The 57,671-nt window shown below is 44.4% G+C and carries 52 protein-coding genes (2 of these 52 cut by a window edge); 36 read left to right on the forward strand and 16 right to left on the reverse strand.

Going from position 1 to position 57,671, the window contains the following annotated elements; translation table 11 throughout:
* The 3 genes from ACE3K2_RS10085 to ACE3K2_RS10095 all read right to left on the reverse strand — a co-directional run.
* On the reverse strand, positions 1 to 5 hold the beginning of the coding sequence (locus ACE3K2_RS10085; RefSeq protein ID WP_421889400.1) for a stalk domain-containing protein. It extends 1,270 nt beyond the left edge of the window; the window shows 5 of its 1,275 coding nt (coding positions 1-5); the start codon lies at positions 3 to 5; its stop codon lies off the left edge, out of view.
* Between the two features lie 243 nt (positions 6 to 248).
* Positions 249 to 674 (reverse strand): hypothetical protein, encoded by a 426-nt coding sequence (locus ACE3K2_RS10090; protein WP_421889402.1) that lies wholly within the window; start codon positions 672 to 674, stop codon positions 249 to 251.
* Between the two features lie 46 nt (positions 675 to 720).
* Positions 721 to 1,953, reverse strand: coding sequence for a GAF domain-containing sensor histidine kinase (locus tag ACE3K2_RS10095; RefSeq protein WP_421889404.1), 1,233 nt, complete (start codon positions 1,951 to 1,953; stop codon positions 721 to 723).
* A 163-nt stretch (positions 1,954 to 2,116) separates the two neighbouring features.
* Between ACE3K2_RS10095 and ACE3K2_RS10100 the strand changes: the two genes are divergently transcribed.
* The 6 genes from ACE3K2_RS10100 (at position 2,117) to ACE3K2_RS10125 (ending at position 10,561) form a co-directional block, all read left to right on the forward strand.
* Complete coding sequence (locus ACE3K2_RS10100) at positions 2,117 to 2,425, forward strand: hypothetical protein (RefSeq protein ID WP_421889406.1); 309 nt, start codon at positions 2,117 to 2,119, stop codon at positions 2,423 to 2,425.
* Between the two features lie 188 nt (positions 2,426 to 2,613).
* Complete coding sequence (locus tag ACE3K2_RS10105) at positions 2,614 to 3,186, forward strand: alpha/beta fold hydrolase (RefSeq protein WP_421891137.1); 573 nt, start codon at positions 2,614 to 2,616, stop codon at positions 3,184 to 3,186.
* 258 nt (positions 3,187 to 3,444) lie between these two features.
* Positions 3,445 to 5,619, forward strand: coding sequence for a stalk domain-containing protein (locus tag ACE3K2_RS10110; RefSeq protein ID WP_421889408.1), 2,175 nt, complete (start codon positions 3,445 to 3,447; stop codon positions 5,617 to 5,619).
* A 43-nt stretch (positions 5,620 to 5,662) separates the two neighbouring features.
* Complete coding sequence (locus tag ACE3K2_RS10115) at positions 5,663 to 6,661, forward strand: helix-turn-helix domain-containing protein (RefSeq protein WP_421889410.1); 999 nt, start codon at positions 5,663 to 5,665, stop codon at positions 6,659 to 6,661.
* A 96-nt stretch (positions 6,662 to 6,757) separates the two neighbouring features.
* On the forward strand, positions 6,758 to 7,552 hold the full coding sequence (locus ACE3K2_RS10120) for an SDR family NAD(P)-dependent oxidoreductase (RefSeq protein ID WP_421889412.1): 795 nt from the start codon (positions 6,758 to 6,760) through the stop codon (positions 7,550 to 7,552).
* 189 nt (positions 7,553 to 7,741) lie between these two features.
* Positions 7,742 to 10,561 carry a glycoside hydrolase family 2 TIM barrel-domain containing protein gene (locus ACE3K2_RS10125; protein WP_421889414.1) on the forward strand — a complete coding sequence of 940 codons (2,820 nt, stop codon included), beginning with the start codon at positions 7,742 to 7,744 and terminating at the stop codon, positions 10,559 to 10,561.
* 107 nt (positions 10,562 to 10,668) lie between these two features.
* Here ACE3K2_RS10125 and ACE3K2_RS10130 read toward each other — a convergent pair whose 3' ends face one another.
* Positions 10,669 to 12,042 (reverse strand): sugar phosphate nucleotidyltransferase, encoded by a 1,374-nt coding sequence (locus tag ACE3K2_RS10130; protein WP_421889416.1) that lies wholly within the window; start codon positions 12,040 to 12,042, stop codon positions 10,669 to 10,671.
* A gap of 17 nt (positions 12,043 to 12,059) precedes the next feature.
* Complete coding sequence (locus ACE3K2_RS10135; RefSeq protein WP_421889418.1) at positions 12,060 to 12,869, reverse strand: DUF6492 family protein; 810 nt, start codon at positions 12,867 to 12,869, stop codon at positions 12,060 to 12,062.
* Positions 12,870 to 13,071: 202 nt separating this feature from the next.
* Here ACE3K2_RS10135 and ACE3K2_RS10140 point away from each other — a divergent pair, with 202 nt between their 5' ends.
* From ACE3K2_RS10140 to ACE3K2_RS10160, 5 genes are all read left to right on the forward strand, one after another.
* Positions 13,072 to 13,836: a YheC/YheD family protein gene (locus ACE3K2_RS10140; protein WP_421889420.1), complete on the forward strand. Its 765-nt coding sequence runs from the start codon at positions 13,072 to 13,074 to the stop codon at positions 13,834 to 13,836.
* Between the two features lie 198 nt (positions 13,837 to 14,034).
* Positions 14,035 to 14,775, forward strand: a complete 741-nt coding sequence (locus tag ACE3K2_RS10145; RefSeq protein WP_421889422.1) for a LytR/AlgR family response regulator transcription factor — start codon at positions 14,035 to 14,037, stop codon at positions 14,773 to 14,775.
* 1 nt (position 14,776) lies between these two features.
* On the forward strand, positions 14,777 to 16,078 hold the full coding sequence (locus ACE3K2_RS10150; protein WP_421889424.1) for a GHKL domain-containing protein: 1,302 nt from the start codon (positions 14,777 to 14,779) through the stop codon (positions 16,076 to 16,078).
* Positions 16,079 to 16,188: 110 nt separating this feature from the next.
* Positions 16,189 to 18,240 carry a serine hydrolase domain-containing protein gene (locus ACE3K2_RS10155; protein WP_421889426.1) on the forward strand — a complete coding sequence of 684 codons (2,052 nt, stop codon included), beginning with the start codon at positions 16,189 to 16,191 and terminating at the stop codon, positions 18,238 to 18,240.
* Between the two features lie 194 nt (positions 18,241 to 18,434).
* A complete protein-coding gene (locus ACE3K2_RS10160; RefSeq protein ID WP_421889428.1) occupies positions 18,435 to 19,841 on the forward strand; it encodes a PQQ-binding-like beta-propeller repeat protein in 1,407 nt (468 codons plus the stop codon).
* Between the two features lie 71 nt (positions 19,842 to 19,912).
* On the opposite strand, the gene ACE3K2_RS10165 is transcribed toward ACE3K2_RS10160, so the two are convergent.
* On the reverse strand, positions 19,913 to 20,587 hold the full coding sequence (locus ACE3K2_RS10165; protein WP_421889430.1) for a class I SAM-dependent methyltransferase: 675 nt from the start codon (positions 20,585 to 20,587) through the stop codon (positions 19,913 to 19,915).
* A gap of 197 nt (positions 20,588 to 20,784) precedes the next feature.
* Between ACE3K2_RS10165 and ACE3K2_RS10170 the strand changes: the two genes are divergently transcribed.
* From ACE3K2_RS10170 to ACE3K2_RS10185, 4 genes are all read left to right on the forward strand, one after another.
* A complete protein-coding gene (locus ACE3K2_RS10170; protein WP_421889432.1) occupies positions 20,785 to 21,765 on the forward strand; it encodes an SDR family NAD(P)-dependent oxidoreductase in 981 nt (326 codons plus the stop codon).
* 239 nt (positions 21,766 to 22,004) lie between these two features.
* Complete coding sequence (locus tag ACE3K2_RS10175) at positions 22,005 to 24,035, forward strand: methyl-accepting chemotaxis protein (protein WP_421889434.1); 2,031 nt, start codon at positions 22,005 to 22,007, stop codon at positions 24,033 to 24,035.
* A 115-nt stretch (positions 24,036 to 24,150) separates the two neighbouring features.
* A complete protein-coding gene (gene murB / locus ACE3K2_RS10180; RefSeq protein ID WP_421891138.1) occupies positions 24,151 to 25,059 on the forward strand; it encodes a UDP-N-acetylmuramate dehydrogenase in 909 nt (302 codons plus the stop codon).
* 178 nt (positions 25,060 to 25,237) lie between these two features.
* Entirely contained in the window at positions 25,238 to 25,903 is a 666-nt protein-coding gene (locus tag ACE3K2_RS10185) for a hypothetical protein (protein WP_421889436.1), read from the forward strand.
* A gap of 91 nt (positions 25,904 to 25,994) precedes the next feature.
* Here ACE3K2_RS10185 and ACE3K2_RS10190 read toward each other — a convergent pair whose 3' ends face one another.
* Entirely contained in the window at positions 25,995 to 26,780 is a 786-nt protein-coding gene (locus ACE3K2_RS10190) for a DUF817 domain-containing protein (protein ID WP_421889438.1), read from the reverse strand.
* Positions 26,781 to 27,042: 262 nt separating this feature from the next.
* Here ACE3K2_RS10190 and ACE3K2_RS10195 point away from each other — a divergent pair, with 262 nt between their 5' ends.
* The 7 genes from ACE3K2_RS10195 to ACE3K2_RS10225 all read left to right on the forward strand — a co-directional run bounded on the left by ACE3K2_RS10195 (position 27,043) and on the right by ACE3K2_RS10225 (position 32,356).
* Positions 27,043 to 27,387 (forward strand): YojF family protein, encoded by a 345-nt coding sequence (locus ACE3K2_RS10195; protein WP_421889440.1) that lies wholly within the window; start codon positions 27,043 to 27,045, stop codon positions 27,385 to 27,387.
* 23 nt (positions 27,388 to 27,410) lie between these two features.
* Positions 27,411 to 28,085: a bacillithiol biosynthesis deacetylase BshB2 gene (gene bshB2, locus ACE3K2_RS10200; RefSeq protein WP_421889442.1), complete on the forward strand. Its 675-nt coding sequence runs from the start codon at positions 27,411 to 27,413 to the stop codon at positions 28,083 to 28,085.
* Positions 28,086 to 28,300: 215 nt separating this feature from the next.
* Positions 28,301 to 29,668 carry a right-handed parallel beta-helix repeat-containing protein gene (locus ACE3K2_RS10205; RefSeq protein WP_421889444.1) on the forward strand — a complete coding sequence of 456 codons (1,368 nt, stop codon included), beginning with the start codon at positions 28,301 to 28,303 and terminating at the stop codon, positions 29,666 to 29,668.
* Positions 29,665 to 30,246: a nitrous oxide reductase accessory protein NosL gene (locus tag ACE3K2_RS10210; protein WP_421889446.1), complete on the forward strand. Its 582-nt coding sequence runs from the start codon at positions 29,665 to 29,667 to the stop codon at positions 30,244 to 30,246. Before ACE3K2_RS10205 ends, ACE3K2_RS10210 begins: the two co-directional genes overlap by 4 nt.
* A 28-nt stretch (positions 30,247 to 30,274) precedes the next feature.
* Entirely contained in the window at positions 30,275 to 31,096 is an 822-nt protein-coding gene (locus tag ACE3K2_RS10215) for an ABC transporter permease (RefSeq protein WP_421891140.1), read from the forward strand.
* The gene (gene ccmA / locus ACE3K2_RS10220; RefSeq protein ID WP_421889448.1) at positions 31,089 to 31,802 is read left to right on the forward strand and encodes a heme ABC exporter ATP-binding protein CcmA; all 714 of its coding nucleotides are present in this window, start codon (positions 31,089 to 31,091) and stop codon (positions 31,800 to 31,802) included. The genes ACE3K2_RS10215 and ccmA overlap by 8 nt, the downstream gene beginning before the upstream one ends.
* Before the next feature lie 2 nt (positions 31,803 to 31,804).
* Positions 31,805 to 32,356, forward strand: coding sequence for a redoxin domain-containing protein (locus tag ACE3K2_RS10225; protein ID WP_421889450.1), 552 nt, complete (start codon positions 31,805 to 31,807; stop codon positions 32,354 to 32,356).
* A gap of 161 nt (positions 32,357 to 32,517) precedes the next feature.
* Here ACE3K2_RS10225 and metE read toward each other — a convergent pair whose 3' ends face one another.
* Positions 32,518 to 34,812, reverse strand: a complete 2,295-nt coding sequence (gene metE, locus ACE3K2_RS10230) for a 5-methyltetrahydropteroyltriglutamate--homocysteine S-methyltransferase (protein ID WP_421889452.1) — start codon at positions 34,810 to 34,812, stop codon at positions 32,518 to 32,520.
* 478 nt (positions 34,813 to 35,290) lie between these two features.
* On the opposite strand from metE, the gene ACE3K2_RS10235 reads away from it, so the two are divergent.
* From ACE3K2_RS10235 to ACE3K2_RS10245, 3 genes are all read left to right on the forward strand, one after another.
* Positions 35,291 to 35,689, forward strand: a complete 399-nt coding sequence (locus ACE3K2_RS10235) for a DUF3888 domain-containing protein (protein WP_421889454.1) — start codon at positions 35,291 to 35,293, stop codon at positions 35,687 to 35,689.
* Positions 35,690 to 35,705: 16 nt separating this feature from the next.
* The gene (locus ACE3K2_RS10240; protein WP_421889456.1) at positions 35,706 to 36,329 is read left to right on the forward strand and encodes a hypothetical protein; all 624 of its coding nucleotides are present in this window, start codon (positions 35,706 to 35,708) and stop codon (positions 36,327 to 36,329) included.
* Positions 36,330 to 36,495: 166 nt separating this feature from the next.
* Positions 36,496 to 36,966, forward strand: coding sequence for a GNAT family N-acetyltransferase (locus tag ACE3K2_RS10245; protein ID WP_421889458.1), 471 nt, complete (start codon positions 36,496 to 36,498; stop codon positions 36,964 to 36,966).
* Between the two features lie 111 nt (positions 36,967 to 37,077).
* Here ACE3K2_RS10245 and ACE3K2_RS10250 read toward each other — a convergent pair whose 3' ends face one another.
* Positions 37,078 to 37,443, reverse strand: a complete 366-nt coding sequence (locus tag ACE3K2_RS10250; protein ID WP_421889460.1) for a winged helix-turn-helix transcriptional regulator — start codon at positions 37,441 to 37,443, stop codon at positions 37,078 to 37,080.
* Between the two features lie 200 nt (positions 37,444 to 37,643).
* Complete coding sequence (locus tag ACE3K2_RS10255) at positions 37,644 to 38,456, reverse strand: undecaprenyl-diphosphate phosphatase (RefSeq protein ID WP_421889462.1); 813 nt, start codon at positions 38,454 to 38,456, stop codon at positions 37,644 to 37,646.
* A gap of 208 nt (positions 38,457 to 38,664) precedes the next feature.
* Between ACE3K2_RS10255 and ACE3K2_RS10260 the strand changes: the two genes are divergently transcribed.
* A complete protein-coding gene (locus tag ACE3K2_RS10260; RefSeq protein WP_421889464.1) occupies positions 38,665 to 39,693 on the forward strand; it encodes an ABC transporter substrate-binding protein in 1,029 nt (342 codons plus the stop codon).
* A 125-nt stretch (positions 39,694 to 39,818) separates the two neighbouring features.
* Here the strand turns inward: ACE3K2_RS10260 and ACE3K2_RS10265 are convergent, their stop codons facing one another.
* On the reverse strand, positions 39,819 to 40,724 hold the full coding sequence (locus ACE3K2_RS10265; protein ID WP_421889466.1) for an AraC family transcriptional regulator N-terminal domain-containing protein: 906 nt from the start codon (positions 40,722 to 40,724) through the stop codon (positions 39,819 to 39,821).
* Positions 40,725 to 40,947: 223 nt separating this feature from the next.
* Between ACE3K2_RS10265 and ACE3K2_RS10270 the strand changes: the two genes are divergently transcribed.
* Positions 40,948 to 41,526, forward strand: a complete 579-nt coding sequence (locus tag ACE3K2_RS10270) for a TetR/AcrR family transcriptional regulator (protein ID WP_421889468.1) — start codon at positions 40,948 to 40,950, stop codon at positions 41,524 to 41,526.
* A gap of 93 nt (positions 41,527 to 41,619) precedes the next feature.
* Here the strand turns inward: ACE3K2_RS10270 and ACE3K2_RS10275 are convergent, their stop codons facing one another.
* On the reverse strand, positions 41,620 to 42,033 hold the full coding sequence (locus ACE3K2_RS10275) for a MerR family transcriptional regulator (protein WP_421889470.1): 414 nt from the start codon (positions 42,031 to 42,033) through the stop codon (positions 41,620 to 41,622).
* Positions 42,034 to 42,223: 190 nt separating this feature from the next.
* On the opposite strand from ACE3K2_RS10275, the gene ACE3K2_RS10280 reads away from it, so the two are divergent.
* The 3 genes from ACE3K2_RS10280 to ACE3K2_RS10290 all read left to right on the forward strand — a co-directional run bounded on the left by ACE3K2_RS10280 (position 42,224) and on the right by ACE3K2_RS10290 (position 44,334).
* Entirely contained in the window at positions 42,224 to 43,264 is a 1,041-nt protein-coding gene (locus tag ACE3K2_RS10280) for an NAD(P)-dependent alcohol dehydrogenase (protein ID WP_421889472.1), read from the forward strand.
* A 96-nt stretch (positions 43,265 to 43,360) separates the two neighbouring features.
* A complete protein-coding gene (locus ACE3K2_RS10285) occupies positions 43,361 to 43,831 on the forward strand; it encodes an HIT family protein (RefSeq protein WP_421889474.1) in 471 nt (156 codons plus the stop codon).
* 131 nt (positions 43,832 to 43,962) lie between these two features.
* A complete protein-coding gene (locus ACE3K2_RS10290) occupies positions 43,963 to 44,334 on the forward strand; it encodes an iron chaperone (protein ID WP_421889476.1) in 372 nt (123 codons plus the stop codon).
* 76 nt (positions 44,335 to 44,410) lie between these two features.
* On the opposite strand, the gene ACE3K2_RS10295 is transcribed toward ACE3K2_RS10290, so the two are convergent.
* Positions 44,411 to 45,391, reverse strand: a complete 981-nt coding sequence (locus tag ACE3K2_RS10295) for an aldo/keto reductase (protein ID WP_421889478.1) — start codon at positions 45,389 to 45,391, stop codon at positions 44,411 to 44,413.
* 406 nt (positions 45,392 to 45,797) lie between these two features.
* Between ACE3K2_RS10295 and helD the strand changes: the two genes are divergently transcribed.
* Positions 45,798 to 48,215: an RNA polymerase recycling motor HelD gene (gene helD / locus ACE3K2_RS10300; protein ID WP_421889480.1), complete on the forward strand. Its 2,418-nt coding sequence runs from the start codon at positions 45,798 to 45,800 to the stop codon at positions 48,213 to 48,215.
* 257 nt (positions 48,216 to 48,472) lie between these two features.
* Complete coding sequence (locus tag ACE3K2_RS10305) at positions 48,473 to 49,171, forward strand: SDR family oxidoreductase (protein WP_421889482.1); 699 nt, start codon at positions 48,473 to 48,475, stop codon at positions 49,169 to 49,171.
* Positions 49,172 to 49,313: 142 nt separating this feature from the next.
* On the opposite strand, the gene ACE3K2_RS10310 is transcribed toward ACE3K2_RS10305, so the two are convergent.
* The 3 genes from ACE3K2_RS10310 to ACE3K2_RS10320 form a co-directional block, all read right to left on the reverse strand.
* Positions 49,314 to 50,144, reverse strand: coding sequence for a carbohydrate ABC transporter permease (locus tag ACE3K2_RS10310; RefSeq protein WP_421889484.1), 831 nt, complete (start codon positions 50,142 to 50,144; stop codon positions 49,314 to 49,316).
* A 1-nt stretch (position 50,145) separates the two neighbouring features.
* Positions 50,146 to 51,018: a carbohydrate ABC transporter permease gene (locus tag ACE3K2_RS10315; RefSeq protein ID WP_036670879.1), complete on the reverse strand. Its 873-nt coding sequence runs from the start codon at positions 51,016 to 51,018 to the stop codon at positions 50,146 to 50,148.
* A gap of 69 nt (positions 51,019 to 51,087) precedes the next feature.
* Positions 51,088 to 52,401, reverse strand: coding sequence for an ABC transporter substrate-binding protein (locus tag ACE3K2_RS10320; RefSeq protein ID WP_421889486.1), 1,314 nt, complete (start codon positions 52,399 to 52,401; stop codon positions 51,088 to 51,090).
* Between the two features lie 206 nt (positions 52,402 to 52,607).
* Here ACE3K2_RS10320 and ACE3K2_RS10325 point away from each other — a divergent pair, with 206 nt between their 5' ends.
* The 4 genes from ACE3K2_RS10325 to ACE3K2_RS10340 form a co-directional block, all read left to right on the forward strand.
* Positions 52,608 to 54,371 (forward strand): sensor histidine kinase, encoded by a 1,764-nt coding sequence (locus tag ACE3K2_RS10325; protein WP_421889488.1) that lies wholly within the window; start codon positions 52,608 to 52,610, stop codon positions 54,369 to 54,371.
* 64 nt (positions 54,372 to 54,435) lie between these two features.
* Complete coding sequence (locus ACE3K2_RS10330; RefSeq protein ID WP_421889490.1) at positions 54,436 to 55,962, forward strand: response regulator transcription factor; 1,527 nt, start codon at positions 54,436 to 54,438, stop codon at positions 55,960 to 55,962.
* 121 nt (positions 55,963 to 56,083) lie between these two features.
* Positions 56,084 to 56,968: an aminoglycoside phosphotransferase family protein gene (locus ACE3K2_RS10335; protein ID WP_421889492.1), complete on the forward strand. Its 885-nt coding sequence runs from the start codon at positions 56,084 to 56,086 to the stop codon at positions 56,966 to 56,968.
* 319 nt (positions 56,969 to 57,287) lie between these two features.
* On the forward strand, positions 57,288 to 57,671 hold the 5' portion of the coding sequence (locus ACE3K2_RS10340) for a methyl-accepting chemotaxis protein (RefSeq protein ID WP_421889494.1). The gene runs 1,602 nt beyond the window's last position; the window shows 384 of its 1,986 coding nt (coding positions 1-384); its start codon is at positions 57,288 to 57,290; its stop codon lies off the right edge, out of view.

Genomic DNA, 57,671 nt, shown 5'->3' on the forward strand with positions numbered 1-57,671 from the left:
CGCATCGTTTGTTTCCTCCTACTTCGTAGATAATAATAGAATCATGTTTTATAACAAAATCTAGTAATCTAGCATATGTAGCATAACAAAATTTTCATATCGTTCCAATATAAGAGTCTGATCACTCTGATGAGGTATGAGCCGTGTTAAATAATAGGTCTATTTAAATGTGTTGATGTTAATCGTAAAATAACCCCATACTCTAATCTTATGAAAACCGATTAGAGGTATGGGGTTATACGTATTTTTTAATCTGAAACGACATACCCGTCGAAACTCTCGGGTCCCACCCGTGTAGTCCCGAGCAGATTTGTGCTTATAAATGCGGTGTACGTTAATTGGGGCATGAGCGGTGGGTTAAAGTCAGTAGCACTGAAGACAATCACTTCGGGGTTAAGCAGACCACTTAGACCATATGTGTGGTCTCTGGAGTATACGATTGGACTGGTTGCCATTGTTCCTCTTACAACCGTAATTCTCACAATAAAAAGTGCACGTGGCAATTGCACCGTGATGGTTCCTTTTAATGAAACTCTTAGATTGGTTCCGGCTCCAGCGGTTATGAGACCAATCTGGCCGAATAATTGGGGAGTTAAAATCACTGGAATCGGTATGGAGATGGAATTAAACAAGGCGGCATTCTGGGATGTCCGTGCATCTAGAAATTGCGTCAATGAATATACCTCCTATCTTACTCAGATAGAATAATATATTCATTATTCAGATATTCGTATGGACGGTGGGTGCAGTGCTGGAAATATTAAAGACAAACTGACTGCCCAAATGACTGGAATCTCTAAGCCATACAACGCCACCCATTAATTCTGCGAGTTGTTTACAGATGGACAGGCCCAGCCCCGCGCCGCCATACTTTCCTGAATTACGATGAATCTGGGAGTAAGATTTGAACAAGAGATTCTGGCGATCCTGCGGGATGCCGATGCCCGTATCCGTTATTTCGTAGGACGCATGGAGAGTACCTTTGGTATCAGCAGTTACCTGAGTAGAGATACATACTGCACCATTCTCCGTAAATTTAAGCGCATTCCCAACAAGATTAATGAGAATCTGACGAACTTTGTGTTGATCGCCCATAAACATCACATGACCATTAATATTGTATTCTGCGTACAAACAAACTCCTTTTTTCAGTGCTTCAGAAGAGAATAATTGTATTACATGATCAACTGTTTCAGTAATACTATAGGGCTTGATCTCCAGAGAGATCGCACCAGCTTCTGCTTTGGAATATTCCAGAATTTGATCCATCATCGATAGAAGGCTGGCGCCACTTGACTCAATGACATTAACATATAACGATTGATCCTCACTCAGTCTGGTTGATTGCAACAGATTGGCCATGGCAAGAACACCATTCATTGGCGTCCGGATTTCGTGGCTGAGAACGGCCAGCAAATTTTTCTTTTCTTCAAGTACTTTTGCAGCGGTCTCTTCCGCATGTTTTAACTGTCGCAGCGTGGTTTCCATCTCAAGAAGACTTGTGAAAAATGAAGATAAGGAGAGAAGCAGATCCACGTCTTTTTGTTGATAGCAGTAGAAATCCTGATCAAATGAGCAAAGGGAGCCGTAAATTTCTCCGTTTTCATTGTATATAGGCACACCGACAAATGAACAACCGCCCACGAATTTTGTAGCGTCCATATGTTTGGTTAACGGGTGAGTCAGATTATTATTAATCACTAACGGGCCTTGGGTATGTTCTGTCACAAGTGCACAGTATGACTCAGCGTTAGCAACGACTAGCCCCTCACCAAGGATCAGTTTGTCGCGATTATATACGTTCAGAACTTTGGTGGACAGATGATCCAACTGAGCGATACAAAACGTATTTGCAGGAATTAATCTGCTTGCCGTGTCCATGACATTAGCAGCCGAATCATATAATTTATGTGAGACTATGGATAGTACATCAATGAATTCTGTTTTCAACATATTGATTTGAGTCCTCCTGATTGTAGAAATTCGTTGTGCACTGTATTCAGTATATATGAATTCGAAGAATAGGGCATGTATGGTTTTGACAGTGGAAGACGGAAATGAGAAAATATAATGCTGTGGAACATGTATATATTAATCAAGTTTTGGAGGCAAATCAATGAATCAGCGTTTTCGAATTACCCGATCCATGCAAGAAAGCAATGCGGAACAATCCATCTCGCTGGAAGAGTGCAAACTATACTTCGAATCCCAACCCGATTTTACCTACTCACCGGTTCTTAACATAGTCGGAGCGGAGAGCACCATGACCATCGATGGGGACTTTTTTATGTGGGACCATGAGGGAACACAGATTGCTTTTCGTTTGTACATGGGGGATCTATATGTAGCTATTTCTAACGAAGCTATTGTCCCCAAAATGATTGAAATTGCAACAGATCTGCATGCAGATATTGTAGAAGGATAAACGAAGCAGAGAACTAGAGTTTGATAACATGTAATGATTTTAGTTGTGTTACACTTTGGATAATCCTGTAAAAATGAGACTAAAGGTTCATTTATATTCCATATGTTAGCTTGTAATATATGGAATATAAATCATTTTACAGGAGAGTGAATCCAGTGAAGAAGACTAAATTAATACTTGTTGTATTCATGAGTATGATCCTTGCCTTATCGGTACCTGGGATAGGTTCGAGTTCAAAGGCTTCTGCAGCTACGGCACGAACACCCATTGTACTGGTACATGGATTGACCGGTTCGGATAGCAATTTTACAGCAATTGAGAGTTATTTGCGCAGCCAAGGGTGGACGAGAGATGAACTATTTGCGATTGACCTCCCTAGTAAACAAGGAAACCAGCTATTGAACTCCGCAGCAATTAGTCGATTCGTAGATGATGTTCTAAACCAAACGGGTCACACGAAAGTGAATATTATAGCTCATAGCATGGGGGGAGCTAATAGCCTCTATTACATACTTAACCGCGGAGGTGCTCCCAAAGTGGATAAATTGATAACCCTTGGCGGGGCTAATCGATTGACCACAACAACAGCTCCGAGTGGAATAAAGGTGACTTCGATCTATTCCACCAGTGACACGATTGTGTCACCGGCACTTTCCCGTTTGAACGGAGCAAATAACATTTCCGTTTCCCTTGTATCCCATATCGGTCTGCTGTTTAACTCTCGGGTGAACGCCCTGATCAAAACTGCGTTGAACGAGTAGCTGAACATACAAAATGTGCATTCTTTCATACTATATTAAATGATTGACTTGAACACGACTGACCACTTAGGGCAGTCGTGTTTTCGTATTACCCGGAACTTTAATGCAATCTTGTTCCCAGCGTTCCACTCGAACTCCACGATCATCCGATATATGTAAATAAAAACAATATAATACCAGAGGAACTATAGGCAAAATTGCTGTAAACTGTCAGAGGCAACAGCCTATCATCTGACATCACGAGGAGACAGCAAGAAAATGATGAAACGCACACTTGTTTTACTGATAACCGTTATATTTGGTCTATCATGTACACCTGTAAAAGGGTACGCTGAAGAAGATTCTTTTGATTTTAATGCCACATTCCAAGGGGCGGTCATTCTCTCGCTTGGCAGCCCAAACGCAGTCGTAGATAATACGGACATGTTGATTGACCAAACCAATTTTAATATCGTTCCTCTGGTTAAAAATAACCGTACACTGCTGCCTCTTCGTTTCATAAGCGAGAGTCTGGGAGCACAAGTGGCTTGGGATTCGAAAACGTCCACAGCTACCATTAAAGCCTCAGGTAAATCCATCAAAGTAACATTAGGCAGCAGCAAGATGTTCATTAACGGTAAATCTATCGCATTGGACGCTCCGGCACAATACAAGGAAGGCAGAGTGTTCGTCCCGTTAAGAGCCGTAAGCGAAGCGTTTGCTAAAAAGGTGTTTTTTGACCGAGGCATTATCGTCGTAAGTAATAACAGTATTCTTAATGCAAAACGGGATAGGGAAATCGTTGATTACTTGAAGTTTGTACTTGCTCCTTATTCGAAAGATCCATACACGGGTAAAACGTTGTCCACCGAACAAGTTGCCCTTCTGGAACAAAGTGTAGTCATGCTGGAGTCGTATGACAAGGATGATAACTATCTCGGATTCGGCAGTGCCATATCGATCGGATATGGATTATTTTTAACCAATTATCACGTTATTGCTGATTCCAGCAGTTATATGATCCAGACAAGTCAGGATCAATATTATGAAGTACAAGGCGTCGTTGCAGCGGATGAGAATCTCGATTTGGCCATAGTCAAAACATCCATGCGTACGAATATTCCTCCACTTCATGTAGGACTAACGACTAAAATAACTACAGGGCAACCAGTAGTAGCCATAGGTAATCCGGAAGGACTTCAAAACACGATTTCGACAGGGATTATTAGCGGTATTCGAAACTACGACGGTGAGAGGCTAATACAGACTACGGCTCCCATAACCAACGGCAGTTCCGGAGGACCATTACTTAATATGAAAGGTGAAGTCATTGGAGTAAATACAATGGGGATAGAAAAAGGGGATTTGAACTTTGCTATTCCCATTGATTATGCATCCCGTTGGATCAAGAAATACACGGCATTATCCTTTTCGTCTATTCCTGTGCTTAGCCAAGATCAATTCAGGGAAACAACAGTGACGGAACAAGATCCAACTGTAGAACAGCCATCAACGGTTAGCCAGAATGTTCATCTTATGGGGCGAACGGTTCGTGAAGCCACTTTAGATCCGGCTCAATCCGTTATTTTTGCAATTGATGAAAACCAATCGACTATTTTTGCTTATCGGTACGCTGACAATAAGGTTCTGGTAGAGTCCACTGCGTTCAGTACTCCTCCAAGAAAGCTGTTGTATGCAAATGGTGAGATTTATGTCATCTTCAGCAATGCTGATTACAGTTCATACCGCTTTGAAGAGCAGCAGGGAGGACAGATCGTTGTACTTGAAGCAGACACGCTTAAAATCAAAGATCAGTGGGATACCCGTATCGATCCATATGAAATTGAGGTAGATCAATCCGGTCATGTCTACGTTAATTCGGGCTCCGGGCAATGGACCTCTATCATTAGTTATGACCGGACGACAGAGAAGGAGGTCTCCAGTGCAACCATACGACAAGGAAGTCACATGGTCATGCATCCAGCGGAAGATCGGATCTATGCTGTTGACTCCGACGCTTCTCCGAGAGATATTGAGATGTTTCGGTTAATGGATGGCAAGTTTACTGGTAACCAGGATTCTCCATATCACGGTGATTACAAGTTCTCAACGGTTATTGGCATTACACCTGATGGAAAGTATGTATTAAACGGAGCCGGTACGGTCCTGTCCGCTACCAATAACTCTGCAAGTAATATGCAATATGTGACTGCAATTGATCCGTTTGACTATGTAGCTGTACATTCAGCGCATAAGGAAACCTTTTTCACAGGAAAAGATCGCATGATTAAACAGTATGATACTGAATCACTTAAAGTGACGGATACACTAACGACCACAGGAACGATTCTAAAGCTGTTCATGTCGGATAAACAACTGATTGCCATCACCAAAATAACCTTACCTGGCAATCCTCTGCCGCAATATGCGGTTGAAACGGTTAAAGATTTCTAGAAATCAGAATGAAAAATGGAACAAGCTAAAGGAGTCTGTATGTATGCAATCTCAACCGAATGATCGAGTTAAAGTTCATCCAGGCTTTTGGGCTGGTTTACATCAATTGGGGATTGGTGCTGACGACGTCGCTCACGCTGCACAACTATCTCTTGAGACAATAAATAAACCGGTAGTAACCCAATCTCAGTACTTTGCAATCTGGCAGGCCTACTCTGATCTCATTGGGGACACTGCCGAGGGCATCGTCCAACTTGCAACCGGATATGAGATATCGAAGTATCCTCCGCCTGTTCTGGCGATGTACCATGCTCGTGATTATCGTGATGCGTTGAATCGAATGGTCCGTTATAAGCAAATGTGTCCTCCCGAGAGTTTGCAGATTACCGAAGCAGGGGAGGAATGTATCATTGAACTCGAATGGTTACAAAAGGAACTACCAGGTCCGCCATTACTGGTCGGTATTACGCTGGCATTTCTGCTCGAACTTGGACGGAGGGGCACAGGCCAGCCTTTGACTGCCAAAAGGGTTGAGTTCTCCCAACCGATGGGTAACGTAGATACCCTTAAGGCTTACTTCGGATGCCGAGTCCATACAAATTCTAACTATAATCGGCTGACGCTAGAGCTTAAAGATCTGAGCCTTCCATTTCGCTCGTATAACGAGGAGTTACTGGAGATTCTGACCCCGGCTCTGGATCGGTCGCTGGACGAACAGAAGAGCAGTCATTCCGTTACTGAAGCGGTTAAATGGATCATGAAACGCAGCCTCACAGGAAAGCGCCCTGACATGCAGACGGTCGCCAAAGAGCTTCGTATGAGTGATCGTACCTTGCAGCGGCGACTGACGGAAGAGAACACAAACTTCAAACAATTATTAACCGAAGCCAGACGTGAGCAGGCCCGGGAGTACCTGGCAGATCCATCGCTCGATATTAAAGAGGTAGCATTCCTGGTTGGGTATGAAGACCAGAATTCATTCTATCGTGCGTTCCGGACCTGGGAGGGGGATACCCCATCGAATTGGCGTGTCAGGCAATAACTCTGGCGCAGGGTGCTAGTTACTAAGGCTTTCAGACTGCGTACTATTATAGCTATCCGCTATCGGATAGTTATAATCAAGAAGGAGAAATGCAGGATGGATATGGGACTAAAAGAGAAAACAGCCTTAGTTACAGGATCAACAAAAGGAATCGGTAAAGCAATTGCCCTGGAACTCGCCAGAGAAGGTGTTCATGTGTTGATTAATGGACGCAATGAGGTAGAGGTGGAACGAACAGTTCGTGAAATCAAGGCCAATTTTCCGGAAACTTCTCCCCAAAAGGCAACAGCTGATCTTGTGAATCTGGAGCAAAGACAAGCTTTATTCGAGAAATTTCCCGAAGTGGATATATTAATCAATAGTATGGGCATATATGAAATCATGCGTTATGAAGACGTGAACGATGAAGTGTGGGAAAAATACTTCCGTACCAATGTTCTCGCGGCCAATAGCTTGTCCCAATTTTATTTACCTAAAATGATGAAGAACAATGACGGTCGTATTATTTTCATAGCAAGTGAAGAAGCTCTTATGCCCTCAGGCCAGATGCCCCAGTATTGCATGACCAAGTCAATGTTGCTGTCATTATCCAAAAGTTTGTCCAAACTGACAGCAGGGACCGACGTTACAATCAATACGATTCTGCCAGGACCGACGCTGTCCGAAAATGTACGTGAAATCATTGAGGGCATATACCCTGTTGAGACGATGACTTTTGAGGAAAAAGAGAAGGACTTTATGAAGAACAATCTGCCTCAGTCTGAATTACAGCGATTCATCAAGCCAATTGAAATAGGCAGGCTCGCAGCTTTTGTATGCAGCCCGTATGCATCAGCCTTTAGAGGTTCTCCCATCCGAATGGACGGTGGCATGGTTCCAACCATATTTTAAAATTGTTGGGGATACAGCATATGTATCCTCCTCTACAAGTCGCCAGTATTGGCGACTTTTTTATGTATAAGATCTATGCGAGGAGCATAAATCGAGTTTATAATACTGGTATGATTTATCGAAAACGGTTTCTGTTATTTGGAAGCGATTACTTGTATCCATTAGATGAACTTAAAAGGGGATTATATCATGATAGCTGCACTGACTCTGGAAGGTGTCTGGAAACTTCAACTTGATGAACATAAGACGGAACGTGGTCTGAATTTTTCAGACGTTATTACATTGCCCAATACCACATCTCATGCGCGCAAGGGCAAGAAAAACGAACATGTGTTAATCGGTGCACTGACTGATGAGTATTTATTTGAGGGTCATGCCTGGTTTTCACGAGAGATTGAAATTCCCGAACACTTGGCAGGCAAACGTTGCTTTTTACATCTGGAACGAACTCGAGTAACTACAATCTGGATCGATGGGGTGGAATGGGGAACGCAAAACAGTTTGAACACACCTCACCTTTACGAGATAGAGGCAGGGTTAACCGCCGGGACTCACACCATTACCATTCGAGTAGATAATACCGATTATCCAACCAAAGGTGGGCACCTTACATCCGAAGACACGCAGACGAATTGGAACGGGATCACCGGGAAGATGGAACTTCAGTTTTTTGAGCGTGTTTATCTGGATAATGTTCAAGTTTATCCGGTTCTGAAGACTCGATCTTTCGATATTAAGGCAGCGCTTGTAGGTGATCTGCAGGGAGTGCAAATCGTGGTATCGGCTGTTGCTGTAAGTGCAGATCCGGTTCATACGACAGGGGAGCAGATCTTCATCCCCGATTCTCAGGAGATTCAACTGACGTACAAGATTGGTGAAGATGCCATGTTATGGAGTGATGATGAGCCTAATCTGTACCAACTTCACATTCATCTGCAAGACCAGAACGGGGAAGTGCTGGATTCCACAGAAGTATGGACGGGATTACGGGAATTCCGGGCTGCTGGAGACAAATTCACCATTAATGGTCGCAAAACGTTTCTTCGAGGCAAACATGACGGGTTGATCTTTCCGCTCACGGGATACGCGCCAACAGATGTGGATGAATGGGTTCGTATTCTCGCTATCTCCAAGTCCTACGGCATCAATCACTACCGTTTTCATACCTGTTGTCCTCCGGAGGCTGCTTTTATTGCAGCGGATCTGCTCGGCATCTACATGGAGCCTGAGCTTCCGTTCTGGGGAACGATTACGGATGAATCTTCGGATGGGCATAATCAAGACGAGCAAGATTACTTGATCAGCGAGGGGTTTGCAATGCTGCGAGCTTTTGGTAATCATCCTTCGTTTGTCATGATGTCCATGGGGAATGAACTATGGGGAAGCAAGGACAGACTAAATTCCATTTTGAAGGCATACAAAGCATATGATCCTCGTCATCTATACACCGAAGGTTCCAATAACTTTCAGTTTGTGCCGGACATTCTGGAGGAAAGTGAATTCTTCTGCGGGGTACGGTTCTCCAAAGAGCGTCTGTTCAGAGGTTCGTATGCAATGTGTGATGCTCCGCTTGGTCACGTGCAGACCGACTTGCCAAATACGTTGAAAGATTACGATTCGAACATTGTACCTGAGCAAGGCAGCGATGCTGACCCTTCTGGTCAAATGGGGGACAAAGAGATTCAGATTCAGTATGGGACAGGCTCGAAAACGGTGCAGGCCGAAGCCGGAATTAATCAACTCGTCTCACATGTACCGATCATCTCGCATGAAATTGGACAGTACGCCACGTTTCCCAATTTCGAGGAGATCAACAAGTATACGGGCTCTATCAAAGCAAAGAACTTCGAAGTGTTTCGTGAGCGTCTGGAAGCCAAAGGACTGGGCCATCTGGCAGCAGCCTATTTCAGAGCTTCTGGTAAACTCGCAGTTGCCTGTTACAAGGAAGAACTGGAAGCGGCTTTTCGTTCGAATCAATTAGCCGGATTCCAGCTGCTGGATCTCCAGGATTTCAGTGGTCAGGGAACAGCGCTGGTAGGTGTACTGGACGCATTCATGGATTCCAAGGGCATGATCACACCTGAGGAGTGGAGAACATTCTGTTCCGATGCAGTGCTGCTCGCGAGATTCCCCAAATATAATTATCAAGCTGGTGAATTGTTCGAAGCACGCATTGAACTAAGTTACTTCCGCAGACAAGTGTTGGATGGATTCCAATTGAAATGGGTACTTCAAAGCAAGGAGATCGAAGGGAGTATTCTTGTGGAAGGTGAAGTTAATCTGCCAGCGTTCCATGGAGAACATTATGTGAATATCACGGATATCAGTATTCAGATTCCTGAAGTCTCCAATATGACCCAAGTGGAACTGAGGCTGTCTGTTCCAGGTACAGATATTCGCAAGTCTTACGACCTGTGGATGTACCCGAGTCAACAGGAAGTGGACATGAGCCGTTTGAATCTCTTTACCGAGCTATCGGACCAAGCGTTGGTGCTGCTTGAGCGGGGCGAGGATATTTTACTTTTCCCGTATCCCAATCAGATTCAACACGCGATCCAAGGTTTCTATAGCACCGATTTTTGGTCTTACCCTATGTTCCGATCGATATCGGAGAATATGAAAAGAGAAGTACCTGTGGGCACAATGGGCTTGTTCATTCAACAGGACCATCCGGCCTTTCAACATTTTGTCACAGAGGAATACTCGACGTATCCGTGGTGGAGCATCGTTTCCGAGTCGTCATCGATCATCTTGGATGAGCTGAAGAAAGATCTGAAACCAATCGTGCAGACCATTGATAATTTTGAACGGAACCATAAACTTGGACTATTGATGGAGTGTCGGGTACTGAATGGGAGAGTGTTGATGGGTGCTCTTAATCTGGAGAGCCTAATGACTACGTTGGAGGGAAGACAGTTGTTATACAGCTTCCAGCGTTATGTACAAAGTTCCGCTTACCAGCCAGTTGCACGTCTGGAAGTCGAGGAACTTCGTCAGCTGTTGAACTAAGATATAGGGAGAAGAAGTGCCAGGTTTTCCTTAATTATGCCAATGAGCCCCTTCCGCGAATGGAAGGGGCTATAAGACACGCGAGATTGAATCGGTTTATTCTCCCATTAAGCGTTAGATGAACCTGTACTTTTTAGAATTATATTCCAATCTTCTTCTTCAAAAAGTATGTTGTCTTTATCCTCTGTTACTCCGATCCGGACCTCAAGGATCACCATCCTGGTTTCAGCCAGGATCGAAAAGAGACTCTCCTTGGTAATCGCGAACTGATTGCCCATACTCACTTGCATGACCTTTCCGTTGACAAGCACTTGCCCACTGCCTGCAAGCACGGTCCATGCTCTACACCCAGTTTTATTCCAGTTCAACCCGATATTTTTGCCCGGTAGAACCGTTATGTTTAATGTGGTTACTGTTGTATTCTCATCTTCTAACGAACTTTCAATGACACGATAACTGCCCCAGGTTGCTTCACCATACATCGGTTTTAGTGGCAAGCTGCCCAATTGCGCTTTAATTTCATTTGAATTATTTTTATTAGCTATGAGAATGCCATCCGGACTTGCCGCAGCGATAATACCTGGGACATCAATGACTTGGATGGGGTAGGGAAGCTCGTTAATAATATAGGAATCGGAGGAAGATCCCGAGATTCCACCATGTCCGAATACATGGGAATCTAACTGTGCGCACAGCGTATCCCAGCTTCCAATATCCTGCCATACTCCCTTATATGGCAGGACCACGGCCCGCTGCGCCTTTTCTGCAACTTGCTTGTCAAAACTGCGTTCAGGCAACGCTTCATACAGGGACAACAATTGATCATAATGAACCGGAAGCCCCATTTTTTTAATATGGGATATCATAAACGCGACGGTGAACGCGTATACACCGCAGTTCCATAGTGCCCCGCGTTGTAGCAGAGTTTCAGCAATAGTGGCTTCGGGTTTTTCTATAAATTGTGTTATGTGCGAATAAGCATTACATTCTTCCTCACCCGGCAGGATGTATCCATACTGTTCTGAAGCATGTGTAGGCCTTGTCCCAATTAAAGCGATATCGGCTTGAGACTGTTTCAATATGTCCGGCAGTAATTGAAAGCTGCTGAAAAAATCCTCACCTGCGAACACATCGGCAGGCGCGATACAGATCACATCGTCATTTTTAGCCATTCGAAAGGATTGCAGATATAACGTCGCTAAGGCTGCTGCAGTAAAGGTACCTCGCTTATAAGGTTCCCCGATGACTGGTATTTTGCCTTGAGTATGTCGAGCTGTAATATTAGCCTGATCCTGATGTGAAATAATGAGCGTTGAATCCGTTAGGCATGAACTGTCAAGCTGGCGGCATACTCTGCTGATCATGGATTCCCTACCTCCGTCGGGTGATGGAAGTATATCTACGAACAGCTTGGAGCGAAGCTCATTGGATATTGGCCAGAGCCTTTTGCCAGAGCCGCCGCACAGCAGTACGATATGCATGGGCTTCCTCCTTAAGCTCAGGGAGCTTTACTATAGATTTTCCGTTTATGAAAAGAAAGAGAACGGTATTTAAGAGCTAGATTACGGATTTGTTGCTCTTTTAACGAAGAAGCGTTCACATGCAGACCTTTATTCATGGAACTTCTAAGGACCATGCTGCCTGGGTTTCTCGTATACATAAAATTGGCATACGTTTCATACTCGGAGAAACCAAACTGCTTCTTCTTATTGATATTGGAGATGATCGCTTTGTACCATGGGAGCTTATGAACCACTTCAATTTTCTGTTTTAAGGCAGAGAGTTTCGATTTGTCGAACAGCATATAATGGGTAACAAAAGAGCGGGGACGCGGCGCTTTCATGCCTAACAACTTGCGATAGGTATTGAAATATTCCGGCTGGCTCCAGTCACGGCAGTAAAATACCGTTTTGCCTTCTACAATAAATGAATGAGGTTTAATCAGTACGGTGTCCGCATCCATAACTAGAAAGTACTTTGCCTTCACAATGGAATCTCCGTTCATTTTGAGCAGCTGCTGATATAACCAGCCTGACCGATTCCATCGGGAGGACTGGTAGTGTATCTCGTTTTTGGTTATAGGCAGGACGGATCGCTCATTAACAAAAATGCAGTTTTTACGTGAACAAAGGTTTCTGATTTTGGTGCTGACCGGAGAAACAATATATATGCTTCCAATGGGATGTTTTACATAACGGCGAATGTTATCGATGACGAGGGGAAGGGTAGCCAAGTCTTTCTCGATCGCTGGTATAAGAACATCAATCTTAGGCGCATTACTCCACTGAATTCCACGCTGGACGGACATCTTCTCAACTCCTTACACAAATCGTGATAACTTCTTCTATGGTATGTGTGCAAAAGTGGTTTGGTCAGGGCATGTGCAAATATACATTTTTACGAATAGGGGCTTTTGTTGAGGGTTCCATTATCGATAGTACATATAATGCATGCAGGATCTTGATCAAACAGCAGGCTTTGATGTGGTTGCTGAAGGGAGAGTTTACGACATGGGAGTTGATAAATTGCAGCCGTTAAGAAGCAAGTGGTTAAAAACAAAATTGATCATTAATAATGAATCTATTAAACCGTTTATCCCGGACACCCAGAAATATAACAAAACGAATCTGAAATCCATGATCAGCAAATATGGCATGGTCTATGTCAAACCCGAGAGAGGTACTTTCGGGATGGGTGTTATTAAAGCCGAGATGGACAGTCATCAACATTTTGTCTATCAGATAGAGCAAAAACGCCTGACGTTTGACAGTTTTGAATCGTTTTATAAGAGTCTGACTCGTTTGGTGCATAAAAGAAGTTATCTGATTCAGAGAGGAATCCATCTGCTTAAGCATAATAACAGACGTTTTGACATCCGAGTGATGATACAGCTAAGCCCGACCAAACATTGGGAAGCTACCGGAATCATCGGCCGACTGGGTCATCCCAAAAAAATCGTAACCAATTATCATAGTGGTGGTACACCGATGGATATTCACAAGCTGTTACAATCGCATGCATCCACAAAACGCAGGAATGAACTGATTGAGGAGATGAATGAGCTTAGCCTGCGCATAGCTCGTCATATGAAGAAAAAGTACTCGTATCTTAAGCAAATTGGTGTGGATATCGGACTGGACCACAGTCTAAAACCCTGGATTATTGAGGTGAATGTCAAACCTGACCCCTTTATATTCAATCAATTAAAGGACAAGACGATGTATCGCAAGGTAATACGATATTACCGCCATGCTGTGCCCAAAAAAACAGAATAACAGACCGGATTTTTCAAAGGAATCGGCTGGAAAAGGTTTGAAGCTCAAGAGTCGCCAATGTGGCGACTTTTTTTGTTAAACTGCGTTTTAGGGTCAGAATAATGCATTTCATCCCAATTCGACTCCAAAACCTATGCTAAAATAGTATATTGGAGAGTGAAATTCAGAGTTGATGTTGATGAAAGGCGGATGTCCCCCATGTTTAATATTGCAATCTGTGATGACGAGGAGCAGCAGCGAGAACGTGTGAAATCAATGCTGATTTCCTTATCCCTAAAAACCAATTTTGATTTTCAAATTAGCCTATTCACCTCTGGTGAACAATTGCTCTCCCACTACAGAGAGGTTGGGGATACATTTCATATTCTCATCATGGATGTAGAGATGGGCGGAATGAACGGGATTCAGACTGCCAAAGAGATCAGGAACATGAAATTTCTGGATGTACAGATTATGTTCCTGACCAGTTATCCGGAATACATGGTGGAGAGCTTTGATGTTATCACCTTTCAATATCTAATTAAGCCGATCCAGTCGCATGTTTTCGAGGAAAAGATGATTAAGCTGTGTCAATATTTTCAGGCATTGGACAAAAAGTATGTATTAATCAAATCAGACTATGATGAACTGCTGCTGAAATATGATGATATTCTCTGGATTGAGGTTGTCAAAAGTTTAACGATTAAGAACAAGTTGAATTTTGTGACACAGGAACATGTGCATGAGACCAAAGGGATACTATCCAGCTACGCTACCGGTTTGAAAGACCATGGTTTTCTGCAGATTCATCGCTCGATTATCATTAATCTGATGCATGTGCAGAAGTTTTCCGGTACCCAAGTTGTTATGTTAAATGGAACAGAATTGCCCATAGGCCGATCCAAGGTCAAGGAAGTCAAGGATGCTTATACCAAATACATGATCATGAGGATTCAATGATATGGATGTTTATATGATCTTTTCCATCATCTTTGTCACCTTGCTTATGGCGTTTCAGGCGAATTTTTATTTTGATTCTGTGCTGGGTAAGTCCAAGCGGAAGCCACAGAGAGTGTTCTATTTCATCGTGTTTTTGATGCTGGGTTATTTTTATTTGGCATTATCCTTCTCCGACATCATTTCGACAGCGATTGCCCTGTTATTGATCTTCAGTCTGGCTCAATCCTATGAAGTGGAGTTTAAAATCAAGCTTGTTTTTACCATCCTGTATGGGGTATTGATTACGATGGCGAATACGATAGCAGTATATATTCTTGGCGTTTTGGAATCTTCAGGAGACTTCATTTCATGGGAACAATTCAATGGTGAAGACCACTGGATTCTCTCCAAAGTGATGTTGGTTGGTTGCAGTATCATGTTCATTGTCATTCAAATTGTGCGTCTGGTCGCCAAGCGCAGAGGTTTTGCTGTGCATTACCGTTATTATTTGTTGTTTCTCATCGTGCCGATCATTACGATCTATCAGATCAATGTGGCCTCCATCTATAGTGAAAAAAACATATTTTACGTCTTTTCTGTACTGGGCTCGCTATTTCTCAATGTGTTCATTGTTTATGTATTCGATAATATGGTGGAAAAGGTACAGCTCACGCATGAAAATAACCAGTTACAGCGTCAGATGGACTACCAGGATGCCAACTATGAGAAGACCGTCCACAGTTTCAAGAACATCAAATCCATCATCCATGATATCAATCAGCAATTTCTGTATATTGATGAATGTATCCAACGTAACGAATTGGCGGCGGCAGGTGACCATATCAAGTCTACATTAAATACCATTGAAGGTGCGTATCAACGGGTGAATTCCGGTAATCTGGTGATTGACGCCCTTGTTACAAATACCCTGGCTATGGGGCAGGCAAATGGAATCAAAATCGACACCAAAATCCAGCTCCACTCGCAACATCTCCAGATCGATCGATATGATCTGTGTGTGGTGCTTGGTAACATGCTTGATAACGCGATTGAAGCCTCCAAGAAGGTTAGACAAGCAGAGGATCGGTATGTCCTCATTGCCATTCACTCCACGTCATCTGCACTCGTCATCCAGATTATGAATCATGTAGAGCACCCTGTCGTTGATTTGAAAAGTGAGAAGCCCAATCCGGAGTACCATGGGATCGGTCTAACCAATATATCGAGAATGTGCGAGAAATATGGTGGACATATGAGTATTGAGCATCAGCATCGGAAGTTTAACAACATGGTCGTGCTTCCGTTTCACACCGACAATCCCTGAACATACCGTTCGGGGATTGTTTTTTTCCATTCAGGGTCCGTTTGCGTTCGATCTGTCTTTTCCAGGATATGATGAATTCAATCATAAGAACATTTGAGGGAGGACATGGGATGAAGAAGTTAATTAGTCTTTTATGTACAGCGGTGCTTGTCATTACACCGATGGCAGATGTCAGCGCAGAGGCGAATACCAGTTCAACGATTGAGGCACGGGCGAAGCAGATCGCCACACAGATGGTGCAAAACTACGGTGTCACCAGTGTGCAATATGCAATCAGGGATGAAGGGAAGCTCATTTTATCAGATAGTGTGGGGATGCACGACAAGGCATCACTGAAGCCAATAGACACGGATAGCATGTATGGCATAGGTTCGGTTAGCAAAATGGTTGTTACGGCAGCCGCCATGAAGCTGGTTGATTCCGGAAAAATAGATCTGGATGAGCCGCTTACTTCGTATATTAAGGACTTTAAGATGGCAGATGCGCGATATACGCAAATCACACCGCGCATGTTGATGAATCATTCATCTGGTCTTTACGGAACACATTATGGAAACAGCATGTTGTTTGACGATAATGACACCCGCAATCATGATGAGTTATTGCTTAAACTTCAGTCCGAAAAACTGAAATCAAAGCCTGGTGCCTTTTCCGTCTACTGCAATGATGGGTTCCAGTTGCTGGAGCTTATGGTGGAACGGGTGAGTGGGTTAAGCTACAGCGAATATATCGCCGAGTACATCAGCGAGCCGTTGAAGTTGGAATCAACGAAGACACCCTTGGATTCCTTTGACAGAACGCAGTTATCCGAAACCTATTGGCCTACACTTGAGATGACGATGCCTACCGAGAATGCCAATATTATCGGTACAGGCGGGGTGTACTCCACCGCAGAGGAGCTGAGTCAATTCGGAGAGGTTTTAATGGGTAACAGACCGGATATTCTGTCCGAATCTGCTGTGAAGGCCATGCAATCTCATGAATATCGTAAGGGCATATGGGTATCTGATGAGCAAAATACGATCAATTATGGTTTGGGGTGGGATGCGGTTGACCTTGCACCTTTTAGCGATTATGGGATTACTGCACTTGCCAAAGGCGGAGATACCATGTTGTACCATGCCGTGTTAATCACCATACCCGAACATGATATTTCAATGGCAGTTCTATCATCTGGCGGATCTTCCGTCTACAATCAGATGTTTGCCAGCAAAGTGCTGCTGGACGTTCTGGAGGATCAGGGCATCATCGACGATGTTCAGCCTGATCAGACATTCTTACCACCTGTCAAAGTGAAGATGCCAACGGAGTTGAATACGTACTCAGGTCTGTATGGTACGGTAGGAGAGACACTGGACATAAGTATCAAGGATGGCGAGTTCAAATTGCCTGCCTTGTTGGGTGGAATTATCCCGGAGCAGAACTATGTGTACACAGGGGATGAACATTTTACAAGTACAGATGGCAGCGTGAAAGCTAGCTTTGTGAAGGAACGTAATGACAAGGTGTATGTTAAAGTTCAGGGCATGATAACGTTACCCGGCATAGGCCAGACGGTGATGAATACGTATGATTATCAAAAACTGGAGCATAACGCACTGGACGCAGCAACCAAAGAGAAATGGGCAGTACGTAATGGCTCGAAATATTACGCTCTGGATGAGAAAATAACATCGATCTTTTACCTGCTTCCATCGATGCTGATCAAGAATCTATCCGTTGATGTCAAAAATGGTTACGCTAATGGTACGCAAATCAAGGATACGAACAACGCAGAGAATGTCGCCCAGATTCCTGTGATGAACGGAAGAGATGCGTTTGATCTGCAATTTTACACGAAGAATGGCGCCGAGATTTTGCTCCAGGATGGGCAGGAATACATTGCAGAGGATGCAATAACTCCAATCTTTGGTGGGAAAAAAGGAATAACGACTATCCCGGCAAACGCTCAAGCCCGGTGGTATGCCATCGACGCCCGATCGGCGAACAAATCCATCACAGTGGATTCTCCGAAGACTGGAGGTTACGCAGTATATAATGATAAAGGGGAAATGGTTGACTTCTCTGTAGCAACCAATCAGGAATCAACGAAGCTCCCGAAAAGTGGTTTTATCGTTTTTGGTGGGGACGCCGGTGATGTATTTCAGATTGAATTAAAGTAAAGAAGGGACACTGTTACGAAGTCTCGTTCGCAACTGTCCCATAAATAAAGTAGTATTCAGGAAGTCGCCTTATGGCGGCTTTTTTGATTTTTTATTAGAATAATTTAACAATTTGGTAACTATTCGGCCTCACTGCTCGTTATATTTATGTAGTTATAGATCAGGCTCATCTTTAACAGGAGGAATTATTATCTATGAGTAACAGACATAAACGTCAAACAACGAAACAATGGAAAAGAAGAGCAGGCAGACCCGTCGTTGCTGGTCTTACTGCCGGAATATTGATGGTTCAAGGTGTCATCGGCGTGTTGCCATCTCAGGCACATGCTGAAGCATCGGATGTATCCATCCGTAACTGGTATTCCTATCAGCGAATCACTGTACCTGAACTGAAACCTTCTTGGACAGCAAAAGTAGATAACTATTTGAATATGAACGAATCGTATATCGGGGCTAATGCCATTGCAGAAGAAGGCAAAGTATTCACGTTTGCTGGATCGAAGTTGAGTGCACTTGATGCGACAACAGGTAAGCAGCTGTGGACTTATGGCAAAGACCTGAGCCCGTATATTACCTATCAAGGCGGCGTCCTCTACGGACTGACCAGTGATCATAAGCCTTATGCCTTGAATGCAAAAACAGGCAAAGCAAAATGGCAATCTGTCACATCCACCTGGATTGATACGTATCAGCGTACAGAAGTTTTGATTCCAACGGTGGATACGCTCTACGTGATTAAAGGAAGTACAACGTTTGCACTGGATATCAAGACAGGCAAACTGCGTTGGACGGCAGATGAACCATTAGGGGAAGGTCATGGTACTGAGTATCTTGAAGAATCCAATGGTGTGGTACTGAGAACTTTTTTTGTTCAAGGGGCACTCACGTCCACTCAGCTTAATGCGTATGACAAGAAAACGGGCAAGAAGTTATGGGGACATTTTGGTCAGGGGGAGGCTCTTCAGATCAAAGACGGTCTTGTATACTCAGCGGATTATTATTCTCCAATGTTGGGAGATGATGACGAGTCCTCACCTGAACGCAAATGGAAAGTCAATGCGTACAACCTGAAGACGGGTGTGTTAAAAGGAAGTCAGGAATACACCTGGAAAATCCCCGGTGATCCACCGTATGAGAATGGGTATGGCGGAATTTTTGCGAGTAAAGATAAACTATACATTTTGCAAGGGGATAACATAGCGGAGTATTCATTGAGTTCAACCAAGTCTGAACCCACGCCACTTCGAACTTTTCGTAGCCCTCATGGAGAGAATATGGTGTGGGTTGGCATTACACAGGAAAGGTTGATCTTCAAAAACGCCAACACGGGAGAACTCACAGGTGTTAAGCTGGCTAATGGTCAGGAGGTGCAGTGGCATGGTGATGCCCCCGTTTCTCAGATTGATGTTTATGGTAAAGGCATGTATCGAGCGCAGCGTAACGGCACGCTGCTTGCCCTCAACATGTTGACGGGGCAGCCTGCTTTTCGAGTATCCACTGGTGGTGACCTTCACAACATGACGTTGAGGACAAACGGAATGATCATCATCCAAGCCGAAGGCAGACTTCTTGGGGTTAAGCTGCCAGCATCGCTGAAATAATCGATTTAGAATGAAAATTTAAGGGAGAAGACCGGATCATGGCATAGCTTGCGCCTCTAATCCGGTCTTTTTTATTTTTGCGCGTAAAATACCGCAAAGTCCAAGTATTTGTACATGCAATCTGCCACACAAAACCCCGCTTCCTCCAACCACTCCAATTGATCCTCCAGCGTGGCATTGATATCCACCTTGCGTCTTTCGATCGAAGCCGAGATGGCTTCCTCAGACAGCCCGCTTTGATGAATTGCTTCTAACCAGCGCTGGCGGTAATAGGTGTCCGTATCAGGGGTTCTTCCCTGAACCTGGTCTGCGTTGATGAAACATCCACCTGGTTCTAACAGTTTATGTACAGTTTCAAACACCTTTTTCTTGTCAGCGTGGGTCAGATGGTGAATCGACAGGGAGGAAATAATCATATCGTAGGAACTGGCGAAGTCGTACTTTGAGTAATCCCCGACCACATACTGAACTTGGTTAGCATCAGCAAACCTTCGACGTGCCCCTTCGAGCATTTGATCACTGATGTCGATCAGGGTTACTCGTGCGTTGGGATACTTTTGCAGGACCAATCCGGAGAGAAGCCCCGTTCCTGCACCCAGATCAAGAATACGTGGGGAATCGAGCGGGCTTTCCATTAGATCCAGAGCCATTCCATAAAAATCATCAAAACAAGGGATAAGCTGCTTTCGCTGCACATCATAATCTTGGGCTACCTTATCAAACAGCTGTTTTACTGAGAATTCCATGTGCTTATCACTCCTTGAGGTTTTCTCCATAGTTTACAAAGTGACAGTCCTCAAGGGAAATACCGATTATGGATAAGTTCATAGGCTGGAACTATGGGTTCCGATTCTCTGTTATGGGGAATAACCCATTTGACTTAGAGCACACTCTAAGGTGTAGACTTGGCAACAGAAAAACTATTGCCAAGGAGATGAACAATATGACACCGAAAAATAATTTCAAAACTTTACAACATAAAATGGGCTCAGGCTTCAACCATAACAGTACAGCGCAGGATGTATTGGGAGATCTCGACTTGTCAGGACAGCTTGCTATTGTAACGGGTGGATATTCCGGTCTGGGGTTGGAGACGACACGTGCGCTTGTTAATGCGGGAGCCCAGGTAGTGGTGACTGCACGTCGTCCAGCGGTTGCTCAGGAAGCGCTCTCTGGTCTGGAAGGAGTTGAAATAGATGCACTGGACCTCGCTGATTTATCCAGCGTTTGTGCTTTTTCCGAGCGGTTTCTAGCGAGTGATCGGAACATCGACATGCTGATTCTTAATGCTGGCATCATGGCTTGTCCGGAGACACGGGTTGGACCTGGCTGGGAAGCTCAATTTGCAACAAACCATCTGGGCCACTTTGCCCTGACTAATCTGTTATGGCGAGCACTCGCAAGTCAAGGGGGAGCACGTGTTGTTTCCTTGGCATCCGCGGGACATCATTTCTCACCAATTCGATGGGATGACATCCATTTCGAGCAAGGTTATGAGAAATTCCCTGCCTATGGGCAGTCTAAAACAGCAACGATTTTATTCAGCGTTGAGCTGGATCGTCGAGGTGCAGAGCACGGAGTACGGGCTTTCTCTGTTCATCCAGGCGGAATTATGACACCACTGCAGCGTCATATGCCAAAAGAGGAAATGATTGCTCTGGGCTGGATTGATGAATCTGGACAAGTGGCCAATCCTGCGTTTAAAACCCCTGAGCAGGGGGCAGCGACGGAAGTCTGGGCAGCAACATCTCCTCAGCTTGAGGGAAAAGGCGGTGTCTATTGTGAGGATTGTGACATCAGTGAATTGGCTCCCGAGGATGGGGGTTTCTATGGGGTCAAGAAGTATGCCATCGACCCCGAGCAGGCTGTTCGTTTATGGGAGCTATCGGCCGAGCTGACTCAAACGGATATAGAACCATCCTGATCATGTAGGGATCATGTCGTTAACTTGTCCACGAAATAACGGTGATGTATGAGAAACGTCTTGCGGTATTATCCGGCCTAGATGCTGGTTCCGCGAGGCGTTTTTTTATTTCTGAAAACATAATTATAAATCGATGAAAATTTTTCATATATCTTTAAGTTGAAATTAATCATACTCTCATCTAATTCATGCTTAATAGAGGATAAGCCACGATACATCATACATAAGGAGCAACGCCTATGAAATTCAAGAAAAAACTCGGTACGGTCAGGAACCGTTTGGTAGCATCATTTTTAATCGTATTATTACTTCCGAGTCTGGTTATCGGAGGATTCGCCTATCTTACCGCCAAACAGCAAGTAGATACACAGCTAGCCAACATGGCCAACACCGACATATCACTCGTTAGCAGCATGGTCGACCAATACATACAAGCCAAACAATCAGATGTGGGTCTATTATCCGAATCCATTACATCCACGAATTCTGAAGCCTCATTAAAATCCTATACCAATAATCATTCGGAGGTCGAATCAGCTATTTTTGTTAACAGCGAGGGACAGCATGTGTATGCTTCTTCCAGTCAGAGCGAACCGGTCAACGATAAACCTCTGGAGAGCGAATACTATAAGAAGGCGGTGGCCGCGCCAGGACAGGTTGTTCTAACGGAGCCGTTCACTTCGGAACAGTCGGGTAACACGGTATTGACCTTAGCGAAAGCATCCAGTGACAGCAAGTCAGTTGTCGCCATAACCCTTGATTTAAGTGCTTTGCAAGAGACTGTAAGCCAGATCAAAATTGGAGATAATGGCTTTGTCGTCATTTTTGGCGCCAATGGCTCTATGATCGTAAATCCGCCGTGGGGAACTGAAGGTTCTCAGGGTGAGGATGCGGAGACTGGTAGTGCAATTCCGTTCAGCTCTTCTTCCGATGCAGAACAAGACAGCTCTCAAGGTGACGGAGGACCCGGGAGAACGATGTTTGAGGGGGACTCCGGTCAAATTGAGCAAAGTTCTCCTGAAGGAGAGACACGTAACCTTGTCTATATTACCAATCAGCTTACGGGTTGGAAAATTGCAGGGGATCGCTCGCCGATCGAGATCGTGCAGGCGGCCAAACCCATCTGGAACAATACATTAATGGTCATCGCCGTGTTTGCTCTGTTAGGTATAGGGATGACAATCTTGATCGTGCGATCGATCACCAAACCACTCAAAACATTGAATGATGTATCCGGGGAAGTCAGTCGGGGAGATTTAAGCCAAAGCGCAAGTATTCCTTCAAATGATGAACTCGGCCAGTTGGGGGATGCTTTCAACCTTATGGTCGGTTCCCTGAATTCCATTGTATCCGAGGTGAAGAATTCGTCTAATCAACTGGTCACTGCTTCGGAACAGTTATCCGCTAATGCGGGTCAAAGTGCTACGGCAACAGGACACATCGCTGAAACGATCGAACAGATGGCAGAAGGCGCTGACAGACAGGTTGCGCTGGTTGAAGAAAGTCTGCGTACTATTCATCATGTGGCAGAACAAATCGGTTATATCGCCAATAATGCCTCAGCGACAGCTTTAGCTACAGAACATGTTGCAGAGAAATCAAAAGAAGGTGGGCAGGCCATCAATGGCGCTGTGACACAAATGGGAACCATTCACCATTCCGTCAATCGTGTGTCGGATGGTATTAACCATCTGGTTCAGATTTCGTTGGAGATCGGGCAGATTATCAAGGTGATCTCCGATATCTCCCGTCAGACCAATTTACTGGCTTTAAACGCTAGCATTGAAGCTGCACGGGCAGGTGAGCACGGCAAAGGATTTGCTGTTGTAGCCAAAGAAGTAGGTGCACTCGCGGAGCAGGCAGCTGATTCAGCGAAGCAAGTCACCACACTAATCGGCAGCATTAACGAAGGAATCCGGCATGCGGATCAGTCGATGGTTGAGGCGATTAGTGAAGTTTCCAAAGGGATGAACGTAATGAATACGGCGGGCCAGCTCTTTGACGAGATCACTTTGTCCGTGGATACGGTGAACAACAAAGCCAGCGAAGTGTCCACAATGGCCGATGATATTGTTCAAGAAACCTCCCATGTGGTGGCGAAAATCGAGGACATTTCTCATGTCTCGCGTGAAACGGCGGAAGGGGCGCAAACAGTATCTGCGGCAACAGAGCAACAGCTGGCTTCTATGCAGGAGATTAGCTCATCTTCTTCTTATCTTGCCCGCATGGCATCACGTCTTCAGGAACTCACGGAAAAGTTCAAAATCTAAAGAGAATGCGATTAATTATAATGAAAACAACATAATTTCAAACAAAATCTCCTATTTAGCATATAATAAAGAAGGAGCATCTCATTTTCGCGATGGTGCAATCATTTCTTTATGAATTCAGGGAGAGAAAATCATGAATATTTTTGAGCATCAGATACCTTTGGAAAAAGTGAAATTCAATGAACCACTAAAAAATCACACGTTTATTAAAATAGGTGGTAATGCAGATATTCTCATCCATCCAACAACAATAGACGAAATCACTAAAATCGTGGAAATTGCCAACTTACATCAGTTACCTCTGACGGTCATTGGAAAAGGCTCCAACGTCATTATTAAAGACGGGGGTATCCGTGGAGTAACGATTTCTCTTAGCCACTTCGATCAAATTAAAGTGAGTGAGGACAGCATGATTGCGCAAAGTGGCGTTGATATCATTGATGTATCCCGACTTGCTTTGGAGCATAGCTTGACCGGTTTGGAGTTTGCTTGCGGCATTCCCGGAAGCACGGGGGGCGCACTTTACATGAATGCTGGTGCTTATGGCGGTCAGATTGCAGATGTTGTTGAACGTGCAACTGTGATCACCAAAGACGGTACAGTGTTGGAGATCCCGCGAGAAGAGATGAAGTTTGGTTATCGAAATAGTCTCTTCAAGATGGACCACTATATCATATTGGAGGCCGAGTTCGGGCTCCAAAAAGGAAACAAGGAAGATATTGCAGGCAAAATGAAGGAATTAACGTTCCTTAGAGAATCCAAGCAGCCGCTTGAGTTCCCCTCTTGTGGAAGTGTATTTAAACGACCTGAAGGACATTTTGCAGGTAAACTGATTCAGGATTGTAACTTGCAGGGCACTCGCATCGGAGGTGCAGAAATCTCCATGAAACATGCAGGTTTTATCGTAAATGTGGATCACGCTACTGCCCAGGATTATATGGATTTGATCCAATTTATTCAGAAGAAAGTCTATGATACGTTCCAGGTTGAATTGGAGACCGAAGTGATCTTCCTGGGAGAATAGTTTCGATGAATGACTTAAGAGGTCGCCGCTGGCGGCCTTTTTTTGATTGTATGACTTGGACTCAAACAAGAATCCATATGCTAATTATGGTAATATTAGAATGATTTTATTTAATATTTCATCGTTATGATAAGGAGTGTACTTGGAGATGTCCAAACGTAACAGGAGAATTTTTCTAATGATCACAATGGTAATTTTACTGACGCCCTTGTCAGTCCTGACATATATGTATATGAATGAAATTGCAGGCGGGTTAGCTGATCAACGGATATCCAAGGTCTGGGAATTACGTGAACCTGTTCATATTCCTATTGCGAACAGTCCTGAGAGGGCAGTTCAGGAATTTAGAGGTGAGTTTTATACTTCCCAATTCATTCATCAGGAGGCTGTAGACGGTGGCATGATTTTGTTCACACAAAAAAAGGGTCGGGAAAACAACAGTAATCTTCAGATGGAGTATACCCGCAAGAATCTTTTCGGATGGAAGTGGGTATGGGGCGGAGGATATTCAATCACTGAGGGGCCAGACACCAAGTTTGCTTTGAATTATATGAGTATACCAAAGTTGGATAAAGTTTCGGCCCCGTTTCCCATGTTGTTTGGTGACATCATAGACTCCACTATCAAACGTGTAACTGTTGAGATCAAAGAAACTGGTAAGCCCGACACATTCGATACAAAGCTGGTTGAAGCAGGTGAGAGTCAACAAATCTGGTACGTATTCCTGCCTTCATCAGCTACTCTTCCTTATACGATCAAAGCATACGATGAAAAGGGGAAACTCCTAATTAACAAAGGCATTGAAGAGACAGATGGATATGGCTCATTACTTATTGGAGAATAGTACAGATAGAACCACGCAAAAAAACAGCGGCATTCGAAGACTTATGTTCCAGTCTAAGCGTGCTGCTGTTTTTATGGTCAGGTAGTATTGGTTAGATGGACTTTGAATCATCAGCAGTATGATTGGCTTTCACATATTTGAGCTGTGCAACGATGATGACGCTGATGATCACCAGCAGGAACCACGAACTGATCTTGCTAAAGCTAACCAGTTGCCAGGCATCATGCTGATCAGGATATTTCCAGCCATTGAAAAATGTAGCGATGTTCTCTGCAGTCCAGATGAAGAAACCAACAATGATAAAAGCGAGTGATAACGGCATTCGATAGGTTATTGCTCGTACCCGGTAGATAATCCATGTTTTCCAGAAAACAATAAATACAAGCGCCGTCAACCACCAGCGAAAGTCAGGAATAAAATGATGGGTGAAAAAGTTGATATAAATGGTTGCTCCGAGCAGAACGGAAGGTATTAAACCAGGCCATCCGGTCATGTCCATTCGCAGTCTTCGCCACACCTGACACATAAAGCTGGCTACACTTGCATACATGAATCCACTATAAAGAGGGACACCCAAGATTTTGGTGTACGCTGGCTCAGGGTATGACCATGATCCCATCCATACTTTGTAGATTTCCAGCACCAGGCCAATAATGTGAAATACACAGATGACCTTGATTTCATCCCGGGTTTCCAGACCGCTTCGATACATCAGGTACTGCACAACAAGCAATACCAGCAGGATGGCATCATATCGATAAAGGAAAGGAATCGGGATTACGCTGGACAGGGCCAATGTCCCAAAGATCGCTACAGGAAATATGCAGCTCATCGCCTGATGATAGCCAAAATGAAGTAGCTGTATGAGAGGTTTCAATTCAAGTTTAACTCCTTTCCAAACACATTGGAGAAAGATTATAAGATTTAAGGGTTCATCATAGGGCGTTTTTTGCCTACACTCCATAATATAGATATGATCCCTGAATAAAAATAGAAAAAAACACGCAAATCTGTTCTTGTTTTCAACCTCAATCATCAGGGGAGCGCTCTATTAGCGGCGACTTGGTCATTCCATGTATATTCTCTCGTGGTTATGTTAAAATGAAATTCGTACAATTACATTAGACAAGGAGGCCGCTATGCAGCCGATACAACCTCAAGATATTCAGCTCCGGATCGATCAACTTGCGGATCAGGACTTATACGTACACCTCGAACTCACGTCTGGAGCGTATGCGCATCACTATGACAGTTCGAAGCACCCAGCGTCGGCATTCATTACCAATGCGGCCATACGATATACACAGGGGTCCATTTCAGGTACGGGTCCATACCGGGTTGGTCTGAAAACCACTCAGGGTTGGCTATACGCCGAGGGCCTTACACATATTGATGAGCAGGAACAAGAAAGACTGATTCTCGCCGGTCACGACACCCAAGGTAAACTAGTTGTGGCGTTACAATTAAGCCGAGAGATGTTCTGATGAAAGCGGAGGATTGAATAACCATGAATACTATACACAATGAGCATGAACGAATCCTGGTGGTGTATCCACATCCGGATGATGAAGCTTTCTCCGTCTCCGGAACATTAGCCAAGTACATAGAAGGCGGCTCTCACGTTACCTATGCTTGTCTAACACTGGGCGAGATGGGACGCAACATGGGAATTCCTCCTTTTGCTAATCGCGTCACATTGCCTAAGATCCGTAAACAAGAGCTGATTGAAGCGTCGGCAGCCATTGGAATTCAGGATTTAAGAATGCTTGGTTTTCATGATAAAATGATTGAATTCGAAGACCCGCAACTGCTCGACGATAGCATCATGGCACTCATTAAGGAACTGAATCCCTCCCTTGTGATTACCTTCTATCCGGGGTTCAGTGTACATCCCGATCATGATGCGACGGGAGAAGCCGTCATTCGCACGATAAGTCGTCTTCCTGTGGGAGAGCGTCCGTTGGTTCATTGTGTGGCATTTGCCCACAACCAGGAACAATTCATTGGTAAAGCGGATGTCATCGTTGATGTAACCGGATTTTTGAAACAAAAAATGGCGTCGATTCGGGCCCACCGTTCACAGTTTCAGGCAGCGGAGCTTGTCGGAGATCGAGAGTTGAATCAAGAAGAGATCCAGGCCCGTTTTGGCAGAGAAAGATTCTGGACCTACCCATTTGCCTAACATCATTATGTAGAAGTCGCCAATTTGGCGGCTTTTTTTGTTTACATCACAATATCGACACAAAAATGTATTGTCTATAGCCTGATTGAGCTATATGGAATAAATACCATTTTAAGTACACTGTGATCAGGATTGTGATAACGCTTCATTTATTGCGTTGCTGCATTGGATGAGGAACATGGAGGAATGAATTCTGAGTGGAAAGGAGGGAAGGTGTGTACAACCCAAATAGTGCTGTGATGGTCCGGATTTCGGGTTTGATTTTTCTAATCGGAATGATGTTTGTCCTTTTGTCTGTCCCACATAGTAAAGCCATGGCCGTTTCCGGAGAGCGTGATCTTATTCCCCTCCAGCCCATAATTGACCGTTATGCACCCGGAGACGTTATTCAACTTGCATCAGGCCGGTATTCAGGCCCCTTAACGATTGATAAGGAACTTACCATTCAGGGTGGTCCTTCAGTGACAGTTGTGAATGCAGAACCTGTCTCTGCGATAACCATTAGGTCGGATGGGGTGAAGTTAAACGAGTTTACGATTGAGCACAATGCCAATGAACAGACTGCGGCAATTCAGGTGGAAGGAAGAAACAGTGAACTTACTGATCTTCATGTTCGAACCCAGGCATACGGGATGATCATTCGGAATTCGGGTCAGGCGACGATTCAGCGGAACATGATCACTTGGGTGGGGGCAGATTCTGCAACCAGTAGCCAGAAGGGCAATGGCATTGATCTGTACAACGCTCATGACAGTTACATTGAAGGCAATGAGATCACTGGCATGAGGGATGGAATCTATCTGGAGAACAGCCATAAGTCTATCGTGCAAAATAATAAACTGTTACATACAAGGTATGGTATCCATTGTATGTACATTGACGGTTCTTCTGTCATGGACAATACCGGCGAAGGGAACATGACAGGTGCCATGATCATGGGTGTCAAGAATACGGTCATATCGGGAAATTCTTTTCGCAAACAGAGTACCCATGTTCATTCTCAAGGCATTCTGTTGTATGACGTACATCAATCCTCTGTTCACAACAATATCGTGGAGGGTAATCGTGTCGGCATGAACATTGCAGAATCATCAGGCAATGAGATCCGTGGTAATGCGGTGCTTCGGAATTATATTGGTATCCAGCTGGTTCTGGCAGAAGCTAACGAGTTTACAGGTAACCAATTGGTATCCAATGTTATTGAAGCTTCAGCACTGGATAGCCCGAACAATGTCATGATGAAGAACTACTGGGACTCCTTTCAGGGACTTGATCTGAATCAGGATGGGATCAGTGAAATTTCCTATGCCATTAATCCCTTTTATGAGCAATTGGTGAGTCGAAATTCTGCGTATCAGCTCTTTTTCCAATCACCGGGCATGGTCTTTCTGAGTGACTTGTTTACAGAAGGAAGAGAACAATGGACTACTGATATGTCGCCACGAATGAGCATCGATACGGGATCTGATCTGCACATGCCAGTGGACATAGCTACAGGTAACTCTGTGGTTTGGATAATTGGACTAGTTTTGTTGGCTATAGCAACTTTTATAATCATCTATATGGGGGTATTACGAAAATGAACAAACGCTTGAACAGAAGATGGTCCATGGTCATGGTACTTATGTTTGGCATGGTGTTGTTAACCGCTTGCGGAACAAAATACGCGGCATTGCCGATCAATGAGGACGTGGATATCTGCGCGATCTGTAAAATGCAGGTGAAGGATGATGCGTATGCAACGCAACTTACTACGAAAGACGGCCAAAATTACAAGTTCGATGATATCGGTTGCATGAACCAATGGAAAACAGAGAATGGCACGGATAACATCGGGATGGACTATGTACGTGATTACAATGATAAAGAATGGATTGAATACAGCAAAGCCACATATGTATACGACGCGTCATTGCGTACGCCTATGGCCTATGGAATTCTTAACTTTAAGGACAAGGCTTCAGCTGAAGCCTTCGTTGCAGAGCAAGGTGTGGGAACCATTATGACCGCTGAGGATCTTGCTTCTCATGATTGGAAACAGAATACAGAGAATATGGACATGATGGGTGAACATGGTCATGGAGAAGAGGGCATGAGTGACGAAGGAATGAGTGATGAGACACACCAGGAAGGTGAAATGAATGAAGAGTCAGGCCACTAGGCATGACCATAGAAAATGGTGATCAATGATGTCAGATATGATACAGATTGCAAGACGAGAAGTGAAGATGGGATTCCGCAATCCTTGGGCATATTCGTTTCTAATCCTTTTTTGCACATTTAGCTTAAGCTTGTTGCTCCTGAATTCACAGAATCTGGTTCAAGGATATTCGGGCACAACAGGTTCGATGTTGAATCTTATTCTCTACCTCCTACCTTTAATGACGCTGTTCCTCGGTTCCTTCTCATTAACATCCGAAAAGGAAGACGGCAGTTGGCAACTGTTGTCCACGTATCCCATCGGCACGATGTCCTTTATTGTGGGCAAATATCTCGGACTTTCAATTGTCTTAATCACCATTGTTGCATTTGGATACGGCATAATGGGGGGCATTAGCGGAGTAATTGGGAATCCACTGGATGTCATGACATATCTTCTTTTTCTGGTATTTTCCTGTGGACTGGTGTTGTTATTTCTGACGCTGGCGCTATTCATCGGTTCATTATCACGCAATCGGTGGCAGGCATTAACCATCTCCGTGACCGTATGGTTTTTCGCAGTCATTGGTTGGCCGATGTTATTGCTCTCTGTGCTGGGACTGATGCCTTATTTGTGGGTGAAACCGTTGCTTATTGTGCTAACGCTCATCAATCCGGCAGAGCTGGTGCGATTGTTTGTCGTCATTAAACTGGGAGGCGGCTCCATTCTGGGACCGGAATATTATCGCTGGGTGGAGTGGGTGCAGCAACCAAGTGGCAGTTGGATTTTCCTCGGGATTTGTCTATTCTGGATTGCCTGCTCTGTTCTGGCGGTATACGCGATCTGGGAGAGGGGGCGATCTCATGGATAAGGTGGGACTCGAAGTGATGGGATTGGGCAAATCCATTAAAAAGCAAATCATTGTTCAGGATATTTCCTTTCACATGAATTCCGGCCAAGTGCTTGCCCTCTGTGGAGGGAATGGCGCAGGAAAGAGCACGGTGCTGCGCATGATCGCTGGAATTCTTCGTCCTACCACGGGTGAGGTTGCGGTGAATAATATTCGTTGGTCGAAGGAGCGCAAGCGTTATTCACAACAGATAGGATATATGCCGGATGATTATCAATTTAACCAGGGACTGAGTGCGGAGGAAATGCTTCTGTTCTGGGCTTCTCTGAGGAAAGTTCCCAAGGAGAGAGTACAGGAAGTACTGACCATGGTCGGCTTGGAGGATCAAAAGAAAAAGCGGGTTACAACCTTCTCGAAAGGTATGCGCCAACGTGTGTTATTCGCTCAAGCAGTACTGTCCAAACCTCCACTGCTCATCATGGATGAGCCAACGAACGGGTTGGACCCATTCTGGATGCAGGAACTAGCTCAGCTACTCAAGGGCATCAAGCAGGATGGCCACATGGTCGTGTTCTCGACCCATCAGCTGGAGATTGCAGATGATATTGCGGATCAGGTGATATTCATGAACCATGGACGTAGTGTGGGAGAGGGTTCCACCCATGATTTTCGTGAACAATATGGTTCGCTCCATGCAGCATTTCATCAAAGTCTCGGATTAAAGTGAAGGTGAGTTCATTGCAGAAGAAGAGGTTTACTGGCAGACGTACACTTACAATCTTGATTGGTTTGGTAGCATTGCTCACGGGTGCATGGGCCATTTACGAAAATGTATCGACACCTGAGTCTGGGCGAGGCAACACCATTCAAGTAGGTGCAAATGCCCCTGAGTTCACCGCGGTTAACTCAATAGGCGAACAAGTCCGGCTGTCTGATTATCGGGGCAAAGCGGTCATGATTAACTTTTGGGCTTCGTGGTGTGCCCCTTGTGTAAGGGAGATGCCGCTCGTTCACCAGATTGCGCAGGACTATCAGAACCAAGTGGAGACCTTATTTGTTAACGTGGGGGAATCAAAGGGTACAATCCGTGAATTTATGGATAAGCAGGCATTTGATTTTCCAGTCATTATTGACGTGACGGGCAACATATCAGGCATGTATCGTATTACAGGTTTACCCGCAACGATGGTCATCGATCAGGAGGGAGAGTTCCGCCATATATTGCTCGGTGAACTGACCGAAGACATACCGTTGCAGCAATGGCTGGAAGATAGTATCTAGTCATGAGCCATGGGTGGTGAGATAGGGCCAGAAGCGCCTGGGATCTCTCATGTTACAAGTGAAATGAAGGTGTTAAAAGTAGACATAGCAAAAGCCGGACACCCCATTAAACATAGGGCGGTCCGGCTTTTATTATTGAAGATATGCTGCTTCGCAGCCGATTACAAAACAGCAGCGGAAGCGTGATTGGCGCGGGCGATTCGGGTTGCGTCAACCATGTTGCGGAGAGAAGCAACGGTTTCTTCCTGTCCACGGGTTTTCAATCCGCAGTCGGGGTTAATCCAGAACAGCCTCGGATCAAGAACACGCAGGGCGCGTTCAATCATGCTGCTCATTTCATCCACACTTGGAACCCGTGGACTATGGATATCATATACGCCAAGACCGATACCCAGCTCATACGTATTTTCTTCAAAACTATGAATCAGTTCACCGTGACTACGGGATGTCTCAATGGAGATGACATCTGCATCCATGGCTTCGATGGAATCAATCATGTCATGGAATTCGCAATAACACATATGCGTATGAATTTGAGTTGTTTCGTGCACCGTGCACGTTGAGATGCGGAACGCTTTGACCGCCCAAGCCAGGTAGTCGGCTTGTTCATTTTCCTTCAGCGGAAGCCCTTCGCGTACCGCCGGCTCGTCAACCTGAATCATGCCGATCCCTGCCTGTTCAAGTGCTTCGACTTCCTGACGCAACGCATATGCCAATTGATAGGCAATCTGCTCCCGAGCAATGTCTTCACGCACGAATGACCAGTTCATGATGGTGATCGGTCCAGTCAGCATGCCTTTGACAGGGCGTTCTGTCTGGGATTGGGCATATTTCGTTTCTTCCACCGTCATTTCACCCGTAAATGCAACATCACCGAAGATAATAGGTGGCTTCACGCAACGTGAACCATACGATTGTACCCAGCCGAACTGTGTAAAGGCAAAACCGGCCAGTTTCTCGCCAAAGAATTCAACCATGTCGGTACGTTCAAACTCACCATGCACCAACACATCAATTCCAATCTCTTCTTGAAGCTTAATCCAGATATCAATCTGCTCCCGGATGAAGGCAGCATACTGTTCGTTGTTCAACTCGCCTTTGCGCCACAACTGACGTGCTTTTCTGACTTCAGCTGATTGCGGGAAACTGCCAATCGTTGTCGTCGGGAAGAGTGGCAATTGCCATTTGGCCTGTTGGGCTTCATGACGCTCGGCAAACGGACGGGAGCGCTCTGGCTGTTGACCACTAATGGAAGCAACGGCTTTCTGTACAGCAGTACGGTTCCGATCTTCGGATTGCTGAAGCGCTTGAAGCGGAAGCTCGGCTTCGTCTATTTTAGCGGTAATCTCTGCACTTGGTGAAGATAATGCTGTAGTTAAAAGAACAATCTCATCCAGCTTTTCATCTGCAAACGCAAGAGCATTCTTCAATTCGGATGTAAGTTTGGCCTCACGTTCAGTCGTAACGGGCACATGTAGCAGACTGCAGGATGATTGCACGATGAGACGTTCAGGTGTCACCACCTCAGCCAGTTCATTCAATAATTTCAATTTGCCTTGAAGGGAAGCTTTCCAGATCCCACGCCCATCAATAATACCTGCACCCAGCACTTTGTCTGCCGGGAAACCGGATGTTTGAATGGATTGGCTGTTGCCAGAGAGTCCGTGTACAAAATCAAGTCCTACCCCTTGAACGGGCAGTGCAATAATATCGTTATAGTTTTCGACAGATTCAAAGTACGTTTGCAGCATGATATTCAGACCTGGAACGGCTGTTGCAAATGTCTCGTATATTTTATTCAGACGGTGCACATCTTCATCGCTTAATTTGGTTACCAGGATAGGCTCGTCGATCTGCACCCACTGAACGCCTTCGCTTGCAAGTTCTTGAAGCAACTGAGTATATAGTGGCAACAAGCGGTCCAACCAAGCATCCGTCTCGAATTTATCATAGCCTTTGGAGAGTTTCAGGAAGGTTAATGGTCCAACGATGACCGGTTTGCCTTCAATGCCGAGTTTTTCTTTTGCTTCACGATAAGCGAGAAGGGGTTTGTTCTCCGTCAGAGTTGGGGAAGCTCCGTCGAGTTCAGGTACAATGTAGTGATAGTTGGTGTTGAACCATTTCGTCATTTCACTTGCTGCGGCATCTTTTGTTCCACGTGCAATGCCATAATATACGGACAACGGAACGGAACCGCCATCATATGTAAAACGTTTGGGAATAATGCCAAACATCACGGCCGTATCCAGGATATGATCATAATAGCTGAAATCATTCACTGGAATAATATCGATACCTTTCGCTTGCTGCTTGCGCAGATGATTGATACGAATCTCCTGCAAACGTGCGTGAAATTCATTTTCCTCCAGCTTGCCTGCCCAGAACGCTTCCAACGCTTTCTTCCATTCCCGATCAGCACCAATACGCGGATATCCCAATACACTACTTTTTGTCATTGTTTAAAACTCCTCTGCTTTTATGTTACACAAAATTTATCACAGAACCGGAGTTATAATGTAATTCCATTAAATTATACCTAGTTATAGCCTGAGGCTATAACTAGAGGTGTATGCTATATAAGTTGAACTTAAGAGTATTTACACATACCACTCCGATTGCAGAACAACCTTCCGATCACTGTTTTCCCAGATTTTTTGATTTACTTTTGCAAGGTGAAAATCTGGAGATAAAGGCGAGTTTATGCTTACGAAGTAGCTTTCCATTGAAAGCTTTTAGCTCCGCTTCTTCAGGTTATTTCTGCCCTCTGCGTTCTCGTGTAAATGTTTAGTTCAACTTATATAGATTATCAATATATCAAGTTTCATCACGTTTACAACTCAGATATATAGCTTAGTTTAAAAAAAAGATCGTTAAATATTTCGTATGCTTTTGCATTCACTCGGGATAATAGAAAGTAAAAAAAGGTGGATGAGTATGGTAATTCAAAAACGACTTTTTTTCCTAATACTTGGAGCCATAACATTAATAATAAATAGTGCATACCTAAACACAGATGTTACATATGCAGTTCCTGAGAGCGTGCAGGAAGAAAACTATAAACCATTAGCACTTACGATGCTCAACCCATACATCTCCCGTGAGATTATCAGCTATTATCAGGATAAACATATGCCGATCCCTAGCTATGGGCTATATGATATTCATGTATTGGATCTCAAAAGACTTACACTGGGAGGTTACAAATTTCGAATTGCTCTGGAAATAAGAACATTCTACGGTCCACATAACCCGCCATATGGGAAAGAGATCATTACGTTTGAAATAGACACGACTAATGTTACAATGGTTAACTATGTTCATACGAATGATTGAAAGGAAGGCTGTACACATGAATCTGTATCATATCCAGTCCAACGTGCAGGGAGTCAACAGATTAGCATCATTTCTGGAGGATAATTACATAGGAATCGCTTGGTCAGGTACAGGAGATCTGGAGCAAACGCCCCCGGAGCTGTGGAAGGAACAGTTGATTCAGCACTATAGATTGGATGAAACAGAATTGGCGAATATACTGGCGACACTACATACATTTGCTAACCTTATGCAGGATGGAGATTATGTATTAATTAGCGATGATGAATGGACGTATGTTGGGGATATCGGGGATTATTATTACGATGATTCCGCTGGCACAGAAGAGGACTTGATCTGTCATCGGCGCGGAGTCACTTGGTTGGGACGCATTCCCCTTGCTGAGCTGAATGACAAAGTACAGGCACTGCAAAATGACTCATCCATCCTTGCAAAGTTTGAATATTCCATATCACAAGCACAACTGGATCGCGGGCTTGCAATCAGCGTAGCATCCGAAGCAGCCAACTCTCCCTCAACAGGGGTAGATGAAGCCACGATTCAAACAGCTCTCCATGTGCTGAGAGAAGCGTTACACAGTGAAGAAGAAGAGCTGCGAATTCGTGCGGCTGCAGCCATTTTGCAGTATGCCAAACAATAGGACCATGCCTCTTGATAGGAATTGGAGTGCCATATACGGTGATGATTCGTTCGGTTACTTATAGAAATATTCAATGGATAGGGGAATTGACGCTTGGTGTTGGGAATGATAATTTAGATATATTATTAAAACCAATAACTCCAATAAGATAAAGGGGGTATGTGAAGTGACACATATCGTTCATGCAGCAGCAGAAGATATTCGCAGCGAGGATTCGCTGCAATTGATTAAAGAACTGAGCGAAGAGCTTGGTTTGCTCTATGGTGGCGATGGAACAGCGGGATTTCAGCTCTCAGACGTTGAAGTACCACGTGCGGCTTTTATCGTTGCCAGAATTGACGGGTATCCGGTTGGTTGCGGAGCGCTTCGGCCCCTTGATGAAACATCTGTGGAAGTCAAACGCATGTATACACGCAGTGGTTATCGCCGTAAGGGGATTGCCCAAGCTATATTGGCCGAAGCAGAGCGTCTTGCGTGCGAACTGGGTTACACCAATCTAAAACTGCAAACAGGTCCACTGCAACCGGAAGCAGCCGCGCTGTATGAGCGTGTAGGGTATTATCGAATTCCTGTTTTCAGTGGCAATTGGGACAAAGTGTTGGCCTACCAGAAAGATCTGGTACATGAAAAAGTATAAGTATAATTATACGAATGTAAATTACAAAAGTCGCCGATTGGCGACTTTTTTTGCGTTTTAACATACGCCATATACACCAATTATTTAATCTAAAAATATAGACACAATCGATTAATCTGCTGCGACATTACTGACCGATGTGTCTTGATGTTGGGCGCCCCATTCGCATAGTCCTTCCAAAACGGGCAATAACCTCTCAGCTTTGGCTGTCAGTCTGTACTCGACTTTAGGAGGGACTTGAGGGTACTCTTTCCGTTCAACCATACCATCTGCTTCGAGCTCTTTGAGCTGTGAACTCAGCGTTTTATACGTGATCGCGCCGATCTGCCTTTTCAGTTCATTGAAGCGGACAGGCGGGTTCTCTGCCAGTAGGTACATAATTACCATTTTCCATTTGCCACCAATAACAGACAACGTATAACCAAATGGGGTATCTTCAATGTTTTTCACTTTACCGTGGTATTCAGCCATACTCATGAGTAACACTATCCTTCCGGGTAGTACCTATCCTAAAATACTGTACTATTTATTGGTTCGGGCTCAGTTTATACCAAGCTTACTACGAAGTAAAGAAGATTTATGGTGACTCCAAAATTAATTCTTCTCGTATGGCTCTGCTACAATACAACAAAGGAACAACCATCGCTGGTTGTTCCTTTTGGTGTGAGTGTCTGTTTTTATAAGAAGATCAATAACAATGTTCCTGCGGCAAAACAGTAATACGAAAAGTATTTCAGGTTGCCTTTGGCCATAATGCCCATGAACCATCTCATGGAGAAATAGGTCACAAAAAGGGTTGTGATGAATGCGATTAGATAAGGGATAGCCAGCTGAGAACGATTCGGATCATTGGCAATGTCCGATACACCCATGATGAGTCCACCAATGCTTATGGGAATGTACAGCATAAAGGAGAACTTCAAAGCGGTTTCCTGTTTCATGCCGACAGCGATAGACGCAATTACAGTTGCCCCTGAACGACTTATACCCGGAATAAGAGCGACAGCCTGAGCCAGACCCACCAACAGCGCATCTTTCGTAGACAGATCTCCGTCCTGCTTACGACCCCGAAGATTACGAATCAGCCACAAGGCAACCCCAGTGATTAATAGCGCGATGGAAACGGTATATACGGACGAGAAGATTTCTTCAATCCGATCCTTGAACAGGACTGCAACAACAGCAGCAGGAATCGTACCAATAACTATGTATAAGCAAAACATGAAGTCTGCTCGATATTCTTCTTTACGAGTACTTAGGTAACCAAGTGCACCAGTAATCAACTTTTTGATATCTTCCCGGTAAATAAAAATAATAGCGATAAGTGATGCCGTGTTTGTTAAAATTTCAAATGACAATCCATTCTGCTTAAGGCCCATTAGTTTCTGCGCGATGATCAAATGACCGCTAGAGGAGACAGGAATCGGCTCCGTTGCACCTTGAACAATACCTAAAAACAAATACTTTAACCACAATATAATCTCTTCCATGTTGTCCTCCTTGACGTTTCATTGGCTTTCCAATGATCTCTCTTTTTAAGAAAAGTGACTTGTCTACTCTATTGATGATAGCTGTTTAAGTTGGTGACTTGCAAGTTAGAGTCCATAGAGAGAGGAAAATAAACGTAGCTTGTCAAATTCTGCAGAGCATGATATCGTTGATAACGATTATCAATATCAATGAAAAGGTGGGTTTATTTTGCGAAAAGAAAGAAAACCAATATGGATCATGATGGCACTCATCATGCTACTTGTTCTTGGTGCATGTGGTCAGTCTGCCACGACCAAGGATACTACCGGGGACAGCACAAATGCAGCTGCGGAGACAGAAACCAAGGCGGTCTCGGATTCAGCTTCTTCTGCGAGTACAGAGGCAAACTCCGAAGAGGAACTCGTTACATATCAATCGGATGCTGGCGAAGTACAGGTGCCCAAGAATCCTAAGCGCATTATTGATTTGACATCATTTTCAACGGGTTACTTTGTTGCCCTGGATGCTCCGGTAGTCGGTGCTTTATCAGGAGCGATGAACAACAAATATATTAAGGATCAACTTGCAGCATCGGGTACCATTGATCTGGGCGAAACACCTACCCCCGAGAAAATGATCAGTTTAAAACCTGACCTATTTATCGTGTACACGGGTACAGAGGGCATCGATAAGCTGGAACAGATTGCGCCTGTCGTACAGATTGCCTATGGTAAGCGCAATTTCAAAGATCTGATGCTTGAAATGGGTAAGCTTACCAATAGAGAAGATGCAGCTAAAGCTTGGAATGCTCAATGGGAAGCGAAGATCAACGAACTGAAACCTAAGGTTCAGGAAGCCGTAGGTGATCGCACCGTTTCCATATTGAATCCATATGCCAAAGGATTATTTGTGTTTGGTCATAACTATGGTCGAGGCGGTGAGATTATTTACGGGGAGTTTGGACTCAAGGCACCACCCAAGGCTCAAGCTGAAGCGATTGACAGTGGGACTGGATGGGCTTCAATCTCCATGGAACTATTACCGGAGTATGCGGGTGATATCATCTTCACCAGCCCGTGGTCGGGAGACAAAACCGATCCCAAGATCGTATATGACAATACATTATGGAAAAACTTGCCTGCGGTGAAGGCAAATCATGTGTTCCAGCTCGACCCGACCTCAGACTCATACAACGACCCGTTAACGTTGGAAGGTCAGTTGCAATTTATTTCGGATAGCTTGCTTTCGGAAAAGTAAGATCGGACTGCATAATATCGTAGAGTAGTATGGGAGCATCTCCAAACGTCGTTAGAAGACGGGGAGATGCTCTTTTTTAGATGCGGAACGGTTTAGCTAGTAGAATAACAGGAGAAGGCAATCGTTCATTGGTCCATGCCTCTCAGGCGTTTAATGTCTTCTCTGGGTGGAAGACCAAACATGCGAGAATATTCACGACTGAATTGGGAAGGGCTCTCGTAACCTACCTGAAATGCTACTTCTGCTGCATCGGTGGACTGGGATAATAACAAGCGCCGAGCTTCTTGCAGTCGAAGTTGTTTTTGAAACTGAATCGGACTCATGGCAGTCACTTCTTTAAAGTGTCTGTGAAGCGAGGCAGCACTCATATTGGCCAAAACCGCCAATTCCTCAATCCGAAAATTCTGATCAGCATGATTCATAATATATTTAATAACGTCTCTGATTCGATAGGTGTGGCTGCCCTCCATCGTAGCTTGTTCCAGGGCAATCCCGTGGGGACCTTTCAGAACTTTATAGAGGATTTCCTTTTTGAACAAAGGAGCGAGCAGTGGGATATCTTCCGAATGATCTTCCAGCAAACGGGCTAACCTGACGACTGCATCCAACAGAGACGGCTCAGCTTGGCTGACAAACATCGCACGTCTCGTCGTTTTGTGCGGTCTTGCCGGGAAATCGGAGTGGTTCAATACCTCCAGAATCTCCCTGGATGTGAATTCAAGTTTCAGGGCCAGATAAGGAGTCTGTGACGAGGCTTGAATCACTTGTCCACTAACGGGCAAGTCAACGGTTGCCACGATATAACTTCCTGGACCATATCGGAAACGATCCTGTCCCAGCAGAACCTCTTTCTGACCCTGCACGACAATGCAGAAGGAGGGTTCATTCACTCTAAATATAGGTTCAGTAACAACCGATTCACGGATTAGAAATAAGGATGGGATCGCCGTCGAGTGAACCCCATCCTTGTTGGAATAACGGTCAATGCGTCTGGCTAATTCGTGTTGATGTTCGTGTACTCCGTCAGACATACGTAGTTCTCCTTTTTCGACACAGCTTAATAAAGCACATTCTATCGTATATGGACCCAAGGCGGTAGTAAACGAATAGGAATAGGCAAACATTTGATGCGAATGGATAAGGCAAGCGGATTGATGGCAGTATATTCACGATTGAGAAGGAAAAGAAGGGTTAAGTATCTTTTGTTTACTGATCGTTCCCGATGTGTTAGATTGATTTTGGGAGGGAAGTCCTATGGCTAGGAGTAAAGAGTTTGAAGTAAATGAAGTATTGGATAAAGCGATGAAGATCTTCTGGGAACAAGGTTACGAGAAGACATCGATGAGTGACCTGGTTGAGCATATGGGAATTCATCGCAGAAGTATATATGATACGTTTGACGATAAACATTCGCTGTTCTTGCAGGCAATGGATCGATACAGCGGCAAGGTCAGCACCACATTACTTGCAGAGATTAAGGCATCCAGGACGGCAGTGGAAGCACTGCATAAAATTTTTGATGTGTTGATCAGTGAAGCAGAGGATATACCATCCGGTTGTATGATCGTGAACTCGGCGGTGGAGCTGGGCACACGTGATCCGGACGTGAACACCCGATCTCTTGAATCGTTTAACGAAACGGAGCGAATGTTCGAGCAGATTATACAATGGGGACAGCGGGATGGAGAATTCTCTTCTGATCATGATGCGAAGGAAATGGCAGAGTACCTGCACAATATCTCTGTCGGCATCAGAGCCATGGCGAGAACCTCGACGGATAAGGAAAAATTAAATCGGATTGTCAATGTATCCATGAAACTTTTGGAGAAGTGATGAGCAGAGACGTACGAAAAAAGTAGCTTAAAATCCGTTAGCGGACTTCAAGCTACTTTTTTTTGCATGAATTTCATAAAAAATCATCAACCATCAATTGGTTATGGCATTTTCCACCGGTTTGATTTTATGGATCTCTTCGGTTCCAGCTTCCAAAGCAGTTTCGTAGTAGGAGCGTTTGTGCTCAATAACTTCCATGGTCCTTCTTAGTTCCTCCATTTGTGCTTCCACAATCGCTTTTCGCTCCGTGAACATGTCATATCTTTGCTTCAGCGTGGAGTCCCCTTCAGAGCACCATTCAATAAAGTCTTTAATGTCTTTAATAGGCATCCCGGTGAGCTTCAGGCATTGAATGATCTTTAGAAAGTCGATGTCTGAATCTTTGAACATCCGTGTTCCACTCGAGGTACGTTCTACAAAAGGCATGAGTCCTTCCTTATCATAGTAACGCAATGTATATACCGTAAGGTCTAATTTTTTGGCAACTTCACCGATTGAATAGGTCATTTAGAATGAATTCCTTTCTACTAGGGGTAGACTTCGAGTTAACTCTAGGATTGATCCGAGTGAATTCTAACATGTTGGATTACTGGATGTCAAAGTACATTGGAGATAAAAAAAAGATAAACATTTGACCTAGAGTTAACTAGAGGGGATAAAATTATTTTGAACTTTAAATTACGAGGAGGTTATACCATTGATTATAGCTAAAGCCAGAGCCGTTGACGGACCAGACCAACCATTCAGAAGTGCTGAAATTAAACGACGTGATCTGGATACCAACGATGTATTAATTGAGATTAAATATGCAGGTATCTGCCATTCTGACATCCACACTGCCCACGGCGAATGGGGTCCTGTGAACTATCCACTGGTTCCTGGACACGAGATTGCCGGAATTGTAACCGATGTAGGAAGCGGAGTCTCCAAATATAAGGTTGGTGATCGCGTAGGGGTCGGATGTATGGTGGACTCTTGTGGTGAATGTGTTAACTGCCGTAAAGGTGAAGAGCAATACTGTCTCAAAGGAAATATTCAAACTTACGCTGGAGTAGACAAATACGGTGAGCCTACGCAAGGTGGATATTCAACTCATATTGTTGTCGTAGAGAATTTTGTCGTTCGCATCCCTGATAACATTGCACTTGATGCTGCTGCACCTTTGCTGTGTGCCGGTATTACGACGTATTCACCACTGCATCACTGGGGAGCTGGCCCAGGTAAGAAAGTTGCCGTTGTAGGTATGGGTGGCCTTGGTCATATGGCTGTCAAAATTGCACATGCGATGGGTACCGAAGTAACGGTTCTCTCCCAATCCTTGAGCAAAAAAGAAGATGGACTGCAATTTGGTGCAGATCACTACTATGCTACAAGCGAACCGGAAACATTCGAGAAACTTGCAGGCACATTTGATCTGATGATTAACACCGTGAGTGCCAATATAGACATTAATGCTTATTTCTCACTGCTTACGCTGGATGGTACACTCGTGAACGTGGGTGCCCCTGCGGAACCATTAGCTGTAAACGTATTTTCTCTTATCGGTCATCGCCGTTCATTCGCAGGTTCCATGATTGGTGGCATTCGTGAAACGCAAGAGATGCTCGATTTCTGTGCAGAACATGATATTACGCCTAACATTGAGGTCATCTCCGCTGATCAGATTGACGAAGCTTACAAACGTGTACTGGCTTCCGACGTGAAATATCGCTTTGTTATTGATGTCAGCACCATATAAGTGTGAAGTGTGTTTAGTGATAGGGATGGTTAAAGAAAGATAAAAGAAAGCAGCTGCCGATAAGGTCAGCTGCTTTTCTGTTTTGTTACTTGTAGGGTGCTTTATAGCTCCCGCTCTTGGTACCCATATGAATGTCCATTTTGTCGTATTTGGGGTATCGAGCGACCTGATCAGGGAACAAAGCAAAGGGATATCATCTTTCAGAATGACAAGGTAACGGCATTTATAGCAGGCAAATGGTGGCCTAACAATAAAGGACATGTTCTTGTTGTTCCGAATCAGCATTTTGAGAACATCTTTGAACTTCCTGCGGACTATGCTGTTGAGATTCATCGCGCAGCTCAGCTTACAGCATTGGCAATGAAAAGTACATATGGATGTGATGGAATCTCTACACGACAACATAATGAACCTGCTGGTAATCAAGACGTGTGGCATTATCATCTGCATGTTTACCCCCGATATGTGAATGATCAACTTTATCTGACCAATGGTTCTCCGTCCGATCCGGAAGAACGAGCACTCTATGCTGATCAGTTGCGTTCTTGGATGAAGGAAAACATTTAAAGTCTAGCAGGCTGCTCATTTGTTTTGTTGAGGTTTCGGGCAAATAAGGGGTTCTGAATTAGATATTCATGATAGAATGAGTTTAAATAGGGCAAATTAAATAGTATATTTCATGATACAGGGGGGAACTAATGGAGACCTTTGCAGAATTTATAGCGCGCATCGATAACCCGGAACATCAGGCACGAACGGAAGAAGTTTTGAACTGGGTTACTGAGAAATTTCCAAATTTAAAACAAAAAATAGCCTGGAACCAGCCGATGTTTACCGACCATGATACCTTTATTATTGGGTTTAGTGTATCCAAGCAGCATTTGGCTGTTGCTCCCGAGAAGGCAGGAATTAATCGTTTTTCGGAAGAGATCACTCAGGCGGGTTATGATCATACCAAAGAGTTGGTGCGAATGAAGTGGAAACAGGAGATTGATTATTCGTTACTTGAGAGAATGATTGAGTTCAATATAAAAGATAAGGCAGAATGTTCAACGTTTTGGCGCAAATAAATCACGATATATAAAGAAGACCCCCAACTTCCGGATGTGGAAAGAGGGGGTCTATTACATATTTAAGCAAAACCTACTATTGAGCACCTACTACAGGATGAGGTACATAGGGTTCTTCAAGGAAGGCAACATCTGCTGAGGTCAACTTAACCGAAAGAGCACCTACCGCATCTTCCAGATGCGACAATTGGGTAGCACCGATAATCGGAGCCGCTACCGTGTCTTTTTGCATCAACCATGCAAGTGCGATGTGTGTACGGGGGACACCGTATTTTTCTGCAATGGATGCCACTCGTTCAACAACAAGTCGATCTGCATCACTGGTCGCATTGTACTTGGATTTCTGAATTTCGTCAGTCTCGGAACGAAGTGTCGATACAGACCAGTCGCGGGTCAACCGGCCTGAAGCAAGAGGGCTGTAAGGAGTCACACCAATCTTTTCTTCCTTGCATAAAGGCAGCATTTCGCGTTCCTCTTCACGGTAGATAAGGTTCAAGTGGTTTTGCATGGAGACAAACTTGGTCCAACCATTTTTTTCTGCTACATGTAATGCCTTTTGGAATTGCCAAGCGAACATGGCTGAAGCACCAATATATCTTGCTTTACCGGATTTCACCACATCATGTAAGGCTTCCATCGTTTCTTCAATAGGCGTGTTGTAGTCCCAACGATGAATGATATACAGATCTACATAATCCGTTTCCAATCGTTTCAGGCTTTTATCAATCTCACTCAGGATGGCTTTTCTGGAAAGGCCAGAACCGTTGGGTCCTTTATGCATTTGTCCGTGTACTTTGGTTGCAATAACTACCTCATCCCGATTGGCGTAATTCTTCAACGCCCGACCAAGGTACTCCTCACTCGTACCCAGAGAATATATATTGGCTGTATCGAAGAAATTGATGCCTAGATCCAGCGCTTTTTTGATCACGGGGCGAGAGTCCTCTTCATTCAGTACCCATTGGTGAACCCATTTACTGGCGTCTCCAAATCCCATACATCCCAGGCAAAATCGAGATACGTCCAAGCCTGTGTTACCAAGTTTCGTATATTCCATGTCGTGTTCAACTCCTTTCTAATATTTATCATTGCCACCAGTATGGCGACCTATTTACACATTATTATGTCATAACGAATGGAACAACCTGTACCACATTCCTATCAAAGTTTTGCCTAATCCTATCACAGTCCTAGAAGCCTTAGATAGAAAGCATAAAAAAAGATGCCCCTCGGAGTAGCACGAGGGACATCGTATTCAATATAAATTATTGTTCATTTAAATAATCAAAAAAAGGATTGAACGTAAAAAAGAGCCATGATATAATCTATAGCGCAATTGACATTTTTATTTCGTATAAAGGGTGTATCATTATTTCTCCTAATTTAATTTTACATCCCGCATTCCGATTTGTCAATGCTCTTTTTTTAGTCCTAATAAATGGAAAAAGGGAGTGGACTTATTCATGGATAAAACCGTTGAATGGAAGTTGGAAGAGGAAAGACTGGTGCAGGTGAGGAACAAACTTCAGGCAAGACTCGAAGAGTTAGAACCGAAGGTTGCCGGACTGCATGAGCAGGCTGCCGAAATTCGTAAACGGTTTTGGGAAGAAGTGACGATTAACACGGGTTCGTACACGGATTTTGAAGATGCTTTCTACACTATTAATCAGCAATCCAGAGTGTTGGCCGAGCGGGAGCGCGGGCATAAACTGTTAACACAGCAATGGAAAAATACGAAGAGACTGCTTCCAACACCGTATTTTGGTCGCTTCGACTATATGGAAAAAGGCATGACATTTACTGAACAGATCTACATTGGCGTATCATCTTTTATGGATGAGGAGGGTTTGAACTTTCTAATCTATGACTGGAGAACGCCAATTGCGAGTCTGTACTATGATCACTCTCCCGGGCCGGCAGGCTATGACACACCTTCAGGACGAATCGAGGGAAAGATGGAGCTCAAGCGTCAATTCCAGATACAACAGGGGCAGCTGCTTAGCATGTTTGATTCAACAGAGACGATTGGTGACGAGCTGCTGCAGCAAGTTCTCGCTAAGGGTGCAGACTCTCAGATGAAGAGCATCGTTGCAACCATCCAAAAGGAACAAAATTCCATTATCCGTGATGATCGAAGCCGGATGCTTATCGTTCAGGGTGCGGCCGGCAGTGGCAAGACGTCCGCTGCGTTACAGCGAGTGGCGTACTTACTATACAAACACCGCCAGACGGTCAAAGCAGATCAGATTGTGCTTTTCTCACCGAATCCGATGTTTACCAGTTATACTTCCACCGTACTCCCGGAACTTGGTGAAGAGAATATGCAGCAGACGACATTTCAGGAATATCTCAATTATTGGCTGGATTCCTCCTTGCGACCGGAGGATGCCTTTGATCAGATTGAATATGTACTGACAGCCCAGGAAGATCCGGGATATGAAGCTCGTCTGGAGGCGATCAAGTACAAGGCTTCCGAGACATTTCTACAAGTACTCCAGAACTACGGCATGTGGCTGGGAGGCGAGGGCATGCGGTTCAACGGTATTCAATTTCGGGGACGTGAATTCATTACTGCCGATCGAATCAAGACCCAATTCTACAGTTTGGATCAAAATCTGACATTGTCCAACCGCATTCTTCTTGTGCAGGAATGGTTGCTGAGAGAACTCATTACGCTGGAACGTCTGGAACGGGAAGCAGACTGGGTTCTGGAGGAGTTGAATTATTTGGACACAGAAGAGTACGTGGAAGCTTTCAGCATATTGCATAAAGAAAAGCCTGTATTCGATGTGGCGGAAAAATACGCAGCACGAGATAACGGGAATAACAGTGCAGAGCAGGATGAGGGTGCCTTTAACTTTGCAGTGCGGGAGGAGGAACTGCTTCGTCAGAAACTGGTGAAAGACATGTTTAAACCTCTAAGAAAGAGTGTACGAAAATTCCAGTTCGTGGATGTAAAAGGTATTTATGAACAACTCTTTGTAAATGAAACCGCATATCGAGAACAAACGAATGGGGCAATTCCCCCGCTGCACTGGCCTGAGATTTGCAAACAGACCAAGGAAATGATACTCCAGAACAAGTTGTTCCATGAGGATGCTACTCCTTATTTATATGTAAAAGAACTGATTGAAGGTGTCCGGACGAACACGGAGATCCGTTATGTCTTCGTGGATGAAGGCCAGGATTATTCGGCGTTTCAATACGAATATCTCAAGAAACTGTTTCCTCGTGCTCGTATGACCGTACTGGGCGATTTCGGGCAAGCGATCTTTATGCAGGCTACGGAGTTAGCAGCATCCAACTCGCCGTTGGTCCATCTGTATGGAGAAGCCGAAACCACATTGATCCGTCTGGTACGCAGTTATCGTTCAACCCAAGAGATCGTTGAGTTCACGAGACACATGTTACCAGGGGGAGAAGAGATTAAACCTTTTGAGAGGGGAGATCAGAAGCCTCTTTTAACAAGATTGAAGAACGATAAGCTACGGGTGGCACAGATTCTGGCAGACATTGCCTCGCTCAAAGCAGAGGGGTTCAGTTCCATTGCTGTAATTACGAAGACCGCGGCTGAAAGCCGGGAAGCCCATGAAAGATTACAAAGTCAAGGAGGCGAAGGGTTACAACTCATAACGAAGGATACACAGATTTTTGAAAAAGGAATCATGATTATTCCTGTGTACCTCGCCAAAGGCGTCGAGTTCGATGCTGTCCTGATCTATGATGCTTCACCGGAAGCGTACAGCCAGGAATATGACCGCAAGCTGCTGTATACGGCCTGCACACGGGCCATGCATCGACTTCAACTCTACACAACGCGTGAGTGGTCACCGTTTGTACAGGCATTACCTGCAAATCTGTATGAGATAAGATCATATTGATTGCGGAGACTGATATAGGTCACTTTGTTATCAATTAAGTAGTCCATTGTATATGAAGAATTAAGAAAGATGCTCATAGCCTTTTATCAAAAGGTTATTGGCATCTTTCTTTCGTGAAATGAAGACAGGAGTGTTAAAAGTTATTCTTTACTGATCGTTCCCGATATGATAAATTGTTATTGGGAGTTATGAGAATGATCATTCCCATAATGTTCTCAAACATAAATGAATTCTCAAATGAGAGGGAGTATTAATCAATGGACATTTCCAAACAAGTTGCTATTGTAAGCGGGGCTAATCGAGGGTTGGGTAAGAAACTTGCTCTTGAGTTGCTAGCGAGGGGGGCCAAAGTATATGCTGGGGCGCGCAACCCTGCATCCATTGATCTACCAGGGGCTATTCCACTGCAACTCGATATTACTGATCCCCAATCTGTCTTGGCTGCAGCTGAGGTAGCGAGTGATGTAACCCTCCTCGTCAATAATGCTGGTTCTGCGAAGGGTGCTTCGCTGCTCACGGGTGAACTGGACGATATTCACTTGGAATTCGATACACATGTGTTCGGTACGCTTTCCATGATTCGTGCATTTGCACCGGCAATAGAGAAGAACGGAGGAGGTTCGATTCTGAATATTCTATCGGCACTATCCTGGCTCAGCCTGGGTAACTCAGGTGCATATTCAGCTGCAAAATCTGCTCAGTGGGGAATTACGAATGCACTACGTCTGGAATTAGCCCCTAAAAATGTTCGCGTTGCCGGATTACACGTTGCATTCATGGATACGGATATGACAGCGGGTATTGATGCACCGAAAACAAGCCCAACGGATATTGCCAAAATTGCAATAGATTCAATCGAAGCGGATCTCTACGAGATTGTTGCTGATGATACCAGTCGAAATGTACAACAGGGTCTCGCTGGTGGTGTTGCTGCCCTTTATCCGCAATTGCTTTAATAATAGAGCAGTGTAGATGCATGTTCTTGATATACTCGATGTATACCAAACAAAACCCCTACCAGATAAGGTGGGGGTTAAGTCTGTCAGTGAAGATTCCTCGGATTTTCTCACGCATTAACGTTCTGAGAGCATATAAGGTTTAACCTTTAACTGCACCGGCAGTGAGGCCGCTGACAATATATTTTTGCCCAAATAGATACAGGATGAATACTGGCAATGAAGTAAGCACGAGATTGGCAAAGATCAGGTTCCAGTCCCGACTGTATTTACCATAGAAATTGTAGATCGATAACGGCATCGTCCACGTGGAGCTGTCTGTCAGGAAGTACACCGGAATGGTGATGTCATTCCAGACGGACATGAACACCATGATCGCTACCGTTGCGTTAACAGGCAGGATGAGCGGTGTGACAATGCGGAAGAACACACCGAACACACTTGCTCCTTCCAGAAATGCGACTTCGTCCAGCGCTCGTGGAATAGTTTTGATGAATCCACTGTACAAAAATACACTGAAGGCCGTATTTAGCGCGGCATAGATCAGGATAACGCTTGTGATGCTGCCGTAGAATCCTAATCCTTGTACAACCCGTATGGTCGTAATAATGGACATTGGCGCAATAAGTCCCATGAAGAAATACATATAGATGGTGCCGGACATTTTGGTTTCCCGACGTGCCAGAATGAATGCCGCTGCGGAAGAAGCAACGATATTAATGATGGAAGATACGCCCGTAATCAAAATACTGTTGAAGAATGCTCGCGATAGACCGCCTTCCTGGAAGACACGAACATAGTTCGAGAACTGCCATGTTTCCGGGAAACTCAGGGAAAAGCTGAGCACTTCGGCACTGGTTTTGAATGAACCAAAGATCAGAATGACAAGCGGCAACAGAACGATAAGAGAGGCCAGAATCAGTAACCCTTCCACGATATAGTTGCGGATGGCGAGTTTGCGTGTATAGCCCATGTTATTCCGTAACCTCCTTACGCCGCATGAAGATCAATAGCGGTATAGCGATAATGGTAACGACCACAAACAGAAGGGTGTTGACCGCCGTACCAAGTCCCCAGTTGCCTTCGCCGAAAGATCGCAGAATGATCGTACCTACGACCTGGGAAGCGTTACCCGGGCCACCACCGGTCATGACGTACACTTCGGAGAATACTTTGAGTCCACCGATCAATGTCAGCATCAGGTTAATGTTAATGGCTGGCAGCAAGAGTGGCAGTGTGATTTTGAAAAAACTTCTCCACGAACTTGCGCCATCAATCTTGGCGGCTTCGTAATACTCCTGGGAAATAGACTGCAGACCAGCCAGATAGATGGCCATTTGGAAACCGGCGCTCTGCCAGATGGAGACGATGGCAATCGTCCAGATCACAATCGATGGGTTGGTCAGCCAAGCTTGGCTTAACGAATGCAATCCTACCGATTCCAACAAATTGTTGATTGTACCTTCGGTACGCAACATGGGAGTGAACAGAATGCTGATCACAAGGATGCTGAGTATGGAAGGGGAGTAGAAGATCGCACGCAGCAGGTTTTTTGTTCTTAATCGCATGTTAAGTCCTACGGCCAGCAACAGACCGATAACGTTTTTGCCCACTACGGTGACGATCGCAAATATCGCCGTGTTTTTCAGCGCCAGAATCAGCGTTTTGTCTGAGAAAATTTTCTGGAAATTATCCCACCCGATAAACTTCAGCTCCAATCGATCCAACCGCCAATCCGTGAAAGAGTAATAGAAAGCGGCGAGAGCAGGCACAACGAAAAAGATGGAGTAGATAATCAATGCGGGAAATATCATGTAATACGAGTACAGATTTTTGGTCCTTTTCATGTCTCACACTCCGTTATAGCCAGGCAGCATAACGATTGATCATTGTGATGCTGCCTTATATTTCACTCTTTAGAAACCTTCTACACCTTTATCCTGCATTAGCTGACTGAACTTCTCATCCCAGGATTTCAGTACTTCCTCCGGTGACAATCCGCCTGCGAATTGGTCCTGCAACAATCGGTACAGTTCGCTGCGATCAACCAGCATGTATGCATCCGTGGTCAGTACGGTTTTCTTCGGCGTAATGTAATTGTCTACAATATCCTGTTTGTAGGCTGGCAGTTCCGGTGTAGTAACATCACTGAAATTGGATACGTATCCTTTGGAATCCACGATCTGTTGCGCAACATCTTTGGAAGCGATATAGTCCAGGAACTGTTTGGCTTCATCCAAATGTTTGGATTTCTTCGGAATGAACAGTTGTCCGCCCAGTGGGCTTGCACCCAGACTGGCATTGTCCGACGATGGAATCGGGAATACGCCCAGTTCCATATTTGGATCTTGCTCGGCTACCCCTTCAATTAACCAGTCGCCCATAAACATCATGGCAACTTCCTTGTTCAGGAATTTACCTACGGCCATGTCATAACTATCGCTGAGTACATCGGTATTGGTGTAGCCTTTGGTGTACACTTCATACTGTTGTTCCAGGAATGTTTTGAACTCGGGAATATCGGACCATTTTTTCTTGTTGCTGTTCAATTCATCAAAAAACGTCGGGTCATTTTTGGCTGCAAAATCGGCAAATGCTGCAGCTGGCCAGATGTTGGCAGCCCAGGCGTCTTTATAAGGCATGAATACAGGCGTAATGCCACTTGCTTTGATTTTTTCACAGATTGCCAGGAATTCTTCGTAGTTGGTTGGAATCGACAATCCGAGTTCTTCAAAGATTTGTTTGTTATAAACGACCCCTTGCATCCCTGTATCTTGGCTGACGTGGAAACTGTAGAGGTGTCCACCAGAAGAGAGGACGTCCTTGTTCACGATTCTGCTCGCCCAAGGTTCGTTATCCAGAATCTCGAAGTTACGTTCAAGGTTGAGGTCCGTGACTGCGCTCGCCAGATTGTACTGAATAATATCAGGTGTTTCATCTACAGCCAGTTTGGTTTGCAGTACGGTCGTTGTTTGTTCCGCTGGAATCAGCTGCAAATTGACGCGAATGTTCGTCTGTTTTTCGAATGCATCAAGAATGTCCTGCTGGATGAAGGCAGAGTCCTGAGAACTTTTGGAGATTGCCAGCTCCAATGTAACTTTTCCGCCCTTGCTGTCCCCGCCAGCAGCTGTACCTGAATCCGTATCTCCTGAACCACAAGCGGTTAATGAGATGGATAATAAACTGGCCAGAATAATGGAAATCGCCTTTTTTCTTTTTATTGTTTTCAATGCAAATCCCCCTCCAAACGTTTGTTGAATCCGTTTACAAGTCCGATTATAGATTTTTTTCTCCCCCCGGTACATGTCTGTGCTTGAATGTTGATGTGTAAAATTCTGAACTTGAAATCGCTATCATTTCATGAGAGAGCGTGATACAGTAGGACATAAATCGAAGGGATCTCACATCATGTCAGAACAGGAGGGCACCTCTAAGAATGACAAAACTCATACATAAAGCAACTCAATTCAGTTTGCAGACGAAGGTGTTTTTGACGTTTCTGGCTCTGCTTTTGTTTGTGCTGGGCTGTTTTATCGTTTATGTGAATGTGATTGTTATCCGCCCGCTCAAACTGAAAACGGAGCAGGATACACTCGTGACCGCTACGAAGGTAAGAGAACAAGTTGATCTCTATGTGGAGCAGCAGAATCAGATGTCGCAGCGAATATTATCCAGCAAAAATATTTTTGTGGCCATGGACAAAAGCTCTTCAGCACATAGTAATTATGAAAGGCTGAAACAGATTCGGATCATCAAAGACATCATGTTTCAGGCGATCGGGCCGAGCATGAATATCAAGGACATGTCCATCTATGACAATCACGGTGTTCTCCTGACATCATATCTGGGTACAGGCAATCCTCCCGCAATCCTGAACACCATGATGGAGAGTAGCCAGATCGGACGAGATTGGACGGAAAGTGGTTTTGTTCTGCTGCGCCAAGTCGATACCATTTCCTTTGTTCGCACGATCAATGATCAGAATGGTAAAGTGTACGGTTATCTTAGCATTCAGATGGAACAGGCCTATATACAGAACCTTACGGAAGGGATCACAGCAGGAGAAGTCTATATTCTGAATGAACATGGGGAGCAGATGACAGGCACGGAAGACGGTGTGACATTTGCCAATTGGACGAAGCCTGCATCAGACGAGGGACTGGAAGTCGACAAAGACGACAATTATATCACACATTCCACATCACCGAGCACAGGTTGGATCACGTATATCATAACGCCCAAAAAATCTGTTCTAGGCTCGATCCATTCGGTTCAGACGATGTCCATTCTGCTGATTACAGCACTGATGCTGGTTTCGTTTGTGTATATCTTCCTGTCGACACGTAACCTGCTTCTGCCTATCCGCAAGCTACGCAGTCAGATCTGGCGCATGAACTACAGCAATATGAATCTGAAAGTGGATGAAACGCCGAAGAATAACGATCTCTTATTGCTGAATGAAGCCTTTCAGGATCTGATGGAGCGGCTCCGACAATCCATTGACCGGGAGAAATCGGCACTTCATGAAGAAGTAAAGGCACGTAATTCGGCGCTGCAAGCACAGATCGCACCTCATTTTATTCATAATGTTTTATATCTGATCAGCATTGCCGCGCAAGAGGGGAAGACCAAGGTTGTATCGGATATGTGCAAACATCTCTCCGACAGTTTGCGTTATATTGTCTCTTCACCATACGCGCATGTGACTTTGGCTGAAGAGCTTCAACATACGAGACATTACCTGTCCCTTGTACAACAAAAGTACGAAGAGGATCTGGAATGGGACATCTGTGCTGACGAGCTGGCGAACGAAATCCGGTTGCCGCGGTTGGTCATTCAGCCGTTTGTGGAAAATTGCATAGAACATGCCTTTGCCAACACCGCGCCGCCTTGGCATATCCGGATTACCGTGAAGCAATATAACGGATTATGGGCTTTGGAGATCAAGGATAACGGAGAGGGGTTTCCACCGGATAAAATCCAGGAGATTTTAGCCAGCATTCAGGCATCGGATTCCGGAATGAACCAGACGGCCGCTCGTGCAACAGCCCTTGGTAACATGGGGATTATCAACAGCGTTAATCGGCTCAAACTAATGTATAACAACCGGCTTTTTATTAATATATTTAACAATCATGCGGAAGAGCAACATGGAGCAACAATTCAAATCATCGGCTCACTGACGAAGGATTTTTACTAGGGCGTGTCTGAAAACTCCGAAGCAAGCAAATTTTGAGACACGACCTAACTAGGAGGTACAGAAGATGTATAACGCGATGATCGTTGAAGATAGCAAACCCATATTACGTAATATAAAAATGCTCTTGGAAACGCTGAGCTTCCCGATTCGTGTAGCGGCTACGGCAACGAATGGAGAGGAAGCCTTGGCAGCGATAAAGCAGTCACCGATTGATCTGTTGTTGACAGATATTCGAATGCCCAAAATGGATGGCCTGTCCCTGATTGAGCAAGCCAAGCTTGCCAACCCGGAACTGAAGGTCATTCTAATTAGTGGGTACAGCGATTTTGAATACACAAGAAAAGCATTGAACTTGCAAGTGTTTGACTATTTGCTGAAACCGGTCGAGCGAGAGGCACTTGAAGAAGTCATGGGTCGGGTGATTGACCAACTTGATCAACAGATGTCCAAGGAATTGGTGGATTTGCAGGAAATCATTCATCCCCAATGTGAGACTACGGCGAAACAAGGGGAGGATTTTCCGCCTTTATTCAGCCAGATGATGATGATTATGAGCAAACAACCCTTCACCACAGGGCATGAACGATGGGTGCAGGTGGAGCTTGAGGCTATCATGAAGGATTTTTTTACATTCCATGCTTGTCGTGTGTACACCAGTCAAATCCCATATCAATTCATCGCTTTTGTCAACAAGAGTGCACTTGAAGTGTACTCATCTGTACATGAATGTCTTGAATCGTTGCGACGGCATTTGGTTGCGCATGACATCGATGCGATCATTGGAGGACAACTTTTATTCGCTGAGTCTGGTAATCTGCCTGAGCTCTATAACCGCATGTCGTCCATCTTGTCTGAGCAGCAACGGTTGACACAAGGATTAGTGTTGGATACAGGGAATCCGGTGTCGATGGCCAGATCCGAGACAGGCTGTCTGGATTCGGTGCAGGAATCTGCGTTTGTACAGATGATTCAGGCGAGGCAGAAAGAACGGTTTGCTCTTAAGTTATCTGAATTGCTGAATCGATGGGCAGAGGAAAATGTACATATGACGGAGGTAGAGCGGTTTATCGGATTAATTGTAGACACCTTTGCGCATCTGTACGAGGAACAGGGGACGGGCATGAGATTGGGGCTGGAGCTTCGGTCAAGACAATTCGCTCAGGCACAGTCCTATGCCGTTTTTTGCCGGGAACTGACGGAATGGACGGGACAGTGCTTCGATATGCTGCAATCCCACGTTCGAAAAAGCAAGGCGATCCTGTTCGAGCAGATTGACGATTACGTAAAACGAAATAAATACTCTCCATTGTCCATCAACGACATTGCCACGAAATTTCACGTCAGTCCATCATATGTCAGCAGAGTGATCAAGGATGCCACACAAATAACGTTTGTTCAGTATTACACCCAGCTTCGCATTCAGGAAGCCTGCAGACTGATGGAAAGTCAACCGGACATGAAGTTTAAGGAAGTATCCGATTTGCTGTCGTTTAGCGATCAGCACTATTTCTCGAAGGTGTTCAAAGAGTATAAGGGGTTAAGTCCTACCGAATATAAACAACAGATGTCTGGTATAAAGACCCAATCATAGTGAACCAGGCAGGATAGCGGAACTTGTAATAAAGGAGGTTGATAAGGATGCACTTAACAAATCAATTTGGGACTGTAACTGGGTTTTGGGTGATTAATAAAATTAAAAGGAGAAATGATAAATGATAAAAATTGACGTAGATTTAGTATCGAAGTTAATAAATAGCCAATTTCCAGAGTGGGCCAATTTAGAAGTTAAACCTGTTAAAAAAAGTGGGAATGATAATAAAACTTTTCACTTAGGAAACAGTATGAGCGTTAGGTTACCAAGTGAGGAAGCCTATGTACCCCAAGTTGAAAAAGAACAAAAATGGTTACCCATTTTAGCCAAGCATCTCTCTACACAAATAACTGAACCATTAGCTAAAGGAGAACCCAGTGAAGATTACCCATATCCTTGGTCAGTCAACAAATGGTTGGATGGAGAGACAGTAACATTAGACAATATTGATGATGCAAATCAATTTGCACTTGATTTGGGAGGATTTTTAGTTGAATTACAATCTATTGATGCCAGTGAAGGTCCCTTAGCTGGCAAACATAATTTTTATAGGGGCGGAGATATTGTTGTATACGAAAATGAGTGTAGAGATGCCATTAATAATAATGTAACTATTTTTAATAAACATCTATTGGGAGAAATCTGGGGACTGGCATTAACTTCAAAGTGGGATCGTGAACCCGTTTGGGTCCACGGTGACATAGCTCCAGGAAATATATTAATTAAAAATGGTAAACTGAGTGCGGTTATTGATTTTGGGATATTGGGGGTAGGAGACCCTTCTTGCGATGCTGCAATGGCTTGGACTTTTTTTGATGATAGTAGCAGAAAGGCATTTAAGAATGCATTAAAATTTGATGAAGAAACCTGGAATAGAGCAAGAGGTTGGGCTTTATGGAAGGCTTTAATAACCTACAACCGTAATAAACAATCTAACAAAGCAATTGCAGATGAACAATATAATATTATAGAAGTAATCATTAACGATTACGAAACTCAAAGATAAAGGCGAATGCTTATCCATTCAGTTCAACGAGCAGTTGACGTTTGGGAGCATAAATTCACTAAATGGAAATCTATGGGTTAAGTCATACTATAATTTATGTTATAATACTAAACAAATACGGCTTGTTACTGAATTCATTCAGGCAATACCTATGTATATTTACGCTCAAAGTCTCTTTGGGTGTGCATATATATGGGTTTTTTTGCGTTTGCTTGCCGATTGATTCTACCAAAAATGGATAAAGAGAGGAAGATTCACTTTGGAAAAGAAAAAGAAAAAAAGGTCATTTTATAGGAAAGGCGGAGCCAGTTTACGATTAATGAGTACTAGACTCATTGCAGCTTTCCTTGCAGTGCTTATTATCCCCACTGCACTTATCGGTTATTTCTCGTATCATAGTGCCAAAGATCAGGTGCAACAAAAAATGACAGAGCCCATCCATACCATATTAACGATGACAGGACAGCATATTAACAATCTGGTAGGGGAAAAAGCAGCATTATTGAGTTATATAGACAGTATGTATAGCTCCGCTCCCAGTCAGGCGAACATCGAAGTGGTACAAGTAGGAATTGACCAATTAGCTGATACATATCCTGATATTCTTGCCATAACTGTGGGCAGCGACCAAGGTAGTGTTATATCATCTCCAGCAACAGAAGAGGTGACATATGATCCACGCAGCACAGAATGGTATACCCAT

The organism is Paenibacillus sp. (assembly GCF_048976745.1).
Taxonomy (GTDB): Bacteria; Bacillota; Bacilli; order Paenibacillales; family Paenibacillaceae; genus Paenibacillus.

Bases quoted from the DNA above. Each gene is read 5' to 3' on its own strand.
- ACE3K2_RS10135 (WP_421889418.1), bottom strand. From the start codon at position 12,869: ATGTCCGTCCAGCGTGGAATTCAGTGGAGTAATGCGCCTAAGATTGAT.
- ACE3K2_RS10115 (WP_421889410.1), top strand. From the start codon at position 5,663: ATGCAATCTCAACCGAATGATCGAGTTAAAGTTCATCCAGGCTTTTGG.
- ACE3K2_RS10145 (WP_421889422.1), top strand. From the start codon at position 14,035: ATGTTTAATATTGCAATCTGTGATGACGAGGAGCAGCAGCGAGAACGT.
- ACE3K2_RS10125 (WP_421889414.1), top strand. From the start codon at position 7,742: ATGATAGCTGCACTGACTCTGGAAGGTGTCTGGAAACTTCAACTTGAT.
- ACE3K2_RS10120 (WP_421889412.1), top strand. From the start codon at position 6,758: ATGGATATGGGACTAAAAGAGAAAACAGCCTTAGTTACAGGATCAACA.
- ACE3K2_RS10255 (WP_421889462.1), bottom strand. From the start codon at position 38,456: ATGGAAGAGATTATATTGTGGTTAAAGTATTTGTTTTTAGGTATTGTT.
- ACE3K2_RS10315 (WP_036670879.1), bottom strand. From the start codon at position 51,018: ATGAAAAGGACCAAAAATCTGTACTCGTATTACATGATATTTCCCGCA.
- ACE3K2_RS10325 (WP_421889488.1), top strand. From the start codon at position 52,608: ATGACAAAACTCATACATAAAGCAACTCAATTCAGTTTGCAGACGAAG.
- ACE3K2_RS10250 (WP_421889460.1), bottom strand. From the start codon at position 37,443: ATGAGTATGGCTGAATACCACGGTAAAGTGAAAAACATTGAAGATACC.
- ACE3K2_RS10215 (WP_421891140.1), top strand. From the start codon at position 30,275: ATGTCAGATATGATACAGATTGCAAGACGAGAAGTGAAGATGGGATTC.
- ACE3K2_RS10095 (WP_421889404.1), bottom strand. From the start codon at position 1,953: ATGTTGAAAACAGAATTCATTGATGTACTATCCATAGTCTCACATAAA.
- helD (WP_421889480.1), top strand. From the start codon at position 45,798: ATGGATAAAACCGTTGAATGGAAGTTGGAAGAGGAAAGACTGGTGCAG.
- ACE3K2_RS10265 (WP_421889466.1), bottom strand. From the start codon at position 40,724: ATGTCTGACGGAGTACACGAACATCAACACGAATTAGCCAGACGCATT.
- ACE3K2_RS10210 (WP_421889446.1), top strand. From the start codon at position 29,665: ATGAACAAACGCTTGAACAGAAGATGGTCCATGGTCATGGTACTTATG.
- ACE3K2_RS10290 (WP_421889476.1), top strand. From the start codon at position 43,963: ATGGAGACCTTTGCAGAATTTATAGCGCGCATCGATAACCCGGAACAT.
- ACE3K2_RS10275 (WP_421889470.1), bottom strand. From the start codon at position 42,033: ATGACCTATTCAATCGGTGAAGTTGCCAAAAAATTAGACCTTACGGTA.
- ACE3K2_RS10155 (WP_421889426.1), top strand. From the start codon at position 16,189: ATGAAGAAGTTAATTAGTCTTTTATGTACAGCGGTGCTTGTCATTACA.
- ACE3K2_RS10330 (WP_421889490.1), top strand. From the start codon at position 54,436: ATGTATAACGCGATGATCGTTGAAGATAGCAAACCCATATTACGTAAT.
- ACE3K2_RS10100 (WP_421889406.1), top strand. From the start codon at position 2,117: ATGAATCAGCGTTTTCGAATTACCCGATCCATGCAAGAAAGCAATGCG.
- metE (WP_421889452.1), bottom strand. From the start codon at position 34,812: ATGACAAAAAGTAGTGTATTGGGATATCCGCGTATTGGTGCTGATCGG.
- ACE3K2_RS10110 (WP_421889408.1), top strand. From the start codon at position 3,445: ATGATGAAACGCACACTTGTTTTACTGATAACCGTTATATTTGGTCTA.
- ACE3K2_RS10150 (WP_421889424.1), top strand. From the start codon at position 14,777: ATGGATGTTTATATGATCTTTTCCATCATCTTTGTCACCTTGCTTATG.
- ACE3K2_RS10185 (WP_421889436.1), top strand. From the start codon at position 25,238: ATGATCACAATGGTAATTTTACTGACGCCCTTGTCAGTCCTGACATAT.
- ACE3K2_RS10105 (WP_421891137.1), top strand. From the start codon at position 2,614: ATGAGTATGATCCTTGCCTTATCGGTACCTGGGATAGGTTCGAGTTCA.
- ACE3K2_RS10175 (WP_421889434.1), top strand. From the start codon at position 22,005: ATGAAATTCAAGAAAAAACTCGGTACGGTCAGGAACCGTTTGGTAGCA.
- ACE3K2_RS10160 (WP_421889428.1), top strand. From the start codon at position 18,435: ATGAGTAACAGACATAAACGTCAAACAACGAAACAATGGAAAAGAAGA.
- ACE3K2_RS10140 (WP_421889420.1), top strand. From the start codon at position 13,072: ATGGGAGTTGATAAATTGCAGCCGTTAAGAAGCAAGTGGTTAAAAACA.
- ACE3K2_RS10195 (WP_421889440.1), top strand. From the start codon at position 27,043: ATGCAGCCGATACAACCTCAAGATATTCAGCTCCGGATCGATCAACTT.
- ACE3K2_RS10235 (WP_421889454.1), top strand. From the start codon at position 35,291: ATGGTAATTCAAAAACGACTTTTTTTCCTAATACTTGGAGCCATAACA.
- ACE3K2_RS10335 (WP_421889492.1), top strand. From the start codon at position 56,084: ATGATAAAAATTGACGTAGATTTAGTATCGAAGTTAATAAATAGCCAA.
- ACE3K2_RS10310 (WP_421889484.1), bottom strand. From the start codon at position 50,144: ATGGGCTATACACGCAAACTCGCCATCCGCAACTATATCGTGGAAGGG.
- ACE3K2_RS10270 (WP_421889468.1), top strand. From the start codon at position 40,948: ATGGCTAGGAGTAAAGAGTTTGAAGTAAATGAAGTATTGGATAAAGCG.
- ACE3K2_RS10240 (WP_421889456.1), top strand. From the start codon at position 35,706: ATGAATCTGTATCATATCCAGTCCAACGTGCAGGGAGTCAACAGATTA.
- ACE3K2_RS10170 (WP_421889432.1), top strand. From the start codon at position 20,785: ATGACACCGAAAAATAATTTCAAAACTTTACAACATAAAATGGGCTCA.
- ccmA (WP_421889448.1), top strand. From the start codon at position 31,089: ATGGATAAGGTGGGACTCGAAGTGATGGGATTGGGCAAATCCATTAAA.
- bshB2 (WP_421889442.1), top strand. From the start codon at position 27,411: ATGAATACTATACACAATGAGCATGAACGAATCCTGGTGGTGTATCCA.
- ACE3K2_RS10165 (WP_421889430.1), bottom strand. From the start codon at position 20,587: ATGGAATTCTCAGTAAAACAGCTGTTTGATAAGGTAGCCCAAGATTAT.
- ACE3K2_RS10295 (WP_421889478.1), bottom strand. From the start codon at position 45,391: ATGGAATATACGAAACTTGGTAACACAGGCTTGGACGTATCTCGATTT.
- ACE3K2_RS10305 (WP_421889482.1), top strand. From the start codon at position 48,473: ATGGACATTTCCAAACAAGTTGCTATTGTAAGCGGGGCTAATCGAGGG.
- ACE3K2_RS10130 (WP_421889416.1), bottom strand. From the start codon at position 12,042: ATGCATATCGTACTGCTGTGCGGCGGCTCTGGCAAAAGGCTCTGGCCA.